At 69.7% G+C, this 57,210-nt stretch carries 50 protein-coding genes (2 of these 50 only partly in view); 29 read left to right on the top strand and 21 right to left on the bottom strand.

Features of this window, described 5'->3' with window-relative positions; translation table 11 throughout:
- From rpoN to ligD, 6 genes are all read left to right on the top strand, one after another.
- On the top strand, positions 1-1,053 hold the 3' portion of the coding sequence (rpoN, locus tag HW466_RS12555; protein WP_151006831.1) for an RNA polymerase factor sigma-54. It extends 381 nt beyond the left edge of the window; only the last 1,053 of its 1,434 coding nucleotides appear in the window; its start codon lies off the left edge, out of view; it ends in the stop codon at positions 1,051-1,053.
- A gap of 69 nt (positions 1,054-1,122) precedes the next feature.
- Complete coding sequence (locus tag HW466_RS12550; RefSeq protein ID WP_038572123.1) at positions 1,123-1,311, top strand: DUF3008 family protein; 189 nt, start codon at positions 1,123-1,125, stop codon at positions 1,309-1,311.
- 54 nt (positions 1,312-1,365) lie between these two features.
- Complete coding sequence (locus HW466_RS12545) at positions 1,366-1,527, top strand: DUF1328 family protein (RefSeq protein WP_006767422.1); 162 nt, start codon at positions 1,366-1,368, stop codon at positions 1,525-1,527.
- The gene (locus tag HW466_RS12540; RefSeq protein WP_059452340.1) at positions 1,524-1,910 is read left to right on the top strand and encodes a DUF3022 domain-containing protein; all 387 of its coding nucleotides are present in this window, start codon (positions 1,524-1,526) and stop codon (positions 1,908-1,910) included. The genes HW466_RS12545 and HW466_RS12540 overlap by 4 nt, the downstream gene beginning before the upstream one ends.
- A 267-nt stretch (positions 1,911-2,177) precedes the next feature.
- A complete protein-coding gene (ku, locus tag HW466_RS12535; RefSeq protein WP_151006987.1) occupies positions 2,178-3,200 on the top strand; it encodes a non-homologous end joining protein Ku in 1,023 nt (340 codons plus the stop codon).
- Positions 3,201-3,224: 24 nt separating this feature from the next.
- Positions 3,225-6,041 carry a DNA ligase D gene (gene ligD / locus HW466_RS12530; RefSeq protein WP_174906082.1) on the top strand — a complete coding sequence of 939 codons (2,817 nt, stop codon included), beginning with the start codon at positions 3,225-3,227 and terminating at the stop codon, positions 6,039-6,041.
- A 14-nt stretch (positions 6,042-6,055) separates the two neighbouring features.
- Here the strand turns inward: ligD and HW466_RS12525 are convergent, their stop codons facing one another.
- Both HW466_RS12525 and HW466_RS12520 read right to left on the bottom strand, forming a co-directional pair.
- On the bottom strand, positions 6,056-7,378 hold the full coding sequence (locus HW466_RS12525) for a cation:proton antiporter (protein ID WP_059848817.1): 1,323 nt from the start codon (positions 7,376-7,378) through the stop codon (positions 6,056-6,058).
- 43 nt (positions 7,379-7,421) lie between these two features.
- The gene (locus HW466_RS12520; RefSeq protein ID WP_059452344.1) at positions 7,422-7,778 is read right to left on the bottom strand and encodes a DUF3175 domain-containing protein; all 357 of its coding nucleotides are present in this window, start codon (positions 7,776-7,778) and stop codon (positions 7,422-7,424) included.
- Positions 7,779-7,909: 131 nt separating this feature from the next.
- Here HW466_RS12520 and HW466_RS12515 point away from each other — a divergent pair, with 131 nt between their 5' ends.
- The 5 genes from HW466_RS12515 to HW466_RS12495 all read left to right on the top strand — a co-directional run bounded on the left by HW466_RS12515 (position 7,910) and on the right by HW466_RS12495 (position 10,518).
- The gene (locus tag HW466_RS12515) at positions 7,910-8,398 is read left to right on the top strand and encodes a hypothetical protein (RefSeq protein WP_060347020.1); all 489 of its coding nucleotides are present in this window, start codon (positions 7,910-7,912) and stop codon (positions 8,396-8,398) included.
- Between the two features lie 89 nt (positions 8,399-8,487).
- On the top strand, positions 8,488-8,853 hold the full coding sequence (locus HW466_RS12510) for a DUF3022 domain-containing protein (RefSeq protein WP_059452505.1): 366 nt from the start codon (positions 8,488-8,490) through the stop codon (positions 8,851-8,853).
- 295 nt (positions 8,854-9,148) lie between these two features.
- Positions 9,149-9,697: a type 1 glutamine amidotransferase domain-containing protein gene (locus HW466_RS12505; RefSeq protein ID WP_059452346.1), complete on the top strand. Its 549-nt coding sequence runs from the start codon at positions 9,149-9,151 to the stop codon at positions 9,695-9,697.
- Positions 9,698-9,700: 3 nt separating this feature from the next.
- Complete coding sequence (locus tag HW466_RS12500; protein WP_059542181.1) at positions 9,701-10,042, top strand: DUF1488 family protein; 342 nt, start codon at positions 9,701-9,703, stop codon at positions 10,040-10,042.
- A 251-nt stretch (positions 10,043-10,293) separates the two neighbouring features.
- Positions 10,294-10,518, top strand: a complete 225-nt coding sequence (locus HW466_RS12495) for a hypothetical protein (protein WP_059505140.1) — start codon at positions 10,294-10,296, stop codon at positions 10,516-10,518.
- Between the two features lie 41 nt (positions 10,519-10,559).
- On the opposite strand, the gene HW466_RS12490 is transcribed toward HW466_RS12495, so the two are convergent.
- Positions 10,560-11,810, bottom strand: a complete 1,251-nt coding sequence (locus tag HW466_RS12490; protein WP_059542177.1) for a phosphatidylserine decarboxylase family protein — start codon at positions 11,808-11,810, stop codon at positions 10,560-10,562.
- Between the two features lie 118 nt (positions 11,811-11,928).
- Here HW466_RS12490 and HW466_RS12485 point away from each other — a divergent pair, with 118 nt between their 5' ends.
- Positions 11,929-12,180, top strand: a complete 252-nt coding sequence (locus tag HW466_RS12485) for a hypothetical protein (RefSeq protein WP_059979507.1) — start codon at positions 11,929-11,931, stop codon at positions 12,178-12,180.
- Between the two features lie 37 nt (positions 12,181-12,217).
- On the opposite strand, the gene HW466_RS12480 is transcribed toward HW466_RS12485, so the two are convergent.
- A complete protein-coding gene (locus HW466_RS12480; protein WP_151006222.1) occupies positions 12,218-13,429 on the bottom strand; it encodes an MBL fold metallo-hydrolase in 1,212 nt (403 codons plus the stop codon).
- 164 nt (positions 13,430-13,593) lie between these two features.
- Here HW466_RS12480 and HW466_RS12475 point away from each other — a divergent pair, with 164 nt between their 5' ends.
- The 5 genes from HW466_RS12475 (at position 13,594) to arsN2 (ending at position 16,787) form a co-directional block, all read left to right on the top strand.
- Positions 13,594-13,929 (top strand): ArsR/SmtB family transcription factor, encoded by a 336-nt coding sequence (locus HW466_RS12475; RefSeq protein ID WP_060347016.1) that lies wholly within the window; start codon positions 13,594-13,596, stop codon positions 13,927-13,929.
- 15 nt (positions 13,930-13,944) lie between these two features.
- Positions 13,945-14,439: an arsenate reductase ArsC gene (locus HW466_RS12470; protein ID WP_059869049.1), complete on the top strand. Its 495-nt coding sequence runs from the start codon at positions 13,945-13,947 to the stop codon at positions 14,437-14,439.
- Positions 14,440-14,505: 66 nt separating this feature from the next.
- Positions 14,506-15,600 carry an ACR3 family arsenite efflux transporter gene (gene arsB / locus HW466_RS12465; RefSeq protein ID WP_059979511.1) on the top strand — a complete coding sequence of 365 codons (1,095 nt, stop codon included), beginning with the start codon at positions 14,506-14,508 and terminating at the stop codon, positions 15,598-15,600.
- A complete protein-coding gene (arsH, locus tag HW466_RS12460; RefSeq protein WP_151006221.1) occupies positions 15,597-16,319 on the top strand; it encodes an arsenical resistance protein ArsH in 723 nt (240 codons plus the stop codon). Before arsB ends, arsH begins: the two co-directional genes overlap by 4 nt.
- Positions 16,320-16,358: 39 nt before the next feature.
- Entirely contained in the window at positions 16,359-16,787 is a 429-nt protein-coding gene (gene arsN2, locus HW466_RS12455) for an arsenic resistance N-acetyltransferase ArsN2 (protein WP_060347015.1), read from the top strand.
- Positions 16,788-16,852: 65 nt separating this feature from the next.
- On the opposite strand, the gene treY is transcribed toward arsN2, so the two are convergent.
- The 12 genes from treY to HW466_RS12395 all read right to left on the bottom strand — a co-directional run bounded on the left by treY (position 16,853) and on the right by HW466_RS12395 (position 39,736).
- Positions 16,853-19,621, bottom strand: coding sequence for a malto-oligosyltrehalose synthase (gene treY, locus HW466_RS12450; RefSeq protein ID WP_174905781.1), 2,769 nt, complete (start codon positions 19,619-19,621; stop codon positions 16,853-16,855).
- Entirely contained in the window at positions 19,618-21,963 is a 2,346-nt protein-coding gene (gene malQ, locus HW466_RS12445) for a 4-alpha-glucanotransferase (RefSeq protein ID WP_174905782.1), read from the bottom strand. The genes treY and malQ overlap by 4 nt, the downstream gene beginning before the upstream one ends.
- A complete protein-coding gene (gene treZ, locus HW466_RS12440; RefSeq protein WP_174905783.1) occupies positions 21,960-23,831 on the bottom strand; it encodes a malto-oligosyltrehalose trehalohydrolase in 1,872 nt (623 codons plus the stop codon). Before treZ ends, malQ begins: the two co-directional genes overlap by 4 nt.
- 9 nt (positions 23,832-23,840) lie before the next feature.
- Complete coding sequence (glgX, locus tag HW466_RS12435) at positions 23,841-25,955, bottom strand: glycogen debranching protein GlgX (RefSeq protein WP_151006162.1); 2,115 nt, start codon at positions 25,953-25,955, stop codon at positions 23,841-23,843.
- A 32-nt stretch (positions 25,956-25,987) separates the two neighbouring features.
- Complete coding sequence (gene glgB, locus HW466_RS12430; RefSeq protein WP_174905784.1) at positions 25,988-28,189, bottom strand: 1,4-alpha-glucan branching protein GlgB; 2,202 nt, start codon at positions 28,187-28,189, stop codon at positions 25,988-25,990.
- Positions 28,186-31,605 (bottom strand): maltose alpha-D-glucosyltransferase, encoded by a 3,420-nt coding sequence (treS, locus tag HW466_RS12425; protein ID WP_060135731.1) that lies wholly within the window; start codon positions 31,603-31,605, stop codon positions 28,186-28,188. Before treS ends, glgB begins: the two co-directional genes overlap by 4 nt.
- Positions 31,605-34,997: a maltotransferase domain-containing protein gene (locus tag HW466_RS12420; protein ID WP_174905785.1), complete on the bottom strand. Its 3,393-nt coding sequence runs from the start codon at positions 34,995-34,997 to the stop codon at positions 31,605-31,607. The genes treS and HW466_RS12420 overlap by 1 nt, the downstream gene beginning before the upstream one ends.
- A gap of 185 nt (positions 34,998-35,182) precedes the next feature.
- On the bottom strand, positions 35,183-35,671 hold the full coding sequence (locus tag HW466_RS12415) for a phage protein NinX family protein (RefSeq protein WP_059452364.1): 489 nt from the start codon (positions 35,669-35,671) through the stop codon (positions 35,183-35,185).
- A 12-nt stretch (positions 35,672-35,683) separates the two neighbouring features.
- On the bottom strand, positions 35,684-36,499 hold the full coding sequence (locus tag HW466_RS12410) for an endonuclease/exonuclease/phosphatase family protein (protein ID WP_059505113.1): 816 nt from the start codon (positions 36,497-36,499) through the stop codon (positions 35,684-35,686).
- Complete coding sequence (locus HW466_RS12405) at positions 36,490-38,709, bottom strand: VTT domain-containing protein (RefSeq protein ID WP_174905786.1); 2,220 nt, start codon at positions 38,707-38,709, stop codon at positions 36,490-36,492. Before HW466_RS12405 ends, HW466_RS12410 begins: the two co-directional genes overlap by 10 nt.
- Positions 38,706-39,044, bottom strand: a complete 339-nt coding sequence (locus tag HW466_RS12400; protein ID WP_059452367.1) for a hypothetical protein — start codon at positions 39,042-39,044, stop codon at positions 38,706-38,708. Before HW466_RS12400 ends, HW466_RS12405 begins: the two co-directional genes overlap by 4 nt.
- On the bottom strand, positions 39,041-39,736 hold the full coding sequence (locus HW466_RS12395; RefSeq protein WP_059452368.1) for an MgtC/SapB family protein: 696 nt from the start codon (positions 39,734-39,736) through the stop codon (positions 39,041-39,043). The genes HW466_RS12400 and HW466_RS12395 overlap by 4 nt, the downstream gene beginning before the upstream one ends.
- Before the next feature lie 179 nt (positions 39,737-39,915).
- Here HW466_RS12395 and HW466_RS12390 point away from each other — a divergent pair, with 179 nt between their 5' ends.
- Positions 39,916-40,158 (top strand): DUF6566 family protein, encoded by a 243-nt coding sequence (locus HW466_RS12390; RefSeq protein ID WP_059452369.1) that lies wholly within the window; start codon positions 39,916-39,918, stop codon positions 40,156-40,158.
- Positions 40,159-40,265: 107 nt separating this feature from the next.
- Positions 40,266-40,973, top strand: coding sequence for a succinate dehydrogenase/fumarate reductase iron-sulfur subunit (locus HW466_RS12385; RefSeq protein ID WP_151007184.1), 708 nt, complete (start codon positions 40,266-40,268; stop codon positions 40,971-40,973).
- A 12-nt stretch (positions 40,974-40,985) separates the two neighbouring features.
- Here HW466_RS12385 and HW466_RS12380 read toward each other — a convergent pair whose 3' ends face one another.
- The gene (locus tag HW466_RS12380; protein WP_059505106.1) at positions 40,986-41,660 is read right to left on the bottom strand and encodes an HAD family hydrolase; all 675 of its coding nucleotides are present in this window, start codon (positions 41,658-41,660) and stop codon (positions 40,986-40,988) included.
- A gap of 216 nt (positions 41,661-41,876) precedes the next feature.
- On the opposite strand from HW466_RS12380, the gene HW466_RS12375 reads away from it, so the two are divergent.
- The 10 genes from HW466_RS12375 to HW466_RS12330 all read left to right on the top strand — a co-directional run bounded on the left by HW466_RS12375 (position 41,877) and on the right by HW466_RS12330 (position 52,118).
- A complete protein-coding gene (locus HW466_RS12375) occupies positions 41,877-43,061 on the top strand; it encodes a sugar transporter (RefSeq protein ID WP_059452372.1) in 1,185 nt (394 codons plus the stop codon).
- Positions 43,062-43,388: 327 nt separating this feature from the next.
- Entirely contained in the window at positions 43,389-44,915 is a 1,527-nt protein-coding gene (locus HW466_RS12370; protein ID WP_151005225.1) for a CYTH and CHAD domain-containing protein, read from the top strand.
- Between the two features lie 372 nt (positions 44,916-45,287).
- On the top strand, positions 45,288-46,424 hold the full coding sequence (locus HW466_RS12365) for a muconate/chloromuconate family cycloisomerase (RefSeq protein WP_059452375.1): 1,137 nt from the start codon (positions 45,288-45,290) through the stop codon (positions 46,422-46,424).
- Between the two features lie 78 nt (positions 46,425-46,502).
- Complete coding sequence (gene catC / locus HW466_RS12360) at positions 46,503-46,793, top strand: muconolactone Delta-isomerase (RefSeq protein WP_059505097.1); 291 nt, start codon at positions 46,503-46,505, stop codon at positions 46,791-46,793.
- Positions 46,794-46,866: 73 nt separating this feature from the next.
- The gene (gene catA, locus HW466_RS12355; RefSeq protein ID WP_151005222.1) at positions 46,867-47,802 is read left to right on the top strand and encodes a catechol 1,2-dioxygenase; all 936 of its coding nucleotides are present in this window, start codon (positions 46,867-46,869) and stop codon (positions 47,800-47,802) included.
- A gap of 117 nt (positions 47,803-47,919) precedes the next feature.
- Entirely contained in the window at positions 47,920-49,278 is a 1,359-nt protein-coding gene (locus HW466_RS12350; protein WP_059542143.1) for a Rieske 2Fe-2S domain-containing protein, read from the top strand.
- Complete coding sequence (benB, locus tag HW466_RS12345) at positions 49,275-49,763, top strand: benzoate 1,2-dioxygenase small subunit (protein WP_059452379.1); 489 nt, start codon at positions 49,275-49,277, stop codon at positions 49,761-49,763. The genes HW466_RS12350 and benB overlap by 4 nt, the downstream gene beginning before the upstream one ends.
- Before the next feature lie 41 nt (positions 49,764-49,804).
- Positions 49,805-50,827 carry a benzoate 1,2-dioxygenase electron transfer component BenC gene (gene benC / locus HW466_RS12340; RefSeq protein ID WP_059505092.1) on the top strand — a complete coding sequence of 341 codons (1,023 nt, stop codon included), beginning with the start codon at positions 49,805-49,807 and terminating at the stop codon, positions 50,825-50,827.
- Positions 50,824-51,600, top strand: coding sequence for a benzoate diol dehydrogenase BenD (gene benD / locus HW466_RS12335; RefSeq protein WP_174905787.1), 777 nt, complete (start codon positions 50,824-50,826; stop codon positions 51,598-51,600). The genes benC and benD overlap by 4 nt, the downstream gene beginning before the upstream one ends.
- Before the next feature lie 119 nt (positions 51,601-51,719).
- Positions 51,720-52,118 (top strand): RidA family protein, encoded by a 399-nt coding sequence (locus tag HW466_RS12330; RefSeq protein WP_059849008.1) that lies wholly within the window; start codon positions 51,720-51,722, stop codon positions 52,116-52,118.
- Between the two features lie 35 nt (positions 52,119-52,153).
- Here HW466_RS12330 and HW466_RS12325 read toward each other — a convergent pair whose 3' ends face one another.
- The 4 genes in view from HW466_RS12325 to coxB are tightly spaced (at most 13 nt apart) and all read right to left on the bottom strand, a layout consistent with a single transcriptional unit that may run on beyond the window.
- Positions 52,154-53,791 carry a c-type cytochrome gene (locus tag HW466_RS12325; protein ID WP_174905788.1) on the bottom strand — a complete coding sequence of 546 codons (1,638 nt, stop codon included), beginning with the start codon at positions 53,789-53,791 and terminating at the stop codon, positions 52,154-52,156.
- Positions 53,782-54,183, bottom strand: a complete 402-nt coding sequence (locus tag HW466_RS12320; protein WP_059452383.1) for a hypothetical protein — start codon at positions 54,181-54,183, stop codon at positions 53,782-53,784. Before HW466_RS12320 ends, HW466_RS12325 begins: the two co-directional genes overlap by 10 nt.
- Complete coding sequence (gene ctaD, locus HW466_RS12315) at positions 54,180-56,819, bottom strand: cytochrome c oxidase subunit I (protein ID WP_174905789.1); 2,640 nt, start codon at positions 56,817-56,819, stop codon at positions 54,180-54,182. Before ctaD ends, HW466_RS12320 begins: the two co-directional genes overlap by 4 nt.
- Positions 56,820-56,832: 13 nt before the next feature.
- On the bottom strand, positions 56,833-57,210 hold the 3' end of the coding sequence (gene coxB / locus HW466_RS12310; protein ID WP_418219705.1) for a cytochrome c oxidase subunit II. 651 nt of this gene lie beyond the right edge of the window; 378 of the gene's 1,029 nt are visible here — the last part of the coding sequence; the start codon falls outside the window, past its right edge; its stop codon occupies positions 56,833-56,835.

The raw sequence follows: 57,210 nt of genomic DNA, 5'->3' as shown, positions 1-57,210 counted from the left end.
CGCCTTTATCCGTTGAACAAGCGCGACCGCGAAGCGGCGCGCATCGTGATCGACGCGCTCGACGAGGACGGCTATATGCGTCAGGAGCTGGGCGAGCTGCTGGTTGCGGCCGATCCGGCGCTGCTGCTGTCGGAACAGGATCTCGCGGTCGCGCTGCGCCTCGTGCAGATGCTGGACCGCCCGGGCATCGCCGCGCGCTCGGTGTCCGAATGCCTGGTCCTCCAACTCGATGCGATTCCGGCCGGCACGCCGGCGCTCGCGGAGGCGAAGGCGATCGCGCGCGACCATCTCGAACGGCTCGCGCGGCGCGAGACGGCGGAAATCCAGCGCCGCCTCGGCTGCAGCCAGCAGACGATGCAGGCCGCGTGCGCGCTGGTGCGCACGCTCGACCCGCGTCCCGGCAATCATTACGGCAGCGCGCGCGGCGACTACGTGATACCCGACGTGATCGTGCGCCAGGTGCGCGACGAATGGATCGTGACGATCAACCCGGCCGTGCTGCCGCGCGCGCGGTTGCACGAGCGCTACGCGACCTTGTTCGCACAGTCGAGCGGCGAGCGCGATTCGCCGCTCGGCCAGCAGTTGCAGGAGGCGCGCTGGCTGATCCGCAACGTGCAGAAGCGCTTCGACACGATCCAGCGCGTCGGCGAATGCATCGTCGCGCGGCAGCGCGATTTCTTCCGCTACGGCGAGATCGCGATGAAGCCGCTCGTGCTGCGCGACATCGCCGAGGAGCTCGACCTGCACGAATCGACCGTGTCGCGTGCGACGGGCAACAAGTACATGGCCACGCCGCACGGCACGTTCGAGTTCAAGCATTTCTTCCCGCGCAAGCTGGAAGCAGCCGGCAAGGGCGTGTGTTCGGCGTCGGCCGCCAAGGTGCTGATCCGCGACATGATCGCGTCAGAGCGCCACACCGATCCGCTGTCGGACGTCGCGCTCGCGCAGAACCTCGCGGGGCGCGGCATCCTTCTTGCGCGTCGGACGGTGACCAAGTATCGCCAGGCGATGAAGATTCCGCCCGCCGAACTGCGCCGGCGCGACGCCGCATGACGATACCGTCCGAACCGCGCGCGGCCCGCTGAACGGGGGGCCGTGCGCACCACCGAGAGGAGGAATGCCATGCCAGCCAAGTCCCAGGCCCAGCAACGCGCCGCAGGGGCCGCCCTGTCCGCGAAGCGCGGCGACACCAAGATGAAGGACCTGAAGCCGCCTTCGAAGTCGATGGCCAAGTCGATGAGCGAAAAGGAACTCGAAAAAATGGCTTCGACGCCGACCCACGGCAAACCCAGGCACAAACACGATTCCTGATCGGCGGCGAAACGCGTCGACGATCGTCGTTTGTCAGGACTCCAGGAGGAATTCATGCTTCGATACGCCATCATCTTCTTCATCATCGCGATCATCGCGGCCGTGTTCGGCTTCGGCGGTATCGCGGCCGGTGCGGCCGAGATCGCGAAGATCCTGTTCTACATCTTCGTCGTGATCTTTCTGGTCACGCTGCTGCTGGGGGTCGTGCGCCGATGACGGTCACGCCCGACCGTTCGCAGCGCATCGCTGAACTCGAAAGTGCGCTCGCGAACGGCTTTCCGTCTCAGTCGACCCTCGTCGTGCACGCGGACGATGCGTCCGGGCGGCTGACGATCCAGGTGTCGTGGGTGCGGGTGCCGGCCGAGGCGAGCGCGCGTCAGTGGCGCTGCGTGGTGGACTTGCGCTTCGAGCCGGACGTCCTCGCGCGTTATGCGTCGCTCGGTGCCGCCGACCGGTTGCGCGTGCGCACGCATGTGTGCGACATGGCGCGACGCGCGGTGGATGAAGAGAAGCCGCGCGTCGAGGACGCCGAGATCGAATGCAGCGTCGCGCTCGACGTGACGCGCGAGGAACTGGATCGCGCGCTGAGCGCGCCCTGACGTCGCGGCGGCAGGCTGCCGCGACAACGCGGCGAGCCGCCGCGGCGTGCGCCGCGCGGCTCGTCCGCGTTCCGTGACGGCTCCGTGCGCGCCGCGACGCGGTCCCGCGTGCCGCCGTCCTTCACCGAACCGATATGACGAGGACGCGCGCATGACGAAGCTCCGCGAGCCGGCCATCGGCCGCAACCCGACGGCACGGCACCATGCGGGCGCCGCACGGCGCAGCCGGCTCGCCCGGCGCGCATGCAAGCGGCAAGGAGGACAGTCATGGCACCGCGGATGATCTGGAAAGGTGCGATCAGTTTCGGGCTCGTTCACGTGCCCGTGCAGCTCTTTCCCGCGACGCGCACCGTCAAGCCGTCGTTTCGGATGCTCGACAAACGGTCGATGGATCCGATCGGCTACCGGCAGATCAACAAGCGTACCGGCAAGGAAGTCACGCGCGAGGACATCGTGCGCGGCTACGAGTACGAGAAGGAGCGCTATGTCGTGCTGACCGACGACGAAATCCGCGCGGCGAACCCCGAATCGACGCAGACCGTCGACATCCTGACCTTCGTCGACGAGGACGCCGTGTCGTTCCTCTATCTCGACACACCATACTATCTCGTGCCGGACCGCAAGGGCGAGAAGGTCTATGCGCTGCTGCGCGACGCGCTGAAGGACAGCGGCAAGATCGGCATCGCGCTCGTGGTGATGCGCGACCGCCAGCATCTCGGCGCGCTGATTCCGGTCGGGCCGCTGCTCGCGCTCGATACGCTGCGCTGGCAGGATGAGTTGCGACCGCTCGACGAGCTGTCGGTGCCGGCCGAGGACGCGAAGCGCGCGGGCGTGACCGCGCGCGAGCTCGGCATGGCGAAGAAGCTGATCGAAGACATGGCCGGCAAATGGACGCCCGACCAATATCACGATACGTTCCGCGACGACATCCTCGAGCTGGTCGAGCGCAAGGTACGCGCGGGCAAGATCGAGGAGATCGAGGAGCGCCCCGCGCAGACGAGCCGTGCGGCGACCAACGTGGTCGACCTCACCGAATTGCTGAAGCGCAGCCTGAAAGGCGGCGGCGGAGCGCGTGCGGCCGATCTGCGCGATGCGGGCGACGAGGACGAGAATGCAGACCGGGCGCCTTCGTCGTCGCGCGACAGCGGGCGCCGCAAGCCGGCTTCGAAGACCGCCGCGAAGGGCGCGGCCGCGAAGACCGCCGCGGCGAAACGATCGCCCGCGAAACGCGCCGCGACCGGCGACCATGCGGCGAAGAAAACGACTGCGCGCCGCAAGCATGCCGCATGACGCGGCGCGAAGCGAGGTGATGTCATGCCCGGCAAGCTCGATCCATATCGCCGCAAGCGCCACTTCGGCGAGACGCCGGAACCCGAAGGCGCGCACGGGCGTCGGCGGGCGAAGGCGAAGGCCGATGCGCAGCCGGCCGCTCGCGCGCGCGCGCGTGCCGGCCATCCGCTGCGCTTCGTGATCCAGGAACATCATGCAAGGCGACTGCACTATGACTTCCGGCTGGAACTCGACGGCACGCTGAAGTCGTGGGCCGTGCCGAAGGGGCCGAGCCTCGATCCGTCGGTGAAGCGTCTTGCCGTGCATGTCGAGGACCATCCGCTCGAATATGCGTCGTTCGAAGGCGAGATTCCGGCCGGGCATTACGGCGCGGGGTCGGTCGTCGTCTGGGACGAAGGCACGTGGACGCCCGACGGCGGACTCGCGCAGGCACGCGACGGCTATCGCGCGGGCAAGCTGACGTTCCGGCTCGACGGCGAAAAGCTGCACGGCGGATGGGCGCTCGTGCGCAGCGGGCGCCAGGAGGGGCGGCAGGAGCAGTGGCTGCTGATCAAGGAGCGCGACGACGATGCGCGCGGCGCGGACGAGTTCGACGTCGTCGGCGAGCGGCCGGGGAGTGTGCATGACGGGGCCGGGCGGGCGGCGCGGGTGGATTCGAGCGGCGGCTCGAAGCGCACGCGTGCGGCGCCGCGCGGCCGCGGCGACGAGGCCGGAAAGCACGACGCGCGCGGCGCACGGCATGACGGCCGCGACCGCGCTCGAGACGACCGCGATCGCGCGCCTGCGGATCCGTCCGCGATCGAAGGCGCGGTGCGCGCGCCGTTGCCCGAGCGCGTCGCGCCGCAGCTCGCGACGCTGGTCGACGGTCCGCCGCACCAGGGCGACTGGCGCTACGAACTGAAATTCGACGGCTACCGGATCCTCGCGCGCATTTCCGGCAAGGGCACGCGCCGGCACGTGAAGCTGATGACGCGCGAAGGTCGCGACTGGACCGCGAAGCTGCGCGCGCAACGCGAGGCGCTCGCGGCGCTCGCCGTCGACGACGCATGGCTCGACGGCGAGGCCGTCGTGCTCGGCGCGAACGGTCTTCCCGATTTCCAGGCGCTGCAGAACGCACTCGGTGCGGGACGCTCGGATGCGGTCACGCTGTTCGTATTCGATCTGCCCTATCTCGACGGCCACGACTTGCGCGACGCACCGCTCACCGCACGCCGCGCGCTGCTCGAACCGCTGCTGGCCGACAGCGACGCCGCACGAGTGCGCTTTTCGCCCGATCTCGGCGACGACGTTGCGTCGCTGATCGCGAGCGCATGCGATACCGGACTCGAAGGGCTGATCGGCAAGCGCGCGGACTCGCGCTATCGGGCGGGACGTTCGCCCGCATGGATCAAGCTCAAATGCAGGCGCCGGCAGGAGTTCGTGATCGGCGGCTACACCGAGCCATCGGGCAGCCGTCACGGCTTCGGTGCGCTGCTGCTCGGCGTGCACGAACCGGCGCCGGGCGGCAAGCGCACGCGCGGGCCGGCACCGCTGCGCTATGTCGGGCGGGTCGGCACGGGCTTCGACGCGCGCATGCTCGACCGGCTTGCGTCGATCCTGCGCAAGCACGAGCGCGATACGGCGCCGTTCGATCCGCCGCCGCGGGAGCGCTCGCGCACGCGTCTGCACTGGATCGAGCCGACGCTCGTCGCCGAATGCGAATTCGCGGAGTGGACCGGCGACGGCATCGTGCGGCAGGCCGCATTCATCGCGTTGCGCGAGGACAAGCCGGCCACGCAGATCGTCCGCGAAGTGCCGAAACATGCGAATACGGAGGTGGCGATGGATCAACGTCAGACCACGCACGACGACAAACACCGCGCGAAGCACGCGTCGCACGACGCGAATGGCCGCGAGCACCCCGCGCGTTCGCGCGCATCCGCCCGCACGACGGGCAGCGACGATACCGGCCCGGACCGCCTTGGCCGCGTGCGTATCACCCATCCCGACCGCGTGCTTGATCCGGCCAGCGGCACACGCAAGATCGATCTCGCGCGTTACTGGCAATGGGTCGCGCCATGGCTGCTGCCGGACCTGAAGGGGCGGCCCGTGTCGCTGGTGCGCGCGCCTGGCGACATCGCGGGCGAGCTGTTCTTCCAGAAGCATGCCGAGCGGCGCGAGATTCCGTTCGTCACGCAGCACGCCGGGCTCGATCCGGGGCACGGTCCGCTGCTGTCGCTCGACAGTGTCGACGCGCTGCTCGGCGCGGCGCAGATGGGCACGATCGAGTTGCATACGTGGAATGCGCATGCGTCGAACATCGAACGGCCGGACCGGATCGTGTTCGACCTCGACCCCGATCCGGCGCTGCCGTGGAGCACGATGATCGAGGCGGCGCAACTCGTGCGCGGGCTGCTCGACGAGCTGGGGCTCGCGTCGTTCTGCAAGACGAGCGGCGGCAAGGGCCTGCATGTGGTCGTGCCGATCACGCGGCACCTCGGCTGGGACGACGTGAAGGACTTCTCGCGCGCCGTCGCGCAGCACGTCGCGGCCGCGTTGCCCGACCGTTTCACCGCGACGATGGGCCCGCGTCATCGTCGCGGCAAGATCTTCATCGACTACCTGCGCAACGGTCGCGGCGCGAGCACGATCGCCGCGTATTCGACGCGTGCGCGGCCGGGGATGGGCGTGTCCGTGCCGCTGCGCTGGGACGAAGTGCCCGGCACGACCGGCGGCGCGCAATGGACGATCGACACGCTGCATGAACGCCTCGACCGGCTCGAGGGCGACCCGTGGGAAGGCTACGACGACACGCGGCAGCGCATCACCGCGCAGATGCGCGCGCGGCTCGATGCATCGTGACGTCGCCCGCGCGGTCAGCGTCGACGCTGCTGCAGGCGGTAATACCAGTCCATCAGCGGCGTCGCGGACACGCCGTGCGCGATCACCGATGCCGACACCACGGCCAGCACCGGCGCCGCGAGCGGGCGCACCGCGCTGGCCGGCCCGTGTTCGAGCGCGAACAGCAGGTAGTAGAACGAGCCGATCCCGCGGATTCCGAACCACGCCATCAACCGCCGCTGCGCGTGGGTCGCGCGCGAGCCGGTCAGCGTCAGCAGCACGGCGAGCGGCCGCACGGCCACGAACAGCACGACGGCGAGCCCGATCGAGCTCCACGTCAGGAGCGGGGCCGACAGCGTCGCGAGCACGCTGCCGATCATCGTCATGATGAGCGCCTCGGCGATCCGTTCAAGCTCGATCGTGAAGTCCAGCACCGATTCGGTCATGAACGCGTGCACCTTCTCCGGGTGCTTCTCGGTCGCGACCACGTCTTCCGAGTCGATTCGACCGATCACTTCGCGCGGTCGCCGGTCGCCGCTCGCGCGATGCTCGACGCGTCGCATCGCGACGCCTGCGGCGAACGTCGCGATGAAGCCGAACGTATTCGCGAGTTGCGCGGCGCCGAACGACAGCACGATCAGTGCGAGCGCGAAGAAGCCTTCGAACCCGAGCGCCTGGGCGTAGCGGGTGCGCAGCCAGCCGATCGCCTTGGTGGCGGCCGCACCGAGCAAGCCGCCGATCGCGGCTGCGCCCGCGATGCCCCACAACACGGCAAGCGCGAACGCGCCGGTGAGCGCCGGCTGCGCGTGCGGCGTGCCGGGCGCGCCGCACAGCGCAAGGCCCGCAAGCGCGAACGGCAGCGCGATGCCGTCGTTCAGCCCGCCCTCGCCGGACAGTGCGAAGCGCACCAGGTCCCGGTCGCCGGGATCGTGCACCTGCACGTCGTGCGCGAGCACCGGGTCGGTCGGCGCGAGGATCGCCGCGAGCAGCAGCGCGGGCCCCCATCCCAGCCCCAGCGTCAGCACCGCGCAGCCGGCGAGCAGCGGCACGGTGACGACCATCGCGAGCAGGCCGAGCCGGCAGGGAACGAGCCACAACTTGTCGGACAGCGGCACGCGCAGGCGCAGGCCGATCGCGAACAGCGACACCAGCAGCGCGACCTCGACGATCTCGCGCAACAGCGGCGCGTCGCGTTCGATGTCGAGATGCAGGAGCCCGGCGCCGGACGGGCCGAGCGCGACGCCGAGCGCGAGATAGATCATCGCGCTGCTGCACGGCAGGTGACGTAGCGCCGACGTCGCGACGCCCATGCTCATCAGCACCGCGCCGATGATCAGATACCACAGCGTTTCATGCATTGCGTGCTGGCGGAGTGAGTCGATACGGAGCGGGTGGACGGCGTCACGGCTTGCGGCCGAACGCCTCGCGCAGTTTTCGCTTCGCGCGTTCGAGCGTCGCGCGGCGCGTCTTCGGCAGGTTGCGGCCCGCGCGGTTCACGTAGAAGTTGAGCATCGACATGGCCGACTGGAACGGCGGTGCCTTGCGGCGGCGGCTGTGCTCGGCCGAGCGCTTGAGCGATGCCGCGATCTCGCCCGGGTCGTCGGACTTGAAGATCTCGGGTTCGATGTCGAGCGCATCGCTCTTTCGCATGACATCGGCGGACCAGCGCTTGCGGTGATGCGGATCGTTGCTGCGCGCGCGGCCGGGGCGGCGCGTCACGCGTTTGCCGTGCGGACGGGAGGCGGTAGCTGAAGGCATGACAGGGCTCCGTACGGGTCGATCGTGCTGCGCAGCAAGCGATGTGCCGCGCATCGCCGACGGCACGTGCCTTGCTGGACCATGGGCGCAGGAAATTCCACGACAGCCGTTCCATTGAGGGAGAACGTTCCATGAAGCCAGTATTCGAATCGAAATCTGCCGCGCGCCGAATTCTTGCGTGCGCGGCCGTCGCACTCGTCGCGGCCGCGCCGGCCGCATGGGCGCAGAATTCGCAGCGCTCCGACGAGGGCACCGGTGCGCCGATCCTGTCGCCGCCGGACACATCGGCACAGGGCACCGGCGGCGGTATGACGAATGGCAATACGGCAGCACCACCGCCCGCGACGCGCATGCAGGAGCCGCGCGCCACGCGTTCGCACGGGCGCCCGCATGTGCGGACCAAACCGGGCGGCCCGAGCGGCGCCGGGACCGGCGGCAGCGGCAGCACGGGCGGCGCCACCGGCGGCGGCAGCGCGGGGGGCAGCGCCGGCATGGGCGGCGTAGGCGCCGGCGAGGGCGGCACCGGCGCGGGTGCCGGTAACGGCCGCTCGTCGGGCGCGACAGGCTCCGGCGGCGGCGGCGCGGGCGGTACGGGCAGCGCGGGCTCGAGCGGCTATTGACGATCACGGTGTCGCGCCGGCGCGACCGGCGCGGCGCGATGGCGGGGGCCGGCCGCGGGGCCGGCACTGCCACCACGCGGGAGCACATCATGGACTCGAATCACCGAACCTCGTTCGACCCGGTCGAACTCGACACCGACGAGGTCGACACCGACGATCTCGATACGACGGTCCATCTCGACGTCGAGACCGGCAGGATCACGTTCCATGCGGCATGGGCGCTGGCGCCCGACGCGCGGCCCGAGACGCCGCGGCACTCGGTCGTGCTCGCGCTCGACTGCGACACGATGCAGCGCTACGCAGATCTCGACGACGGCGCGCGGATGCGCGTGCACGCAATGCTGCACGATGCCGTGCAGGCCACGCTCGACACGCTGCCCGACGTCACCGAGGACCTGACGCTGACGGTCGAGCTGACCGACGCGATGCTCGACGCGGCGCGCCATCTGCAGTGAGCATGCCGGGCCGACAGCGGCCCGCGCGCGGCCGTGGACGTGGCCGTGCATGATTGCGCCGGGTGGCCGCCGCCAGGCATTCCGGTTACATCTCCGTTGAAATCTTTGCAGATGCCCATGACGTCGGGCCGGCCGGCCTGTGCGTCGCGCGGCCGCTCGCGTGCGTGAGTGCCTTCGCGATTGCGGGTCATGCCCCATGGAGACGATGGCTGCGCGACGTCATCCCGCGCGGCACGCCGATTGCGGCGCGACCGGCACGGCACGACGGGTGCCGCAACATCACAGGGAGCGCTCCATGACCGGAAAGCTGGATCATTGCAAGGTGGCGATACTCGCCGTCGACGGCTTCGAGGAAGCCGAGCTCGTCGAACCGCAGCGCGCGCTCAAGGCCGAAGGCGCACAGGTGGACGTGATCTCGCAGAAGGGCGGCGAGATCCAGGGATTCAGGCACGTCGACAAGGGCGAGCGCGTAAAGGTGGACCGCACGTTCGACGATGCGCGCGAAGGCGACTACGACGCCGTCGTGCTGCCCGGAGGCGTCGTCAACGGCGATGCGATGCGGATGGTGACGGCCGCGCGCGAATTCGTGACGGCCGCGGTCGGCGCGGGCAAGCCGATCGGCGTGATCTGTCACGGCGGCTGGCTGCTCGTGTCGTCGGGGCTGGTGGAGGGCCGCACGATGACGAGCTGGCCGAGCCTGCAGGACGACATCCGCAACGCGGGCGGCAAATGGGTCGACCAGGAGGTCGTGCGCGACGGGAACCTGATCACGAGCCGCAAGCCCGACGACCTGCCCGCCTTCAACGGCGCGCTGGTGCAGTGTCTCGCGTCGCGAGGGGCGTGAGCGATGCCGGCCGATTCGATCCGTCACGTGACGTTGACCGATGCGCCGCCGGAATTCGACGGCGCGGCGCTGCAGATGCGCTTCGTCGTCGACGTCGACGGGAAGCCGCTTACGTGCGCGATCACAGTCGAGGCGCTCGAGGATCATTTCGGCGCGCGCTCGGCGCTCGAAGCCGACCTGCGCGACGCGTTCGAGCGCGGCCGTGCGCGCATCGAGGCCGCGTGCGAGGAAGTGCTCGCGGACGGCAAGGGCGGCGTGGAACTGCACAGCGGCTATTTCCGCGTGCGCGACACGGCGGCCGGCAAAACCGCGCGGGCCGGGCTGTTCCGTGCGAGGAAGTCGTGATCGGCCGGGCGGCGCGAGCGGGCCGGCGTCGCGCTCGCGTGCGTGCTTACACGCCGTTGAAAACTTTGCAGCGGCGCGTCGCGCGCTTGCGGTGACACATCGCGCCGCACGCCGCTCGCACGCGGCGCGGCCGCGTCCCGCCATCTGGCACGCTACCTGCATGCTTGTGTCGTCGCCGGCGCGCCTTTCGCGCCGCGCGTCGCCGCGATGCCGCCGCTGCATCGTGCGTAGCCGCCAACGGGGATACGAGCATGCTGACCGCCCATGAATTCGCCGCGCTGTTCCTGGTGCATCGCGCACCGGAACAGATCCAGACCGACCGCGACGACATCGTCGCGCTGCTCGAACGACAGTTGATCGTGATGCGCCGGGACGCGTCGGGCGCGAGCCGCCCGGCGCTGACCGACGACGGGTTGACCGTCGTCCGCTGCGTGCAGCGGCACGACGGCCACGACGCCGGCGGCCCCGACGCGTGACACGCGATGCATGATGCGCTCGCGCGCAGCCGCTGCGCGGCTCAGCGCGCGATCGCGACCGGCGTGTTGACCTGCACGACCGGTGCGTCGCCGTCGAACGGCGGCGCGCACAGGAAGCGATCGATCACGCCTGCTTCGAACAGCAGGCAGTAGGTCGAGCCGCCGTACTGGAAATAGCCGATCTCGTCGCCCTTGTCGACGCGCTGCCCCGGCACGACTTCGACGACGCACGACGAAACGTCGCCCATTCCGACGAACACCGCCGCGACGGTCCCGATCCCCGGGTCGTCGCAGTCGATCGCGACGATCGCGCGCGCGGCGACGGCCGTCATGTAGCCCTGCGAGTCGTTGAGGCCGGCCGGGTCCGGGCCTTCCGCTTCGGCGACCGAGTAGTACGTGCCGTCGACGCGATACGCATGCGTGACGGTGCCGCGCACCGGCGCGTGCCAGCGGTGATAGTTGTACGCGCTCAGATAGGCCTGGTACAAGTCGCCGCCGACGAACCGCTCGGCGAGCGGCAGCCGCGCGGGCGTGAAGATGTCGCGCAGCGAATACGGCTGGCCCTTGATCCAGAACGTGTCGCGGATCTTCACGTTCGATTCCGTGTGATACGGCGCGGCTTCGCACGCGCTGACGATCACGTGCGCATCGTCCGGTGCTGCGACCGGCCGGGCGCCCGCACGAAAGCGCCGCGTGAAGAAGTCGTTCCACGAGTCGAAGCCCCAGTGAGGCTGGTCCTCGCGATACTGGAACTGCGACAGGCCGAGGCGCTTGCGCGCTTCGTCGCAGAACCAGCCGTCCGGCGGCGACGTGTCGAGATGCGTGCGCGAATGCGGGCCGCCGAGAAAGTCGCACCACACGTTCAGCACCTGCTTCAGATGCGCGTTGACCGTCGGGTCGCGAAACACCGCGTGGCCCGACGGCATGCACATCGGCCAGTCGAGGAACGCGTTGAGCGGGCACACGATCAGGCTCGATTCGCTGAAGGGTGGCGTGTACGTCATCAGATGATCGATCACCGTCATCAGTTCGCCGATCGATGCGTAGCCCAGCGTGCGGCCTGCTTCGCGTGCCTCGCCGATCGCGCGGGTGAGGTTCATGCGCAGCACCGGATCGTCGTCGAACAGTTGCGCGAGCGCCTGCACGGCCGGCGTGCGCAGCCGTTCGCCGGCATGCGCGCGTGCCGCAGCGGCGATTGCCTCGCGATACGCGGCCATATGCGATTCCTCGCGGGCCATCCATTCGCCGAGACGACGGCGCGTGGCGGGCGCCGTGCTGGGAGCGGTCGTCATGGTCACCTCCGGCAATCGTTGCGATACGAACGGACGTAGCAACGCGCCTGCCCGCTGCGCGGCATCGAAATTGCTGCGCTCGGGCGACGGAATCCTTCGATGATTCGGGAGAGGACACATGAACGCAGCTTCGAATGTGCGACAGACGAACGATGCGGCGTCGACCGACGAGCGCCGCGGCGGCGAGCAGCGGACCGTGGCGCCGACCCGCACGCGGGCACGGGTGCGGGCGAGAACGGCGCGTGACGCAGGACGGCGGCCCGAACGCGGCAGCGGAAACGGGCCGGTGGCGCCGAGCGGCCGCCACGAGACCGGCGAGCCGCACTGGGAGGACGACGGCGGCGAGATGCCGCCGGAAGAGTGGTCGTGACGCGGGGGCGGGCACCGAACCGCCGGTGCCGGTTCGGTCACTGCGGATCGATCAGCTTCAACGTACCTGCCATGTGCAGGAACTGCCCGTCCTTCAGCGAGATGTTCGTGTTCACGGTGCCGCGCGCGAAATCCTCGACGTGCACGACGTTCGAACCCGTGGCCGGCTCATGCCAGTACACCATGTACACCTGCGGACGAATCTCGCGCGCGGTGTACTGCACCGTATCCGTCACGCCCTTGAACTGGCCGGCGGTGCCGACGAACGACATCGTCTTGTCGTCCTTGAAGCGCAGTTCGAATACGGTATCGCCGAATTGCACGCGCGCCGTCTTGCCTGCGGCCGGAAACGGGGCGGGCGCGGGCCACTGCATCTCGCCCTTCGCGACCTTCGCGCTCAACTCGAGCGACGACTTCTCGCCAAGCCCCGGATAGCGTGCGTCCATGGCGGCGATCAGGGCGGCCGAATCCGTCGCGCGCGCCGTCTCCTGGTCGAACGCCGTCAGATACGCGCGCGTGAATGCGACGCCGGTCGTGAACGGCAGGCTGCCATCCCGATTGGGCAGGTAGTGGCCGGGCACGACGCGCGCCGGCTTCAGCGCGTCGATCCGGTCGAGTGTCGCGAGCCAGTTCGCGTGCGACAGCGGCGTCTGCGTGTCGGCCATCCACACGTGGATGTTCGCGGCGACCGGGATGCCGCCCACCACGGTCCGCTCGGAAGGAATCCAGACGAACGTGCGATCGGGCGTCGGGCCGTCGAGCCCGACGATGCGCAGCGGTTGCCCGTCGACGCGCAACGTGTCGCCGGCGAGCGGCTGCGGCACGATCACCGAAGCCGGCGCATTGTCCTTGAGGATGGGGCCCCAGTATGCAAGCTTGCCGTCCTTGCTGGCCTCGATCGCGGCGACGGTCTGCGGCGTCGCGACGATCTTCGCGTCCGGGAATGCCGCGTGAATGGTGTCCAGTCCGAAGTAATAATCGGGATCGGCGTGGCTCACGTAGACCGCCTTGAGCGTCTTGCCGGTCGCCTTGATCCGGTTCACCAGTGCCTTGGCATCGTCGCGCTGGAATTGGGCGTCGATCAGGATGGCTTCGGTCTTGCCCGACACGATCTCGGACGAAACCGGGAAGATTGCCTTGGCACCGGGATTGTAGACATCGACGGTAAGCGGCCCGGCGATGCTCGCGGACGCGACGCCGAACATCGCGGCGGCGGCAAACATGGAAGAAATCAGACGACGAAGCGACATGACGAGACCCCTGGTGGAAGTTGAGTGCGCACAGATTAAATGAAACTAAGGTAGTTACAAATAGTTGATGTGTTGATCGTCTATTTCCTGTTGCGAACGAATCGACGGGCGCACGCCGCGAGCGTCCCGTTTCATCGTTTCCATATTTCGAGTAATATCGAAAAATGGAAACGAACCAGACCATCGCCGCGCTGTCGGCCCTCGCGCACGAATCTCGCCTCGCCGTATTCCGCGCGCTCGTGCAGGCCGGCCCGTCGGGCCTGCCCGCCGGGCAAATCGCGACGCTGCTCGACGTGCCGCCGTCGTCGCTGTCGTTTCATCTGAAGGAACTGGCCCACGCGCAGCTCGTCACGAGCCGCCAGGAAGGCCGCTTCGTGATCTATTGCGCGAACTTCGCGACGATGGACGGGCTGATCGGCTACCTCACCGAAAACTGCTGCGGCGGCAATCCGTGCGCGCCGGTCTCCGCCTGTTCGACCGCCTGCGCCGACCAAACGTAAGCAAAGCACCCGCCGATGACCACCAACGTCCTGATCCTCTGCACCCACAACTCCGCGCGCAGCGTGCTCGCGGAGGGCATGCTCAATCACTGGGCCGCGAAACTCGGCCGCGACGTGCGCGCGTACAGCGCCGGCAGCGCGCCGAGCGGCCGGCTCAATCCGTTCGCGCTCGATGCGCTCACGCGCGCGGGCGTCGACGTCACCGGATACCGCAGCAAGAGCTGGGACGAGTTCGTCGGCGACGGCGCGCCGCGCATGCGCATCGTCATCACGGTATGCGACAGCGCGGCCGCCGAGGCGTGCCCGTACTGGCCCGGCAGCCCGGTGAACGTGCATTGGGGCTACGCCGATCCGTCGAACGCCGAAGGCGGCGACGCCGGCAAGCGCCTCGCGTTCGAGCTGACGCGCGAGGCGATCGGCTACCGGATGCTGCAACTGCTGGCGTTGCCGCTCGAGCGCTTGAACGACGCCGAACTGCAGGCCGCGTTGATCGCCATCTCGCGAAACTGAGCGTCCGCGCCGGCGCACGGCGCGAACCGTGCGCCGCTTGCGCTTTTTCGGTATCGAACCTGTCCGATGAATACGTCCAACACCGTCCCGCCTTGCGACGCCGCTGCGAAGCCGGCGATCAATTTCTTCGAACGCTACCTGACGGTCTGGGTCGCGCTGTGCATCGTCGCCGGCATCGCGCTCGGCCAGGTGCTGCCCGACGTGTTCCAGCGGATCGGCCGCATCGAGTACGCGCAGGTGAACCTGCCGGTCGGCGTGCTGATCTGGGTGATGATCATCCCGATGCTGGTGAAGGTCGACTTCGGCGCGTTGCACGAAGTGCGGCAGCATGTGAAGGGGATCGGCGTCACGCTCGTCGTGAACTGGCTCGTCAAGCCGTTCTCGATGGCCTTTCTCGGCTGGTTGTTCATCCGCCAGCTGTTCGCGCCGATGCTGCCGGCCGACCAGCTCGACAGCTACGTCGCCGGCCTGATCCTGCTGGCCGCCGCGCCGTGCACGGCGATGGTGTTCGTATGGAGCCGGCTCACGGGCGGCGATCCGCTGTTCACGCTGTCGCAAGTCGCGCTGAACGACAGCATCATGGTGATCGCATTCGCGCCGCTGGTCGGGCTGCTGCTCGGGATGTCCGCGATCACCGTGCCGTGGGCGACGCTGCTCACGTCGGTGCTGCTCTACATCGTCATTCCGGTGATCCTCGCGCAGTTCTGGCGCAAGCGGCTGCTGCGCGGCGGGCAGGCGGCGTTCGATGCCGCGATGGCGAGGATCGGCCCGTGGTCGATCGCCGCGCTGCTCGCGACGCTGGTGCTGCTGTTCGCGTTCCAGGGCGCGGCGATCCTGAAGCAGCCGCTGGTGATCGCGCTGCTCGCGGTGCCGATCCTGATCCAGGTGTTCTTCAACGCGGCGCTCGCATACTGGCTCAACCGCGCGGTGGGCGAGAAGCACGACGTCGCGTGCCCGTCCGCGCTGATCGGCGCATCCAATTTCTTCGAGCTTGCCGTCGCGGCCGCGATCAGCCTGTTCGGTTTTCACTCCGGCGCGGCGCTCGCGACCGTCGTCGGCGTGCTGATCGAGGTGCCGGTCATGCTGCTGGTGGTGCGCATCGTGAACCGGTCGAAGGGCTGGTACGAGCGCGCTCGAGCCAACCCCGGAATCCATTCATGACCGACCGATTGTCCGACCTGCCGCAACTCGCGCCCGAACTCTTCCGCGTGCCGGACGCGAGCCGCTTGCGGCCGGCATCGCCTTCCACTCACGCGCCGCGTTTTCTGCTGCTGTACGGTTCGCTGCGCGAGCGCTCGTTCAGCCGCCTGCTGGTGGAGGAGGCCGCGCGCCTGCTCACGGCGATGGGGGCCGAGGTGCGCGTGTTCAATCCGAGCGGGCTGCCGTTGCCCGACGATGCGCCGGAAGGCCATCCGAAGGTCGTCGAGCTGCGCGAATTGGTGCTGTGGTCGGAAGGCATGGTGTGGTGCTCGCCGGAACGACACGGCGCGATGACCGGCATCATGAAGTCGCAGATCGACTGGATTCCGCTGTCGGCCGGCGCCGTGCGGCCGACGCAGGGCAAGACGCTCGCGGTGATGCAGGTCAGCGGCGGCTCGCAGTCGTTCAACGCGGTGAACCAGCTGCGCGTGCTCGGGCGCTGGATGCGCATGCTGACGATCCCGAACCAGTCGTCGGTGGCCAAGGCGTTCATGGAATTCGACGAAGCAGGGCGGATGAAGCCGTCGGCCTATTTCGATCGCGTCGTCGACGTGATGGAGGAGCTGGTGAAGTTCACGCTGCTGACGCGCGACGTTGGTCCGTATCTGGTCGACCGGTACAGCGAGCGCAAGGAGAGCGCGGAGGAATTGTCGAAGCGGGTGAATCAGCGGGCGATCTGAACCGTACGCGTATCGCTCGTCCAATCGGGAGTCGATGTCATGCAACTTCGCCCTGCCGCGTCATCCGACCTGGCCGCGATCGACGCATTGCTTCGCGCGTCGAACCTGCCTGTCGAGGGTGTCGCCGAGTCTCTGGAGCACTTCGTCGTGCAGGCCGATCCGCACGGCTTGAGCGGATGCGGCGGTCTCGAATACCACGGGGACTTCGCGTTGCTCCGGTCGATTGCCGTCGCACCGGCCGCGCGAGGTCACGGCGTCGGCCGCGCGATCGTTGCGCGGCTGATCGCGACTTGCCGCGCGCGGCAAGTCCATTCGATCGGCTTGCTGACGACGACCGCGGAGGATTATTTCGCCGGTTTCGGATTCGTGCGCGTCGCCCGCGACGATGTACCGCGCCCACTGCTGGCGTCCAGCCAGTTTCAACGCGTATGTCCGGACACGGCCACCGCAATGTTGCTTGCATGTTGAGCGGACAGGCCGGAACGCGATGAGAAGGGTACCTCGGCGCGCTGGCCGCGTTCGCGTCTAACCGGTCACGGGCCCTTCGTATCGGCGGACACCAGCACCGCGACCGGCAACGCGGCCAGACAACGATCGAGCCGAATCACGCCGTCCGGCGCCGCGAGTTCGCTTCCGTCGCCGAGGCAGTCGATCCACCGCTCGCCGGCGCCGCGCGGCACGATCACGGCCGTATCGCCCCATTCCCGCGGTTCCACGCGCGGCAGCTCGGGCGCTTCGCCGAGCAGCCGGCATGCGAGCCGCGTCACCACGACCACGACCGTCGCCGTTTCGTCGCGGCGCGCGAACGCCACGGCATGCCGCCCGAGTTTTCCGCGCACGCGCAGCGGCAGGTACGCGCCATCCGCGAACGTCGCCGGCCAGCATGCGCGCGCCGCGAGCATCCGCTCGACGAGCGCGCGCTTCACGCGCGCATCGGGCCAGTCGCGCAGGTACGCGGCAACCGGCTCGTCGACCCGCTCGGCCGCCAGTTCCGCGAACGGCACGTCGCGCCGGTTGTCCGGATCGACGAGCGAGTGATCCCATGACTCGGTACCTTGATACAGGTCCGGCACGCCCGGCGACGCCATCCGCAACGCCGCCTGCGCGAGACCGTTGACGACGCCGGCCGGCGCGATCCGCGCGACGAACGCATGCAGTCGATGCACGAAATCGCCCGTGCCGTGCGGCGTCAGGATCGCGCGGACGAACGCCTCGCACGCGCGCTCGTAGTCCGCGTTCGGCGCGAGCCAGTCCGTATGGCGTTTCGCCTCGCGCAGCGCCTTGGTCTGCCAGCGCACCACACGCTCGGCGAGCGCCGCGAGTCCGGCCGCATCGTCCGGCGCGAGCCCCGGCGGCCAGCAGCCGACCAGCGTCTGGTACAGCATCGCCTCCGCGCAAGGCCCCGGCGTCCACGCGAGATCGCGCTGCGCGCCGCCGCGCCGGGGCTGGTTCAACGCCGACCAGTCGAGCGACACCGCGCGCCAGAGGTCCGGCACTTCGCTCAGCACCGCGAGCCGCGCGCGCGCATCCTCGCCGCGCTTGTGATCGTGCGTCGCGGTTGCGATGAGCGTGTGCGGAACGGTGCGCGCGCGCCGCCGGTTGCGTGCATGGAACGCGCCGCGCGACAGGCTGAAATCGCCTGCATCGGCGCCGACCTCGTTGCGCGACAGCAGCCGTCCGTAGCGATAGTTGGCCGTGTCCTCGACGCCTTTTGCGGCAAGCGGCGCGGTGAGCTGCGCGAACGCGACGCGCGCCGCGTGCAGCGCCGCGACATCGGCGCGCGGCACGCGCGTGCCGGGCAGCCCGAGCCAGCCGGCGACGCGATCGAGCGCGTAGCGGTCGGACGGATCGATCGCCGCGCACGCCGCGTCGTACGCACGCGTCAGCACGCGACGATCGGCGCCGGCCGGCTCGTCGCCCGGTGTCGGGTACAGCCGGTACACGGGCAGATGCACGGCGAGCTCGCCCAGCACCCGATGGATCGCAATCCGGCTGATGTCGCGCGTCGCGGGCGCGGCGCGCGCGATGCGGTGCAGCGCCCGTGCGACGCGTTCGTGCTCGCCGGCAAGCTGCCGCATCAGCACGCGCCGCTTGCCGGCCACCGCTTCCTCGGCGAACGAGCGCGCCGACCCGGACACGGCTGCCCAGTGCGCGGCAAGCGGCGCGGCGCCGGCCGGGTCGTGCAGCAGCGCGGCGACGTCGTTCATGAAGTCGTAGCCCGTCGTGCCGTCGACGCGCCAGTCCTCGCGCAGCGTCTCGCCCGGCGCCAGGATCTTCTCGACGACGACGTACGGCCGCTCGTCGCGCTGCGCGGCGAGCCGCGCATGCAGGCGCCGGCAATACGCGCGCGGGTCGGCGAGGCCGTCGACGTGATCGACGCGCAGCCCGTCGATCAAGCCCGCCGCATGAAGTTCCAATGGCAGCGCGTGCACCGCGTCGAATACCGCTTCGTCCTCGACGCGCACGGCCGCGAGCGTCGCGATGTCGAAGAAACGCCGCCAGTTCAGTTCGTCGGCGGCCGTGCGCCACCATGCAAGCCGGTAGTGCTGGCGCTCCAGCAGCCGGTGAAGGCAGGCGCGCGAACGCGCGCGGCGCGGATCGGCGCCACGCAAAATCGCGTCGAACGCATGAGGGCCCTGCGCTGCGGCGTAGTCGCGCAACGCGTTGCGCGCGTCCGCGACACGTGCGCTGCCGCGCCCCGACGCGGCGTCGAAGCGTTCGGCGAGCGCGTTCAGGTCGGCGCGATTCGCGATGCGCAGGATGTCCGCATGAGTCGCGACGGCGACCGGCAATCTCCTGCCCGGGCATGCGATGAAGAAGCGCCCGGTCGACGGATCGGCGCCGAGCGTGATGTCGCCGGCCGCGAGCGCGTCGCCGTACGGCGCGCCGAGGCACGGCAGCAGCACCTTGCCGGCGAGCGCCGGGTCGGGCGGTTGCCAGTCGATGTCGAAGTAGCGTGCGTACGGGCTCGCCGGCCCCCATTCGAGCACGTCGTTCCACCAGTCGTTCGACGCGCCGCCGACGCCCATGTGGTTCGGCACGATATCGACGATCACGCCGAGGCCGCGCGCACGCAGCGCATCGACGAGACGGCGAAAACCGGCTTCGCCGCCGAGTTCGGTGCTGATCGCGCGATGGTCGACGGTGTCGTAGCCGTGCGTCGAGCCGGGCTCGGCCGTCGTGACCGGCGACAGGTACAGATGGCTCACGCCGAGCCGCGCGAAATAGTCCGCATGCGCGGCCGCGTCGTCGAACGTGAAGCCGGCGTGCAGTTGCAGTCGCAGCGTCGCGCGCGGCGTCATTCGTGATCCTCCGGGGCGTGGCGTGCGCGCTCGATTTCCGCGATGCGCGTGCGCACGTCTGCATCGAACAGCGCGTCGACCGCGCGCGGCAGCCGGCGCCGCCAGTTCGGATGGCCGCATGGCGGGCCCGGCAGGTTCGGCTGTTCCGCGAGTGCGAGCAGATCCTCGAGCGGCACGATCGTGAGCGGCGACGGGCTGCGCGCAACGTACGCGAGAACGGCGCCGACGGGCGGCGCATCGGCGGGCGGGACCGGATCGCCCGCCGGTGCGCAGCCCGCGCGCTGCAACGCGCGCCAGAGCATCGCGCGTTCAGTGGCGCGTTCGGTCCGGGCGGCCGTGACGTCGGGAGCGGGCGTTTTCTGCGCGGAGCGCGGGTCGTGGCCGTGATCCGCGGCCGGTGCATCGTCACGCATGACCGGATCGTTCCGTTCGTCGTGATTCGAGCCGTGTGCGGCGGCGGCGCGGCCGATGTCGTCGCCGGCATCGCGGGCTCGCGCGGCAGGCCGCGGCGGGTGGCTTCGATCGACTGCGCGCGTGGGCTCGCGCGCATCGGCATCGGCATCCACATCCACATCCACATCCACATCCACATCCACATCCACATCCACATCCACATCCGCGCCGGCTCCGGCCGCTGCCCGCCGCCAATCGAGATCGACACCGCGCCACCAGCCTGCAACCGTCGGCAGATCATGCGTCGACGTCATCGCGATCGCGTCGCGATCCCACGCCGACGGTGGCCGAAACGCGCGATCGGCTTCACGTTCGAACCACAGCACGCGCATGCCCGCGATACCCTGCGCGCCGAGCCGCTCGCGAAAACCCGCCGGCACCGTGCCGAGATCCTCGCCGATCGCGACCGCGCGATGCCGTGCGGCCTCCAGCGCGACCAGCCGCACGAGATCGTCGAGCGGATAGCGCAGGTACGCGCCGTCGCGCGGCGACCGGCCTTCCGGCACGATCCACATGCGCGCGAACCCGAGCACGTGATCGATGCGGATTCCGCCCGCATGCGCGAAGGCCGCGCGCAACAGCTCGATGAACGGCGCGAAGCCGTTCGCGCGCAGCGCGGCGGGCGTCCACGTCGTGACGCCCCATGCCTGGCCGTCGGCGTTGAACAGGTCGGGCGGCGCGCCGACCGACACGCCGCGCAGCAACGTCGTGCCGTTCGCCCACGCATCGCTGCCCGCGCGATCGGAGCCCACCGCGAGATCGGCGATCAGTCCGACCGCCATCCCCGCATCGCGCGCCGCGCGCTGTGCGTGGCCGAGCGCGTCCGACGCACACCATTGCAGGAACGTATGGAACGCGATCGACTCGGCATGCGCATGAGCGAACGCGTCGACCTCGGGCGACGCCGGCATCCGCCATTGCGCGGGCCATTGCCGCCAGTCCGCGCCGATCCCGTGTTCGATGCAGAACGCCTGCAACGCGTCGAAGCGCGCATGCGCGTCGAGTGCCGCACCGCCCGCCGCGCGGAATCGCTCGAACGCGTCACGCGACGGCTCCCCGTTCGCGCGCCACGCATCGAAGCACGCGCGCAACCGGCGCAGTTTCAGCGGCAGTGCGTGCGGCCAGTCGATCAGCGACGCGTCGCCCGCGTCACGCATGCCTGACGCCGCACCGTGCGTTCGCCGCACGATATCGGCCCCCGGCACCGCGTCGCAGTCGAGATACGCGATGTTGTGCCAGCGCCGCGACGACGGCGAATACGGGCTGTCGTGTTCGGGCAGCGCCGGATACCCGGCATGCGTCGGACTGATCGCGACCGCCTGCGCGCCGTGCCGCGCCGCGCGCGTGGCGAGGTCGGCGAGCGCCGTATAGTCGCCCGCGCCGTCATCGCCCGGGCGGCGCAGGCTGTAAATCTGGGCCGCGATGCCCCAGTGGCGCCGTGCGTCGTCGCTGCCGTCGAACGGCCGCGCACGCGGCGGCGCGATCGCAAGCCCGATCCGCTGCTCGCCGATATCGAGCGCGTGATGGCCCGGCACCGAGAGCGGCGGCAACGTGCCGTGCTCGCCCGAGCCGGTCACGCGCCCGTCGACGTGGCCGCCCGTCTCGAGCGTGATCCGGAAGCGCGTGCCAGGCGGTGCGACACCGCGCGGCAGCGTGAGCGGCACGCCCGCGTCGCCGGTCACGACACGCGGCGGCGCGTCGTGCGCGTCGACCAGCGCGGCCGCGCTGTCGACCCGCTCGATCGGCGTGCCGCACGGCCAGCCGAGCGCGTCGACGAGTGCGAACAGCGCGTCGTCGTCCACGCGCCGGGCGACGCCGCCGGCATCGATCCAGTCGGGCTCCAGCCCGGCCGCACGCGCGAGTGCGGCGATGGAGACGTCGGTCGTCATGGCCGCGCATGCCCGTTCGCGCGATGGCTCAGCGCATCGTGGTTGACCGCGCCGTCGCGCCACGCGATGCAGGTCCGCGCGGGCAGCCGACCGTCGGCCAGCCGGTCGCGGGCGCGCGGCGGCGTCTCGAACACGATCTTGCCGACCGGCAGCGCGGGCAGCATCGCATCGTGCGAGCCGGGATTGAACGCGATCGTCAGCGTGCTGCCGTCGCCGAGCCGCCAGCGTGCGACGAGCGCGTCCGGGGCGTCGTCGCCGTTGCCGGCCAGCAGCTCGACGCCGAGTGCGCGGGCACCCGGCAGATGCGGCGTCACGAGCGCCGCGCGCACGGTCAGCGCGCTGCGATAGAAGCGCCGCCACGAGTCGGCGTCGGGCCACGCGTCCTCGCCCGCATGGCCGGGCGACGAGCGCACGAAGGTGCCGACGTCGTTCGGATCGGGAATCGCGTCGCGATGGGCCGGGTCGGCGAACGCGGGAAACGCGGCGAATTCGCGGCGCCGGCCTTCGCGCACGGCGTCGGCGAGTTCGCCGCGATAGTCCGTGAAGAACTGGAACGGCTGCGTGCTGCCGTCTTCCTCGCCCATGAACAGCAGCGGTATCTGCGGCGCGAGCAGCATCAGCGCGGTGGCCGCGCGCAGCGCATCGTCGTTCGCGAGCGCGCGCAGCCGTTCGCCGAACGCGCGGTTGCCGATCTGGTCGTGGTTCTGCAGGAACGTGACGAACGCCGTCGGCGGCAGGTGCGCGCTCGGCTCGCCGCGCGGCGCACCGTCGTGCAGCGGCGACGGCTCGCCCTGGTACGCGAATCCTTCGCCCAGGGTGCGCGCCAGGTGGCGCAGCGGCGCATCGGCGTACGCGCGATAGTAGCCGTCGCGCTCGCCGGTCAGCAGCACGTGCGCGCTGTTGTGAAAATCGTCGTTCCACTGCGCGTCGAAGCCGCCGGGCTCGAGCAGGCTCGCCGCGTTGCGTTCGTTCTCGAGCACCAGGTGCACGTGGCGCGCTTCGCCCGCATACGCATGCACGCGTCGCGCAAGTTCGCGCAGCCATGCATCGTCGTCGATCGCATGCGCGGCGTCGATGCGCAGGCCGTCGAAACGGAATTCGTCGAGCCAGTACAGCGCGTTGTCGAGGAAGAACGCACTCGTCTGCGCGCGCGAGAAGTCGATCGCGGGTCCCCATGCGGTCTGCCGGTCGGCGCGGAAGAATTCCGGCGCATAGCGCGGCAGCAGGTTGCCTTCGGGGCCGAAATGGTTGTACACGACGTCGACGAACATCTGGAGACCGAGCCCGTGCGCGGCGTCGACGAGCGCCTTCAGTTCCTCGGGGCGTCCGTACGACGCGTCGGGCGCGAACGGCAGCACGCCGTCGTAGCCCCAGTTGCGCGTACCGGGGAATGCGTTGACGGGCATCAGTTCGACCGCGGTCACACCGAGCGCGGCGATCTCCGGCAGGCGCCGCTGGACGTTCGCATAGCCGCCGCACGCGCCGACGTGCAGTTCGTACAGCACCGTCTCGTGCCACGGCCGGCCGCGCCACGCGTCGTTGCGCCAGCGGTACGCGGCCGGATCGACGACCTGGCTCGGGCCGTGCACGCCGTCGGGCTGAAAGCGCGACGCGGGATCGGGCACGGCAAGACCGTCGTCGAGCAGGAAGCGGTACAGCGTGCCGGGGCCGTATGGCGCGACGACCTCGAACCATCCGTCGCCGGCGGCCGGCATCGCGATGCGCTGCTCGCCGTGCAGTTCGACCGCGGCCGTGCGGCTCGCGGGCGCCCACAGGCGAAAGCGCGTGTGCGACGCGTCGATACAGGTCGCGCCGAATGTCGGCACGAACGCCGGTGTGCCGGAAGAATGAGCGGTGCGTGACGTCATGGTGGCTCCTCACGAGGGCTGGTCGGGCGGCACGGCCGCGACCGCGATCACGGCGGCGTGCGCGGCGACGTCGAGGCCGGCCTCCGGCCATGAACGCGGGCCGGCGTCGGGTGTCGCGGTGTCGAGCAGCACGCGGTAGTCGAGCATCGGCGCGGGCGGCCTGAACGTGATGGCCTCGGTCGACGCGTTCAGCATCACGAGCAACGCCTCGGTGCGCCCGGTGCGGCCCGTGCCGACACGGCGCATCGTCAGCGCGCGGCGCTCGCCGTCCTCCCACGCCGGCACGCTGAGCGCGTCGCCGTGTTCGTCGAACCAGTCGATCTCGTGCATGCCGGGCGCGCCGTCGCGGTCGCCCGACGGATATTGCGGCGCGGACATCACCGGATACATGCGCCGCATCGCGGCGAGCCGCGACACGAAGCGCATCATCTGCACGCCTTCGTCGCTGTGCGCAAGCTCCCAGTCGAGCCACGACAGTTCGTTGTCCTGGCAATACGCGTTGTTGTTGCCGTGCTGCGTGCGGCCGAATTCGTCGCCGGCGACGATCATCGGCGTGCCGAGCGCGGTAAACAACGTCGCGAGCATCGAGCGCGCGACCCGCGCGCGCAGGTCGCGGATCGACGCGTCGTCGGTGGCGCCTTCGACGCCCCAGTTCGCGCTGCAGTTGTCGTCGCGGCCGTCGCGGTTGTCCTCGCCGTTCGCGTCGTTGTGCTTGTGCGCATACGACACGACATCGGCGAGCGTGAAGCCGTCGTGCGCGGTGATGAAGTTCACCGACGCCCACGTGCGGCGCCGTTGATGGTTGAACAGGTCAGCGGAGCCCGCGAGGCGCGCGGCGAGCTCCGGGCGCTGCCCCGCATCGCCGCGCCAGAAGCGCCGCACCGTGTCGCGAAAGCGGTCGTTCCATTCGGCGAAGCCGGGCGGGTGGCGGCCGAGCTGATAGCCGCCGGGCCCGAGATCCCACGGCTCGGTGATCAGCTTGCGCTGCGCGAGCACCGGGTCCTGCCGCAGCGCGTCGAAAAACCCGGCGCCCGGTTCGAAGCCATGATCCTCGCGGCCCAGCGTCACGCCGAGATCGAAACGGAAGCCGTCGATATTGAACGCGGTGGCCCAGTAGCGCAGCGAGTCCATCACCATCTGCACGACGCGCGGATGCGACATGTTCAGCGTGTTGCCGCAGCCGGTCTCGTCGACGTGATAACGCGGGTCGTCGGGCCGCAGCCGGTAGTAGCTCGCGTTGTCGAGGCCGCGCCACGACAGCGTCGGGCCGAGCTCGTTGCCTTCGCACGTGTGGTTGTAGACGACGTCGAGCACGACCTCGATGCCGGCCGCGTGCAGCTGCCGGATCGCGATGCGCATTTCGTCGAGCCGTCGCGTCGACAGATACGACGGCTCGGGCGCGAAGAATGCGGCCGTGTCGTAGCCCCAGTAGTTGCGCAGCCCGCGATTCACGAGCGCGCGCTGTTGCAGGAACGCGTGCACGGGCAGCAGCTCGATGGTCGTCACGCCGATCGACAGCAGGTGATCGATGAACGCTGGATGCGCGAGCGACGCGAAAGTGCCGCGCTCCGGCGCGCGCAGCCCGGGGCGGCGCATCGACGCGCCGCGCACATGGGTCTCGTAGATCACGGTGCTGCGCCACGGGACGTCCGGGCGCCGGTCGGTGCGCCAGTCGAATGCCTCGTCGACGACCACGGCCTTCGGCATCGCGGGCGCCGAGTCGCGGCGGTCCATCGACAGGTCCGCGCGGTTCGAGTGCACGCGATAGCCGAACAGCGCGTCCGACCAGCGGAAATGACCGACCAGCTTGCGCGCGTACGGATCGAGCAGCAGCTTGGTCGGATTGAAGCGGTGGCCGTGCTGCGGCTGGTACGGTCCGTCCGCGCGAAAGCCGTACACGGTGCCCGGATGCGCGTTCGGCAGGTAGCCGTGCCACACCTCGTCGGTGCATTCGGGCAGGTCGAGCCGCGCAAGTTCCTTGCGTCCGGTCGGGTCGAACACGCACAGCTGGATGCGGTGCGCATGCGCGGAAAACACCGCGAAGTTGGTGCCGAGACCGTCCCAGGTCGCGCCGAGTGGATAGGGGCGGCCGGGATCGAGTCGGGGTGGCAGGGCGGTCGGCATGGGGAGGGTCTCCGTGTCGAGGGCGCCGGGTGTCAAGCCGGACTCAGCCATAACGTCGCCAGCGGCGGCAGGCGCAATACGGCCGACCACGACTCGCCATGCGCGGGCACGGCTTCCGCCCACACGGCGCCGTCGTTGCCGGCGTTGGTGCCGCCGTACACGGCGGCATCGGTGTTCATCAGTTCGCGCCACTGGCCGGGTGCGGGCAGCCCGATGCGATAGCCGGCGCGCGGCACGGGCGTGAAGTTGCTGATCGCGACGACGAGGCGTCCGGTATCGTCGCGGCGCGCGAACGCGAACACGCTGTTGTCGCGATCGTCGCCGATCAGCCACGCGAAGCCGGCGGCATGGCAGTCGAGCGCATGGAGCGCCGGTTCGGCCGCGTATGCACGGTTGAGATCGCGCACGAGCCGTTGCACGCCGCGATGCGCGGGCGCGTCGAGCAGGTCCCAATGCGGCGTCGCGTCGTGCGCGAACTCGGACCATTGCGCGAATTCGCCGCCCATGAACAGCAGTTTCTTGCCGGGGTGCGCCCACATGAAACCGAAGTACGCGCGCAGCGTCGCGAGCCGCTGCCATGCGTCGCCGGGCATCTTCGCGGCGAGCGAGCCCTTGCCGTGCACGACCTCGTCGTGCGACAGCGGCAGCACGAATCGTTCGGAGAACGCATAGACGAGCCCGAACGTCATCCGGTCGTGGTGATAGCGGCGATGGATCGGATCCTCGTGCAGATACGCGAGCGTGTCGTGCATCCAGCCCATGTTCCACTTGAAGTCGAAGCCGAGCCCGCCGCCGCCGGTCGACGCGGTGACGCCCGGCCACGCGGTCGATTCCTCGGCGAAGGTGACGACGCCGGCCGGCGCGAGCGCGCCATGCAGCGTGTCGTTCAGCGTGCGCAGGAACGCGACCGCTTCGAGATTCTCGCGCCCGCCATGCACGTTCGGCACCCATTCGCCTTCCTTGCGCGAATAGTCGCGGTACAGCATCGATGCGACCGCGTCGACGCGGATCCCGTCGACGTGATAGCGCCGCGCCCACGCGAGCGCCGACGCGATGAGGAACGCGCCGACCTCGTTGCGGCCGAGGTTGAACACGCAGGTGTTCCAGTCGGGATGCATGCCTTCGCGCGGATCGGCGTGCTCGTACAGCGCGGTGCCGTCGAACTGCGCGAGACCGTGCGGATCGTTGGGGAAGTGCGCGGGTACCCAGTCGACGATCACGCCGATGCCGGCCGCATGCGCGCGATCGACGAAGCGCGCGAAGCCGTCGACCGGGCCGAAGCGCGCGGACGGCGCAAATTGCGCGAGCGGCTGGTAACCCCACGAGCCGCCGAACGGATACTCGGAAATCGGCATGAATTCCACGTGCGTGAAGCCCATGCCGCGCACGTACGGGATCAGCCGCTCCGCGAGCTCGTCCCAGGTTGCGCTGCGGTCCATTTCCTCGGGCACGCGCTGCCACGACTCCGGATGGACCTCGTAGATCGACCACGGGACGCGAAAGCGCCGGTCAGGATCCGGCCGCGCGTGGAGCCAGCCGTCGTCGTGCCACGCGAAGCCGTCGAGCGCGGCCGTGTCGGCGACGACGGACGCGGTGCGCGGCGGCGCTTCGGTCGCGCGCGCGCACGGGTCGGCCTTGTGCGGCAGCACGCGGCCGTCTGCCGCGCACAGCTCGTATTTGTAGTGCTCGCCGGCACCGATGCCCGGCACGAACAGTTCCCACACGCCCCAGGGTCGCCGCAGCCGCATCGGATGACGGCGGCCGTCCCAGCTATTGAAATCGCCGACCACGGACACGCGCTGCGCGTTCGGCGCCCACACGGCGAACCGCACGCCGTCGACGCCGTCGATCCGGATGGGCGTCGCGCCGAGGCAGTCGAGCACGGCGCCCGGGTCGCCGGCCGCGAAGCGGGCCAGCGCGGCGTCGTCGAGCAGCGTGCCGAACGCATACGCGTCGTCGGTCACCTGCCGCGCGCCGGGCCAGTCGATCGCCAGCTGGTAGTGCCCGTCGCGCGCGATCGTCCCGGCGAAGCAGCCGGCGTCGTCGACGCACGCGAGCGTGCCGAGTTCGTCGCCGTCGGGCGTGACCGCGCGCACGCGCCGCGCGCCGGGCAGCAGTGCGCGCACGACGGTCCGCCCGGCATCCGCATGCGGGCCGAGGCATGCGAACGGGTCCGGATGGCGGCCGGCGAGCAGCGCATCGATATCGCGGCGGTCGAACAGCGTGTCGGTCATCGGGTACCTCCGTGGTCGGATGCGCGTTTCGCATCCAGCAATCGTTCGACGAGCGCGGCGAGCCCGCTGACCGGCACGCCGAGCCAGTCGGGCCGGTTCGACGCTTCGTAGCAGAGCTCGTACGACGCCTTGTCGATCAGGAACAGCGCGAGCAGGCGATCGGCGTAGCGCGGGTCGACGAAGCGTTCGGGCGCCTGGTCGGCAGCCGCGCGATAGCATTCGACGAAGCGGTCGGCGGCGGCCTGCCCGAAGCGGTCGAACAGCGCACGCTTGCGGCCGGCCGCCTGCGGCGGCGCCTTTTCGATCGCGAATTGCGCGGTCGCGCTCACGTACGAGAGCGAGCGCAGGAACCCGGCCACATCGCGCAGCGGGTGCGACTTCGCGCGGCGCCGCTCGAGCGGGCGCGCGGGCTCGCCCTCGAAGTCGATCAGCAGCGCGTCGCCCTGCACGTCGAGCACCTGGCCGAGATGAAAATCGCCGTGAATCCGCGTGCATTGCGCGTCGAGCGTGCGCGGCACCAGCTCGCCGAGCGCCTGCACGGCTGCGTCGCGCGACGCGAGCAACGTGTCGGCGGCCGCACGCGCCGCCGGATCGAGCGCTTCGAGCGCATCGAGGCGGGTGGCCAGCACGTCGAGTGCGTGCCTGAACGACGCGATCGCATCGAAGGTCCAGCCGTCGACGTGTTCGGGCGTCGCGCGCTCCGGCGTGAACGCCGGGTCGTCGGACGGCTGCGCGAGCGCCACGTGCAACTGGCCGAGCCGCGTGCCGACGATGCCCGCGAACGCCGCGTAGCCGAGCAGCGCGTCCGGCTCCTCGTCGGGCTCGGCCGCTTCGCCGTCGGCGACGGCCGGCAGCGCGAGCTCGTCGACCGCGCGTTTCAGGAAGTCGAACGAGCGCGTCCACGCGTCGCCCTGGTTGTCGACGTAGCGCTGCAGGATCGCGACCGTATGCGGCGAGCCGTCCGGATCGACGTGCACGACCTCGCCCGCGAGCGTCGCGGTGTTCGCGTAACCGATCCGCGTCAGGTGGCGGCTCATCTCGGCTTCCGGATGGACGCCGTGCGCGACCTTGCGCACCAGCTTCAGCACGATCTGGTCGCCGATCACGAGCGAGCTGTTGCTCTGTTCGGCGGCGAGCCAGCGCACTTCGGCGTCGTCGCCGGGATCGAGCGCGGCAAGTGCTTGCTCGGGCAGGAACTCGAGGTGGCCGCCATCGGAGGTCGGCACCGTTGCGCCGTCGCGCAGCTTGCGCAGCATCCCGCGCGCGAATGCGGGCAGCGCGAATGCATCGGTCAGGTAGCCGACCGTGTGGCCGCGCCGAACGCGCGCGAGCGCGAGCTGGGCGAACAGCGGATGCGACGTCTCGCCGCCCCACGCGGCGGCGAGCGGCACGACGTAGCGCTCGACGCGGCCGTCGCTCGCGGACACCCACGCCTCCGCGTACTGGAACGGCTCGTCCGGTATCGGCGTGACGACATTCAGCCACGCATCGCCGATCTTGCGGTCCTTCGACGCGAACCAGCGCCGCCGCGCGAGCCACGACGCGAGCGCATCGTGCGCGAGCGCGTGCAGCTGCCCGACGTCCGGCCGCGCGTCGCCGCGCCGCATCACGATCGTCACGTACTCGGGCAGCGGCTCCGCGTGCGGCTGCCGCCACGACGGCTCGCGGCCATGCTCGGACAGCACGAACCACAGGAATCCGTACGGCGGGAAGGTGAGCAGGTACGTGAGCTGCCCGATCGGCGGAAACGGCGAGTCCGACGTCATCTCGATCGGCACGCGGCCCGCGAATTCGGACAGGTCGAGTTCGACCGCCTGCGACGAGCGCGACAGGTTCGCGACGCACAGCACCGTCTCGTGGCCTTCGAGTTCGCGCAGGTAGGCGAGCACCTTGCGGTTCTCGGGGCGCAGGAAGCGGATCGTGCCGCGCCCGAACGACTGCGTCGCGCGACGCGTCGCCAGGATGCGGCGCGTCCAGTTCAGCAGCGAATGCGGGTCGCGCGTCTGCGCCTCGACGTTGACCGCGTCGTAGCCGTACAGCGAGCCCATCACGGGCGGCAGCACCAGCAGTTCCGGGTCCGCGCGCGAGAAGCCGCCGTTGCGGTCCGACGACCATTGCATCGGCGTGCGCACGCCGTCGCGGTCGCCGAGGTGGATGTTGTCGCCCATGCCGAGTTCGTCGCCGTAGTAGATCACCGGCGTGCCGGGCATCGACAGCAGCAGCGAGTTGATCAGCTCGATGCGGCGCCGGTCGCGCTCCATCAGCGGCGCGAGGCGGCGCCGGATGCCGAGGTTGAGCCGCGCGCGCCGGTCGGACGCATAGGTTTGCCACAACAGGTCGCGCTCGGAGTCGGTCACCATCTCGAGCGTCAGCTCGTCGTGGTTGCGCAGGAACACGGCCCACTGGTTGCTCGGCGCGAGCGCCGGGGTCTGCCGCATGATGTCGACGATCGGGAAGCGGTCCTCGCTCGCGATCGACATGTAGATGCGCGGCATCAGTGGAAAGTGGAACGCCATGTGGCATTCGTCCTCGTGGCCGAAGTATTCCTGCACGTCCTCCGGCCACTGGTTCGCTTCCGCGAGCAGCATCCGGTTCGGATACTCGGCGTCGATCGTCGCGCGGATGCGCTTCAGGATCGCGTGCGTCTCCGGCAGGTTCTCGTTGTTGGTGCCTTCGCGCTCGACCAGATACGGCACCGCGTCGAGCCGCAGCCCGTCGATGCCGAGATCGAGCCAGAAGCGCATCACCTGCAGCACCTCGCGCACGACGGCCGGATTGTCGAAGTTCAGGTCCGGCTGGTGCGAGTAGAAGCGGTGCCAGTAATACTGGCCGGCGATCGGATCGTGCGTCCAGTTCGACGTTTCGGTGTCGAGAAAGATGATCCGCGTGCCCGCGTATTTCGTGTCGGTGTCGGACCACACGTAATAGTCGCGATACATCGAGCCCGGTTTCGCGCGCCGCGCGCGCTGGAACCACGGGTGCTGGTCCGACGTGTGGTTGATCACCAGCTCGGTGATCACGCGGATCCCGCGCGCGTGCGCTTCGCGGATGAAGCGCCGCACGTCGGCCAGCGTGCCGTAGTCGGGATGCACGTCGCGGTAGTCGGCGATGTCGTAGCCGTCGTCGCGGCGCGGCGACGGATAGAACGGCAGTAGCCAGATCGTGTCGACGCCGAGCTCGGCGATGTAGTCGAGCTTCATGATCAGGCCGGGGAAGTCGCCGATCCCGTCGTTGTTCGAGTCGTAGAACGACTTCACGTGCACCTGGTAGATGATCGCGTCCTTGTACCACAGCGGATCGTCCGCGCAGAGTGCGGGCGCGCGGCGCCGCGAACGGCGCCGGCGCGGCGTGCCGGCCGGTGCGAGCGACGGGAATTGCGCGCGGCGCACGTCGTCGAGGGAGTCTTCGCGATTCATCAGGCGTGTGCTCCTGAAGGATGCCGGGCATCGCCCGGCGCGGGCGCCGCCACTCGCGCGGCGCCGGGAGACGGCGCGAGCCGCCAGATCGCATACGGCCGCACGTGCGGGTCGAGCGATACGTACTGGCGATGCCCGCGCCAGGTTTCGGCATGCGCGGCATCCTGTTCGAGCGCGTCGAGCGGCTCGCCGTCGACCAGCCCGAGGCCGCGCCACAGCGATGCGTCGAGCGTGAAGTTGGTGGCCTGCGGATGCCACGGGTCGAGGCTGATCGCGACGGCGACGACGCTGTCGTACGCGGGCGTCGCCTTCACGAATACGATGACCTGGTCGTTGTCGGCGTCGGCGAATGCAAGACCGAGGTGGGTCTGCAGCGCCGGATGCTCGCGCCGCGCGCGGTTCAGCCGCGCGATTTCGGTGCCGATGTGCGCGGCCTTGCTCCAGTCACGCGCGCGCAGCTCGTATTTCTCCGCGTCGGCGTATTCCTCGCTGTCCGGCAGCGGCGCGGATTCGCCGATCTCGAAGCCCGAGTACAGGCCCCACGAGCCGGCGAGCGTCGCGGCGAGCGCCGCGCGGATCACGAACTGCGAGCGCGGCGCGTTCTGCAGGTGGCGCGGATTGATGTCGGGCGTGTTCACGAAGAAGTTCGGCCGGAAGAACTCGCGTGGCGGGCCCGCCGTCAGCTCGGTCAGGTAGTCGATGAATTCGCGCTTCGTCTCGCGCCACGTGAAGTACGTGTACGACTGCGAGAAGCCGACCTTCGCGAGCCGGTACATCATGCCCGGCCGCGTGAACGCCTCCGACAGGAACACGACGTCCGGATGCCTGCCGCGCACGTCGGCGATCATCCATGCCCAGAACGGCAGCGGCTTCGTGTGCGGGTTGTCGACGCGGAAGATCCGCACGCCCGCGTCGACCCAGAACAGCACCGCATCGCGCAACGCGAGCCACAGGTCGGGCAGCGCGTCCGGCGCGTAGAAATCGGGATTCACGATGTCCTGGTAGCGCTTCGGCGGATTTTCCGCGAAGCGCAGCGAGCCGTCGGGGCGCCACGCGAACCAGCCCGGATGCTCGGCGAGCCACGGATGGTCGGGCGAGCACTGGATCGCGAAGTCCAGCGCGATCTCGAGCCCGTGCGCGCGTGCCGCATCGACCAGCGTGCGGAACGACGCGAGCGTGCCGAGTTGCGGATGCACGGCCGTGTGGCCGCCGTCGGCCGAGCCGATCGCGTACGGGCTGCCGACGTCGTCCGGCCCGGCCTTCAGCGAGTTGTTGCGGCCCTTGCGCGCGGTCGTGCCGATCGGGTGGATCGGCGGGAAATACAGCACGTCGAAGCCCATGTCGCGGATGCGCGGCAATTGCGCGATCACGTCGTCGAACGTGCCGTGCCGGTGCGCGTCGTTGCTTGCCGAGCGCGGGAACATCTCGTACCAGCTCGAGAAGCGCGCGGCGCGGCGTTCGACTTCGACGGGGTAGACCGTTTCGTCGTGCGTGACGAACGGCCGGTAACGCAGCGCCGCGTATGCGTCCGCGAGTTCGGGCGCGCCGATGAGCGCGAGGCGATCGTCGGGCGACGCATCGTTGAAGTCGGCCGCCAGCCGTTCCATCCGGGCACGAGCGCGCGGATCGGCCGGCTCGCCGCGCTTCAGCGCGGTCGCGAGCAGCAGTTGCGCCTCACGCACCTCCAGCGCCACGTCCTGCCCGGCCGCACGCTTTTTCGCCACGTCGGTGACGAGCGATGCCCAGTCGTCGCGCCATGCGATCACGCGGAATGCATGGCGTCCGAGCCGGTCGAGCGCGACGCGCGCGTGCCAGCGGTCGTTCGGCTCCGCGACGAACGGCACCTCGCGCCAGTCGCGCTCGTCGTCCGCCCGCCACTGCAGCGCGGCCGACAGATGCGCATGCCCGTCCGAGAAGATCGACGCGTGCACGACCAGCGTTTCGCCGATCACGCGCTTGATCGCGAAGCGGCCGCCGTCCACCGCGGGCTCGACGCGCTCGATCGCGATCCGGTCGGCCGCGAGCGCGGCGGACAGCGCGGTCCGCTCGCGCGCGGTATCGGCACGCGCGGTCGCGGGCGGCGCGCGCCGTGCGTCGAGCAGCGCATGACCGCCGGGTTCGAGCGTGAAGGCCGGCAACGCGACGGGCGCGTTGCGCGGCGTGCCGTCCGGTGGCGCGACGTGCGTGAAGGCGCCTGGCACCCCGGGCAGGATCGTGGCGGGGTCGACGGTCGCTTCGTCATCGAGATCGGGATTCAGCGCAATCAGGAGTGCCGCATCGTCGTGTTCGAGCGACGGGCCCGTGCCGCGCAGCAGCGCGGTCGCGGCCGCGCCGGGGGCGCTCAGTTGCACGATTTCGCCGCGCTCTGCCGCGAGCGGCGTCGCGCGGCGCCACGCATTCGCGTCGGCGATCGCGCCGGACAGGTCGAAGCGCGCACCGTCGAACGCGGCGCGATAGCGCGTCGCGTCCGCATCGCGCGCCATCAGCGGCAGCGTGACGCCGCGCTCGAAACCCATCGGCACGAGCCAGCCGGTGCCGACCGCCGCGGCCGTCCACAACGCGCGGCGGTACGCGCGGGCGACCGTTTCGTCCGGCGCGTCGTTCCAGTCGTCGGCGAGGCGCGGGCCGTCGTACGCGTCGGGAAACGCGATCGGCGAGCCGATGCGGCGCAGCAGCCGGTGTTCGTCCGCGAACCACGGCGAACGCAGATCCCACCAGCGCACCGACGAGAACACGGCGTCGAAGCCGGCCGCCTCGAATTGCGCGAGTGCGTCGCGCGCATGGCCCGGTACGCCGGCCAGCACCGCGACGTCCGGGCGCGCGCGACGCAGCGCCGCGCGCCAACCCGGCCACCACGCGGCCGGCAGATGATGTGGTGCGTCGATCAGGAAGCCGGTCGCGCCGGCGTCCGCGAACGCGGCGAGATGCGCGACCCACCATGCGCCGAGTGCATCGTGGGCGGCGTCCTCGCCGACCTGGGCATGCGCGACGTCGAGTTCGTGGGCGGCGCGGCGCGGATCGATCAGCGCGTCGTCGTGCGAGCGCTCGACGTACCAGCCGGGGTGTTCGGCACGCAGCGGGTTCTCGCGCGCGATGCGGTCCGGTATCACTTCGAGCATCACGCGCAGCCCGTGGCCGTGCGCGAGCTGCGCGAGCCGCGAGAACGTCTCGAGCGCACCGGCGCGCGTCGCGAAGGTCGCGGCCGGCCGGTGGAAGTCGGCGACGTGGCGTGGGAACCCCGCGACGCTGGCGGCCCAGAAGCCGCCGATCAGCACGTGATCGAAGCCCATGCCCGCGACGTGCGCGAACATGTCCGGCCACGCGTCGAGCGGACCGACGACGCGGGCATCGCAGAAATAGAGGTGTGGGGCGAAGGGTGGCGTGACGTTCATGGAATGGCGTGGGCGGGCGGCGGCGAACGGTAACGGCGGTGCGCCGCAACCCGCGTGCCTGCGGCGCGGCGCCCCGTGCGGCCATGGATGTGCGGATGCAGGGTGCCGATTCCTCTGTCGTTTTTACATGAACGCTGTACGGCCGCTGGAGCATGCGCGCGGCGTAGCCGGCGGCACGACCTCCGTCACATGCGCGGAATCGAGCGGATGTCCGAGCTTTCGCCGACGGCCGGATCGTCGTCCGATTCGGGAAGCGGCACGCCGGGGTCGTAACGCACGGGCGCGCCGCGCTCGATCCGGTGCGCGAACGACGGCGGGGCGTCGACATCGTCGCCGAAGCGCGCCCGCACGAATGCGCGCAGCAGCGCGGTGCGCACGTCGGGCGCGCGCGCCGCGCAGGTCGACGGGCCGTCGATGAAGCATGCGTCGCATTCGACGCCGTCGCCGCGCCGCGCGATCCGCAAGTCGCCGACGCGATCGAGCACGGCGCCCGCGTCGGCCCACGACGTGGAGGGCGCGAAATGCGCGTCGAGGCGCCGCAACGCATCGCACGCGGCGGTCACGATCAGCTGCGGGTCGACGGCCGTGAAGCACAGCGTGTCTTCGTCGTCCGCGCACAATGCGCGCGCGCACCAGTAGTCGAGGGCGGTTCCGGCGAGTTCGTCGGTTCGCATGGGCAGGCTCCGTCAGGATTCGTCAACGCGGTGCGACGCGTGCGCAAGCGGCGTGCCAGGCGGCGAAGCGACACGCATTCGCGCCACGAGCGGGTAGTGATCCGACGCGCGCCGGGCCAACATGCTGCGATGCACGTTCACGTCGATCAGCAATTCGCCCGGATGGATCCAGATCCGGTCGAGCGAGAACACCGGGTACAGCGTCGGGAACGTGCGCGGCGCCGGCGCGCGGCGAAACCGCGTGACCAGCGCCTGCAGCGCGCGGCCGCGCACGAACCATTCGTTGATGTCGCCCATCAGGATCACCGGCATCGTGCCGGTGTCGAACGCGGCCAGCAGCCGCTGGACCTGCGCGCTGCGTTCGTTTGCCGACAGCCCGAGATGGGTCGCGACCACGCGCAGCGTGCCCGCGCCGCAGTCGATGTCCGCGTCGAGCGCGCCGCGCGGTTCGCGCTGATGGAACGACAGGTCGAGCGTGCGTGCCGCGCGGATCGGGCAGCGCGACAGCACGGCATTGCCGTAGCGGCGCTCCGGCGTGTCGATGGTCGGCCCGGCCACCGCGTGCATGCCGGTCGCGTCGCGCAGGTGCGCGAGCACGTCGGGCGCGCGCGTTCCGCCGAGCGGCACCTCCTGCAGCGCGACCACGTCGGCATCGAGTTCGTGGATGACCGCCGCGATCCGGTCGGCCGCGCGCGCGGGCCATGCGCCGTAGCCGCCGCGGATGTTGTACGTCGCGATCCGCAGGTCGCGCCCGCCCGGCGCGGCGGCGGGCGGGCCGTCCGACGCGACGATGTCCGGCGGCGGGGCCGGCTGCCGGCTCAGCGCCATCGTCGCAGCACCCTGACGAGCAGCACCGACACCCCGACCAATACGACGCCGATCGCCGCGAGCCACGCGAACGCGCGGGGCCCGGGATGGCTGAATGCGGCGGTCAGCTGGTGCGCGAACGTGACGGTCAGCACGACGCCGGGCAGCATGCCGATCGCTGTGCCGACCAGGAAGTCGCGCAGGCCGATGTGCGATGCGCCGGCAACGAGGTTCACGATGGTGAACGGCGCGACCGGCAGCAGGCGCAGCACGGCCATCGCGATCACGCCGCGCCGGCCGATGTGCTCGCTGAGCCGGTTCGCGCGCGCGCCGGCGAGCCGGCGCACCGCGTCGCGGCCGAGCCAGCGGCCGATTCCGTAGGTCGCGGCGGCGGCCACCATCGTGCCGGCGGACGCATACGCGAAACCCGGCCACGCGCCGAACACGAGGCCCGTGACGGTGATCAGCAGCGTGATCGGCACCGACAGCGTTGCCGCGACCACGTAACCGGCCAGCAGCAGCGCGGGTGCGCCCGGCAGTTGCGCGGCGTGGGTGGCCGCTTGCGCGAGCGACGCGACGTTCAGCGCCTTGCCGAGCGGCGAGAAGCGCCACGCGAGCGCGAGTGCCGCGATCAGCAGCACGGCCGCGCCGAGCACGAAGAAGCGCGCGGTCAGCGAGCGGTGCTGTTCGTGCGGCACGAATTCGCGGACGAACCGGTCCGGCTCGATCGGCTGCTCGGGGTCGAGCCGTGCGCTGACCGGCACCAGCGCGTCGAGCTGCGGCGTCACGACCGGGTCGAGCGTGCGCAACGTGCGGCCCGGTTTCGCGCGCAACCGGTCGAGCGCGGCGTTGGGCCGGCCGGCTTGCGCGAGCGCAGCGGCGACGGCCTCCGGCGTCGTGCCGAGATGTTCGGCCAGCAGGCGGTCGCGCATGCCCGCGATCGCGGCACGGATCCGTGGCTCGCCGGCCGCGACGAGCGCGATGCAGCATTCGGTGTCGAGCACCATCGACCGGTTGTTCAGGTTCGCGCTGCCGATCACAATGCATTCGTCGTCGACGATCTGGATCTTGCTGTGCACGTTCACGCACGCATCGCCGAGGCCGTCGACGTGCGGATACAGCAGCCGGTAGCGGTCGAAGCGGTCGGCAGACTTGAGCGTGGCGTGCAGCCGCGCGCGCAGCACGCCCATGGTCGCTTCCTGCAGCCAGCCGCTCTGCACGCGCGGCGCGACGACCGTCACGTCCGGCCCGTCGACGTCGGCCAGCCGCGCGGACAGCGTCTCGCGCACCACCGTCGCGGTGAGGTACTGGTTTTCGATGTACAGGTGGCGCCGCGCGGCGCGGATCGCGTCCTCGACGAGCGCGCGCACCTGACGCACCGGCTCGCGGTCGCGGTGACGCGGCGCCGTGTACGCGATGCCGAGCCGGATGTCGCGCAGGTCGACGCGCGCGTCGGGCGGCCACGGGTCGACGTCCTCGTCACGCTCGAGATGCCGCCGCGCGCGGATCGCGATCCGGCGTCCGCACGCGTTGAACCAGCGCGAGCGTGCCTGCTCCCCGATCGCGGCGGCCGCGTCGCCGTCGAACATCGCCTGCACGTCGTGAAACGGCGCGTACGGCATCCCCTGTGCGTCGCGGCGGCGCGGATCGTCGGCCGCGTGCGCGGGCGTGTCCCAGCGTGCGCGCGTCAGGTCGAGCCCGCCGACGAACGCGAGGCGGTCGTCGATCACCACGAGCTTCTGGTGATGCGACGCGCCGCGCGGATGCGTGTCGTCGAGGCGAAAGCGGATGCCGCGGTGCGCGCGCCACGCGGCACGATAGACGGGCGGCCAGTCGCGCTCCAGCGCGTAGATCATCGCGAAGTCCCACGCGAGCACGTAGATGCGCAGGTTGTGCCGCGCGGTCGCGAGCGCGTGGAGGAAGGCGGCGAGCGTGTCGGGCAGGCCGTCGTCGGCGCCGGCAGGCGACAGCCGCATCTGGCTGTCGACGTCCCAGCCGACGATGAACACGGTGTGGCGCGCGCGCCGCAGTGCGGCGCGCAGCGTCGCGAAATACGCGTCGCCGTCCACCAGCATCGCGAAGCGGTCCGCATCGCGGATCGTGTCGCAGTTGCGCCCGCATTCGAGCAGCCCGTGTCTTGCCGGCTCGTTCGTGTGCGAGGGATCGGCCACTGCGCCGTCGGGGCCCGCCGTCGCGAATGCGGCGCGCGGCATGCGGTCCGGCACGATCATCGGGCATCGCCCCCCGGCTCGCCGTCGATGCGTTGCAGCAGCGCGTCGCAACGCGCGCGCAGCGCCCGCAGTTCCGGCGAATCGGCGTCGATCCGGATGCGTTCGCCGCTGTCGGGATCGCCGTACGCGGCCGCGATCTCGTAGATGCCTTGCGCGATCGTGGTGGACGCGGCCGCGATCCGGATCCGGTCGAGCCAGCCGCATTCGACGTGATGGCACGCGAGCCATGCGCGCAGCGCGCCGACCACCTGGCCGGTAGTGAGCCATGTGCCGCCGCGCATGCGCGCGGTCAGCTGGCTCGTCACGAGGTAGGAGAGCAATTCGGTCTGGGTCACACGAAACTCCTTGACGAGGTGTCGGGCCTGCAGGTTCGCACGCCGGCGATGCCCTGCAGCGCCTCGCAGATCGCCGCAAATTCCGCGCCGCTCGTGCGGGAGAACGACACCGAGATGTCGTCGGTGTCCGGATCGTCGTCGGACTGCTGGACGATGAACCGTTTCACGCGCACGCGGCCGGTGCCGAGCGTGTCGTGCAGCGTGCCGAGCGTGAGGCCGCCGCGCTCGACGACGAGCCGCAGCGTGCGCTGTTGGCGCTGCGCGATGAAGCGGCGCTCGATCGGCTTCACGCCCGCGAGGATCGCGAGGACGATCGCCGTCGCGCCGATCGACGCGACGTACATGCCGCCGCCCGCCGCGAGACCGACGCCGGCCACCGCCCACAGGCTCGCGGCCGTCGTCAGCCCGCGCACGACCTCGCCGCGCAGCAGGATCGAGCCGGCGCCGAGAAAGCCGATGCCGGACACCACCTGTGCGGCGACCCGCGACGGATCGAGCACGACGCCGTTCTGTCCGCGTACGTCTTCGAAGCCGAAGGTGGAGACGAGCATCACGAGCGCCGAGCCGACGCACACCAGCATGTGCGTGCGCAGGCCGGCGGCCCAGTTGAGCCGTTCGCGTTCGAGCCCGATCACGCTGCCGAGCAGGGCGGCGAGCAGCAGGCGTCCGAGGAGTTCGACATGGCCGATCATCGTGGCCTCCTTTTTTTGTCCGGTGTTCCGGAGCGTTCGATGCGCAAGGAGGATGCAAGGTGCGTGCCGGATTCCCGGATAGCGGGCACGCCTCGTGCGCGCAGGCCCCACGGCGCGCGCGGCGATCATGCGGCGCGCATTTTTTGCATCGCCATCGCAGATAAGCACAGGGGGCCAGGATGCAACATCAACAGGACGCACAGGTCCGCGACCCGTATCGCGGCCACGAGATCCGCGTATGGGCGCGGCGCAACGAACGCGGCGCATGGGCCGATGAAGTGCAGGTGTACGTGGATGGCGCGCGCATCGAGTTGTATGTGCCGGAGCCGGTCGGCCCCGAATGGCTGACCGAGGACGAGGCGCTGCGCGCGGGCGTCGAGCGCGGACGCTATCTGGTCGACAAGCGCGTCGACGACGATTGACGCGGCGGCGCGCGGGTCGACCGCGCGCGAGCCGGCCGGCCGGCATGGCGCTTGCGCGCGGCTCGCGCATTGCCTGAACGCACGCCGGCGCCGCGCCGGGAGGACCCATGAACGATCCGCGCACGCTCCAGATCTACCGCTACGATCCCGACCGCGACACCGCGCCGTACATGCAGCGTTACGACATCGACGTGACGCCCGACGACCGGATGCTGCTCGACGTGCTCGGCCGCGTGAAGCGCGAGGACGAGACGCTGTCGTATCGGCGCTCGTGCCGCGAGGGCATCTGCGGCTCGGACGCGATGAACATCAACGGCAAGAACGGCCTGGCGTGCCTGACGAACATGAAGACGCTACCGCGCGAAATCGTGCTGCGGCCGCTGCCGGGATTGCCCGTGGTGCGCGACCTGATCGTCGACATGACGGATTTCTTCAACCAGTACCATTCGATCCGCCCGTACCTGATCAACGATACGATGCCGCCGGAGCGCGAGCGGCTGCAGTCGCCCGACGAGCGCGATCAGCTCGACGGGCTGTACGAATGCATCCTGTGCGCGTGTTGCTCGACGTCGTGCCCGAGCTACTGGTGGAACCCGGACAAGTTCGTCGGGCCCGCCGGCCTGCTGCAGGCGTACCGGTTCATCGCCGATTCGCGCGATCTCGCGACGGCCCGGCGGCTCGACGATCTCGAGGACCCGTATCGGCTGTTCCGCTGCCGCACGATCATGAACTGCACGGACGTGTGCCCGAAAGGGCTCAATCCGACCAAGGCGATCTCGGAGATTCGCGCGATGCTCGTCAGGCGGACCGTGTAGCGCCGTCGCGCATCACGGCCGCGCCGCGATCTCGTCGAGGTGCCACAAAAGGTCCGCCGGATCGTCGTACACGCGCAGCGCGCCCGCGCGTTCCAGCTCGTCGCTGCCGTAGCCGCCCGACAGCAAGCCGACGCCTAGCGCGCGGCAGCGGCTCGCGGCGAGCATGTCCCAGATGCTGTCGCCGACCACCACCGTGTGCTCGATCGGCACGTTCAGCTTTGCAGCGGCCGTGACGAACAGATCGGGATCCGGCTTCGCATACTTGACCTGGTCGCGCGTGACGACCACGTTCTTCGCCGGATCGACGCCGAGCGCTTCCAGATTGATCGCCGCGGTTTCCATCCGCCCGCTGGTCGCGATCGCCCAGCGGATGCCCGCGTTCGACAGCGCGGCCAGCAGCTCGCGCGCGCCGGGCAGCGGCCGGACCTGCGCGCGCAGCCGCTGGTAAGCGGCGGCGTGCAGCCGCGCGAGCCGCTCGACGCGCTCGGCGTCGATGTCGCCGGCCGTCTCGCGCAGCAGCTGGTTCAGGAACAGGCCGCCGCTCATCCCGATCTTGCGGTGGATGCGCCACACCGACAGCTCGATGCCCTCGGCGTCGAGCGCTTCCTTCCATGCGAGCACGTGCTGGTAGACGCTGTCGACGAGCGTGCCGTCGAGATCGAACAGAAACGACGTTTCAATGCGCATGTGAATCTCCTGGCCCGATGAGGTTCGGGCGAATCGTCCGCGAAAAGTCCTTCGACGCATTATCGGCGCACGGCCGTGTCATCGCCATGTCCCGGCGCCGCGGCCGGCACCGGCGTGTCATTTGCCGCTGGTACAATCGCGCCGATGTGCCGGGCGCCGATGCGCCGGGCAGGCTGCCCGCGCCGCACGCGCCTCCAACCCTCGTCGAATTCCCGTATGGCAACTCCGGACGCCGTCAGTTCCGAACAGTCGTGGTGGGGCGTCGTGGCCCTGGCACTCACTGCCTTCATCTTCAACACCACCGAATTCGTGCCCGTCGCGCTGTTGAGCGCGATCGGCGACAGCCTGCGCATGCAGCCGACCGACGTCGGCCTGATGCTGACGATCTATGCGTGGGCCGTTGCCGTCGTGTCGCTGCCGCTCACGTTCGTCACGCGCCACGTCGAGCGCCGCAAGCTGCTGAGCGGTGCGCTGCTGGTGTTCATCGGCAGCCACGTCGTCACCGGCGTCGCGTGGAATTTCACGGTGCTGATGATCGGCCGGCTCGGCATCGCGTGCGCGCATGCGGTGTTCTGGTCGATTTCCGTTCCGCTGGCCGTGCGCCTTGCGCCGAGCGACCGGAAAAGCCGCGCGTTGAGCCTGCTGGCGATGGGCTCGGCGATCGCGATGGTCGCCGGCATTCCGCTCGGGCGCGTGATCGGCGAGGCGCTCGGCTGGCGCGTGACGTTCCTCGTGATCGGCGGCGCGGCGGCCGTCGCGCTGCTGATGCTGCGCGCCACGCTGCCGGCGTTGCCCAGCCAGGGCGCCGGATCGCTGTCCAGCATCGGCATGTTTCTCAGGAAGCCGGCGCTGGTGTCGTTGTACGCGATCACCGTGCTGGTCGTGTCCGCGCATTTCACGTCGTACACGTACATCGAGCCGTTCGTGCAGAGCGTCAATCATGCGAGCAGCAGCCGGATTACCTACGTGCTGATCCTGTTCGGCGTCGCCGGCTTGCCGGCCGCGATCTGTTTCAACCGCGTATTTCCGGAGCGGCCGGCCGATTTCCTGCTCGCATCGATCATCGCGCTGTCGGCGTGTCTGCTGATCCTGTTCCCGAGCGCGCTGAATATCGTCACGCTGTCGGTGCACACGCTGGTGTGGGGCGGCGCGATCGTCTGCTTCGGGCTCGCGATGCAGGCCTGGGTGCTGAAGCTCGCGCCCGAGGCGACCGATCTCGCGGTGTCGATCTTTTCCGGGCTGTACAACGTCGGCATCGGTGCCGGCGCGCTGCTCGGCAACCATATCGCCGGGGATTTCGGCCTGCCGTGGATCGGCACGTTCGGCGGGGTGGTCGGGATCGTCTCCGCCGGCATCGCGTGGGCCGCGTTGCGGCTGCATGAGCGACGGGCGGTGGCGTAATCCGCCGTCGCTGTCGGCCGCGCGGCTGCGGCAAGGTCGCCGACTCCTTGATGCGACACGTTGGCGCCTTCAAACCGTGACCGATCGCCTCGACGCCTTCAACCCGTGACCGATGCCGTCCGGCGCGCAGGCACGCGACATGCGCCGCCTTGCGCGTTCGTGCCGGTTCGTCCATGACGTGGCCGCGTGGCCATGTTGCCGTTCGCCCGGAACGGCGCCGACGTGCGCGACCGGATCCTTCGCGATGGCCGTTCCCGTCGCGCGCATGGCCGGCAGCCCGGCCGATCCGGCGTAGCCAGCACGATGGATACGCACTTCGGAGGCGGTATGGAACGCGAGTTGAAACTGCGGATCTCCGCAAAGGACCTCGACAGGCTGCGTCACGCGCCGTTGCTCGCGCAAGCCGGGCGCGCCGGCACGTCGCAACAGCTGACGAGCACCTACTTCGATACGCCCGCGCTGGCCTTTCACCGGTGCGGCGCGTCGCTGCGGGTGCGCGCGAGCGGCGACGGCAGGATTCAGACGTTGAAGCTGGAAGGAGCGGCGCAGGCCGGGCTGTTCGACAGGGACGAGTTCGAAATGCCGGTCGATGGCGACGTTCCCGATCTCGAGCCGCTGCAGGCGCACATCCCCGAGGACAGCGACTGCGGCAGGCTCGTGCGCGATGCGGCCACGGCCAGCCAGCTCAAGCCGGTATTCGTCACGCGGATCAGGCGCTCGGTGGTTCCGCTGCGCCTGCCGTCCGGCGATGAACTCGAGGTCGCGCTCGACAAGGGCACCGTCGACGCGGAGCCGGGCTCGGTCCCGATCGCCGCCGTCGAACTGGAGCTGAAGCACGGTGAGCCGGAAAGCCTGTACGGCGTCGCGCGGGCATTGCTCGACGTCGTGCCGTTGCGGATCGATCGCGACAGCAAGGCCGATCTCGGCTACGGGCTGCTCGTCGGCGAGCACCGACCGGCGGTCAAGGCGCGACCGGTGCGACTGAAGAAGCGCGATTCGATCGAAGACGCATTTCGCCGCATCGCGAGCAACTGTCTGGACCAGATCAATGCGAACGAACGAGGCGTCGCGTCGGGGCACGATCCGTCATGCGTCCATCAGATGCGCGTCGGGCTGCGGCGCTTGCGTTCCGCCCTCGACCTGTTCGAGAAGGTGATTCCCGCGATTCCGGGCCTTGACGACGAACTGCGCTGGATCGCGTCCGAATTGGGCACCGCGCGGGACTGGGAGGTGCTTGCGGGATCCACCCTAGAACAGGTCGGCGCGAACGGCCATCCCGACGACGTTCGTGCGGCCCGCGACGCGTGCGAGCAGATCGCGGTCAGGAACCGGCAGCGCGCGGCCGAGGCGGTCGAGTCGGTCCGCTACACGCGGCTCGCGTTGCAACTCGCGTCGTGGGCGAGCCGACGAGGCTGGCGAGACGGGATGTCCGACGCGCAGCGCGAGGCGATCGATCGGCCGGCGACGGAGTTTGCCGTCGATGTGCTGCGTCGGCGGCACCGCAAGCTGATCAAACGCGGCAAGGGTCTGGCCGATCTCGACGATCACCGTCGTCACCGTGCCCGCATCGCCGCGAAGAAAGTCCGATACGCGACCGAATTCTTCGCGTCACTCTGTTCCAAACGGGCCGTCAAGTCATACGTCGGCGCGCTGACCGCGCTTCAGGACGATCTGGGCTGGCGCAACGATGCCGTCGTCGCGGACCGGCTTCTGAAGGCGCTGCCTCGCACGTCGCCCGCCGCCGCGCCGGGCGCGGCCTTTGCGCGAGGCTTTCTGACCGCCCGCGTGGCTGCCGATCATCGGACGTTGCAGACGCTGTGGAAGCGCTTCAGGCGTCTTTCGCCGCCGCACTGACCGGGCCGCGGGGACGTGGCCGGATCGTGGCGCGTTCGTGCGGAAGATGGGCGGCCGGCCACACCGCCTGCCCATCAGGAAAACCCTGATCCACCCGCCCCGGATGTCGATTTCCGCTGACGTCGCCAACCGCCGGCCGGCCCGTCGCTCCCCGTTCGCGATGCGGCGCGCCGAAACCCTCCCGCGCCTCCCATCAAGCCTTCCAGCGCTGACAACCAGACAAAATTGGTATGGCGCACTGCAATATTTCGCTATCTTCAGCCGATTTCAATACCTGTCAGGTATGAAAAAGCGAGACCAAAAGTATTGGACGGTCCATTTCCGCGCCGCGTATAAATCCGTTCCATGAACTCCCCACACGCAGCGTGCCCCATGTCCCCAGTCACCATCGAACGCATTGAAACCCGCCTCGTCGACCTGCCGACGATCCGTCCGCACAAGCTGTCGGTCGCCACGATGCACGGCCAGACGCTGATGCTGGTGAAGGTGACCTGCAGTGACGGCGTGACGGGCACGGGCGAAGGCACCACGATCGCCGGGATGGCCTATGGCCCGGAAAGCCCGGAAGCGATGAAGCTCGCGATCGACGCTTACCTCGCACCGGCCGTCATCGGCAAGGATGCGACACGCATCCAGGCGCTGATGGCGTTCCTCGGCAAGCTCGCGAAGGTCAATCACTTCGCGAAGAGCGCGCTTGAAACCGCGCTGCTCGATGCGCACGGCAAGCGCATCGGCGTGCCGGTCAGCGAGCTGCTCGGCGGGCGCAGGCGCGATCGCCTGCCGGTCGCATGGACGCTCGCCTCGGGCAACACGGCGACCGACATCGCCGAAGCGGAGCGCATGCTGGAGCTGCGCCGCCACAACGTGTTCAAGCTGAAGATCGGCGCGAAGGCGCTCGACGCGGACATCCGGCACGTGGCCGAGATCAAGCGGGCGGTCGGCGAGCGCGCGTCGGTGCGCGTCGACGTGAACATGGCGTGGAGCGAAACGCAGGCCGCGCGCGCGATTCCGGCGCTCGCCGATGCCGGCTGCGAACTCGTCGAGCAGCCGGTCGCGTCGGCCGCGGCGCTCGCGCGCCTGATGCGCCGCTTTCCGGTTGCGCTGATGGCCGACGAAATCCTGCAAGGCCCGGACAGCGCGTTCGAGATCGCGAAGCATCACGGCGCGGACGTGTTCGCGATCAAGATCGAGCAGAGCGGCGGCCTGTTCGCCGCGCAGCGCGTCGCGGCGATCGCGGATGCGGCCGGCATCGAGCTGTACGGTGGCACGATGCTCGAAGGCGCGTTCAGCACGGTTGCGTCCGCGCATCTGTTCGCGAGCTTCGCGAACCTGCAGTGGGGCACCGAACTGTTCGGACCGCTACTGATTACCGAAGAGATTCTCGCGACCCCGCTCGACTACAGCGATTTCGAACTGACCGTGCCGAGCGGACCGGGCCTCGGCATCGAACTCGACGAAGCGAAGGTCGCACGCTTCACTCGCGACGGGCTGACGAAAGTGTCGCGCTGACCCGCTGACCCGCTGACCCGCTGACCCGCGACAGCGCGCAATAACCCGCAATAACACGATCACGCACAGGACATCACGATGCTTTTCCACGTACGCATGGACGTCAACCTGCCGGCCGACATGCCGGCCGGCGTGGCCGACGAGATCAAGACCCGCGAAAAGGCGTATTCGCAGGCGCTGCAGCACAGCGGCAAGTGGCGCCACATCTGGCGCATCGCCGGCGAATACGCGAACTACAGCGTGTTCGACGTGTCCGGCAACGCCGAGCTGCACGAGATCCTGACCGGCCTGCCGCTGTTCCCGTACATGAAGATTTCGGTGACGCCGTTGTGTCGCCACCCGTCGTCGATACACGACGGCGACGTTTGAGCCACGGAGCCGCCGCTGCTGTAACGGCGGGCACCGGGTCACCTTTCCCCAAAATACACGTGGAGACACCATCATGAGCGTCAAAGTATTCGAAACCAAGGAAGTGCAGGATCTGCTGAAGGCCGCGTCGAACGCGGGCGGCGATGGCGGCAACGCGCGCACGCAGCAGGTCGTGCTGCGGCTGCTCGGCGACCTGTTCAAGGCGATCGACGACCTCGACATCACGCCCGACGAAGTGTGGGCCGGCGTGAACTACCTGAACAAGCTCGGCCAGGACGGCGAGGCGGCGCTGCTCGCGGCCGGCCTCGGCCTCGAGAAGTATCTCGACATCCGGATGGACGCCGAGGACGAGGTGCTCGGCCTCGACGGCGGCACGCCGCGCACGATCGAAGGCCCGCTGTATGTCGGCGGCGCGCCGGTGCGCGACGGCGTCGCGAAGATCGACGTCGATGCGGATGAAGGCGCGGGCCCGCTCGTGATCCATGGCACGGTTACCGGCCTCGACGGCAAGCCGGTTGCCGGCGCGCTGGTCGAATGCTGGCACGCGAACTCGCACGGCTTCTACTCGCACTTCGACCCGACCGGCACGCAGAGCGACTTCAACCTGCGCGGCGCGGTGAGGACGGGCGCGGACGGCAAGTACGAATTCCGCACGCTGATGCCGGTCGGCTACGGCTGCCCGCCGCAGGGCGCGACGCAGCAACTGCTCGACCGCCTCGGCCGCCACGGCAACCGCCCGGCGCACGTGCACTTCTTCGTGACCAGCGACGGCCACCGCAAGCTCACGACGCAGTTCAACATCGACGGCGACCCGCTGATCTGGGACGACTTCGCGTATGCGACGCGCGAGGAGCTGATTCCGCCCGTCACCCGCAAGACCGGCGGCGCCGCGCTCGGGCTGAAGGCGGACGCATACCAGGACATCGAGTTCAACTTCGTCCTGACGCCGCGCGTCGAGGGCAAGGACAACCAGATCGTCGAACGCCTGCGCGCTTCCGCCACGGCATAACCGCCCGACGGCACGGCGGCGCGGTCAGCGCCGCCGCCGGCCGGCTACCCGCGAGATTCAATCGATACCGATGCGAGCGTGCTTGCAGGAGCCGGCACGCGCACTGGAGGAACCAACATGTCCGCCACGATCGACCACACCACCGAACTGGACCACCTGCTCGCCACCGCCGTGCAGGACGACAAGGAGGCCGGCGTCTTCCGCTGCCGCCGCGACATCTTCACCAACGAGGCGCTCTTCGAGCTCGAGATGAAGCACATCTTCGAGCGCAACTGGGTGTACCTCGCACATGAAAGCCAGATCCCGAACAACAACGATTACTACACGACGTGGATCGGCCGCCAGCCGATCGTCATCACGCGCGACAAGGCCGGCGAGCTGCACGCGGTGATCAATGCCTGCGCGCACAAGGGCGCGATGCTGTGCCGCCGCAAGCACGGCAACAAGGGCAGCTTCACGTGCCCGTTCCACGGCTGGACCTTCTCGAACACCGGCAAGCTGCTGAAGGTGAAGGACGAGAAGACGACCGAGTATCCGGTGCAGTTCAACACGCACGGCTCGCACGACCTGAAGAAGGTCGCGCGCTTCGAGAACTATCGCGGCTTCCTGTTCGGCAGCCTCAGCGACGACGTGCTGCCGCTCGACGAGTATCTCGGCGAGGCGCGCGTGATCATCGACCAGATCGTCGACCAGGCGCCGAACGGCCTCGAAGTGCTGCGCGGCAACTCTTCGTACATCTACGAAGGCAACTGGAAGATGCAGATGGAGAACGGCTGCGACGGCTATCACGTGAGCACCGTGCACTGGAACTACGCGGCGACGATGGGCCGCCGCAAGGAAGACGGCACCAAGGCCGTCGATGCGAACAGCTGGAGCAAGTCGGTCGCCGGCGTGTACGGCTTCGACCACGGGCACATTCTGCTGTGGACCAAGACGATGAACCCCGAGGTGCGGCCGGTGTACCAGCACCGCGACGAGATCAAGGCGCGCGTCGGCGACGTGCAGGCCGACTTCATCGTGAACCAGACGCGCAATCTCTGCGTGTATCCGAACGTGTTCCTGATGGACCAGTTCAGCACGCAGATCCGCGTCGTGCGTCCGCTCGGCGTCGACAGGACCGAAGTCAGCATCTTCTGTTTCGCGCCGAAGGGCGAGAGCGCGGCCGACCGCGCGACGCGCATTCGCCAGTACGAGGATTTCTTCAACGTGACCGGCATGGGCACGGCCGACGACCTTGAGGAGTTCCGCGCGTGCCAGGCCGGCTATGCGGGCATCACGGCGATGTGGAACGACCTGTCGCGCGGCGCGCCGCTTTGGATCGACGGGCCGGACGAGAACGCGAAAAAAATGGGACTGAACCCGCGCATGTCGGGCGAGCGCAGCGAGGACGAAGGGCTGTTCGTGTGCCAGCACGAATACTGGGTGCACGTGATGCGCGATGCACTGAAGAAGGAACGTGGGGAGGTAGAGGCATGAACATCGATTACCGGACCATCTGCGCGGCGCTGTATCGCGAAGCGCGCCTGCTCGACGACCGCGAGTGGGACGCGTGGCTGACCTGCTACACGGAAGACGTCACGTACTGGATGCCCGCGTGGGACGACGACGACCGGCCGACCGACGATCCGCAGAGCCAGATCTCGCTGATGTACTACGCGGATCGCGGCGGCCTCGAGGATCGCGTGTTCCGGATCAAGACCGAGCGCAGCGGCGCGTCGACGCCCGAGCCGCGCACCAGCCACAACGTGACGAACGTCGAGGTGCTGGCCGAGCGCGACGGCGAGGTGGACGTGCGCTACAACTTCCACACGCTGAACCACCGCTACCGCGTGACCGATCACTTCTTCGGGACGATGTTCGTCACGCTGCGCCAGGTGGGCGACGCGCTGCTGATCTCGAACAAGAAGATCGTGCTGAAGAACGACTACATCCGGCAGGTGCTCGACGTGTACCACGTCTGACGCCCCGATCGATTCGATACGTAACACAGGGAGACGATGTCATGTCCACCTACAAGATTGCACTGAACTTCGAGGACGGGGTCACCCGCTTCATCGACTGCAAGGCCGGCGAGAAGGTGCTCGACGCCGCGTTCCGCGCGAAGATCAACCTGCCGATGGACTGTTCCGACGGCGTGTGCGGCACCTGCAAGTGCCGCGCGGAAAGCGGCAGCTACGACCTCGGCGACGATTACATCGACGATGCGCTCACCGAGGACGAGAAGGACGGCGGCCTCGTGCTGACCTGCCAGATGGTGCCGCAAAGCGATTGCGTGATCGCGGTGCCGACGTCGTCCGTCGCATGCAAGACCGGCCACAGCGCGTTCGCCGCGACCGTGACGAAGGTCGAGCCGCACAACGATGCGGCGATCGTGCTCGAACTGGACGTCGATGCGGCCGCGCCGGCCTTCCTGCCCGGCCAGTACGTGAACATCGGCGTGCCGGGCAGCGGCCAGCACCGGTCGTATTCGTTCTCGTCCGCGCCGGGCGACACGAAGGTCGGATTCCTGATCAAGAAGATTCCCGGCGGCGTGATGAGCACGTGGCTCGAATCCGCGAAGCCCGGCGACACGCTCGAACTGAACGGGCCGCTCGGCAGCTTCTACCTGCGCGACGTCGCACGGCCGCTGCTGTTCCTCGCGGGCGGCACGGGCCTCGCGCCGTTCCTGTCGATGCTGGAAGTGCTCGCGCGCAGCGGCTCGCAGCAGAAGGTGCACCTGATCTACGGCGTGACGCGCGATCTCGACCTGGTGCTGGTCGACGCGATCGAAGCGTATGCGGCGAAGCTGCCGAACTTCAGCTTCGCGACCGTCGTCGCCGATGCGGCGTCGAGCCATCCGCGCAAGGGCTGGGTCACGCAGCATATTCCGGCCGATGCGCTCAACGACGGCGACGTGGACGTCTACCTGTGCGGGCCGCCGCCGATGGTCGACGCGGTGCGCCAGTATTTCGACGACGCAGGCGTGAAGCCCAACAGCTTCCACTACGAGAAGTTCACCCCGAACGTCACGGCAAAGGCGGCATGATCATGCAACGATTCTCCGGAAAGGTCGTAGTCGTCACCGGCGCGGCACAGGGCATCGGCCGCGGCGTCGCGCTGCGCGCGGCGGCGGAGGGCGGCCGTGTGCTGTTCGTCGATCGCGCGGACTTCGTCGCGGAGGTCGCGGCCGAGGCGCCGGGCGGCAACACGGCCGGCTTCGTCGCGGATCTCGAAACCTACGACGGCGCACGCGCGGCGATGGCGTGCGCGGTCGCGACGTTCGGCCGGATCGACGTGCTGATCAACGGCGTCGGCGGCGCGATCCGGATGCGGCCGTTCGCCGAGTTCGAACCCGAGCAGATCGACGCGGAAATCCGCCGCTCGCTGATGCCGACGCTCTACAGCTGCCACGCGGTGCTGCCGCATCTGCTGGCGGGCGGGGGCGGCACGATCGTCAACGTGTCGTCGAACGCGACGCGCGGCATTCGTCGCGTGCCGTATTCGGCCGCCAAAGGCGGCGTCAATGCGCTGACGGCCGCGCTCGCGATGGAATACGCGGAGCACGGCGTCCGCGTGGTCGCGACCGCGCCGGGCGGCACCACGGCGCCGCCGCGCCGCGTGCCGCGCAATGCGGCCGGCGACACAGCGCAGGAACAGGCGTGGATGGCCGAAGCGGTACGGCAGGTGACCGATTCGACGTTCTTCAAGCGTTACGGCACGCTCGACGAACAGATCGCGCCCATCCTGTTCCTTGCGTCGGACGAGGCGAGCTACATCACCGGCACGGTGCTGCCGGTCGCGGGCGGCGATACGGGCTGAGCGGCACGTCAGCCGATTCGCTTGCTGCTTCTGACATGCGCGCGCACCGGTCGGATCACGTGCGCGCGACGACCATCCAACAACCGGCCGGCACGCAGCGCGCGGCCACGGAGACACTCATGCGCAATCGCGAAGCGATCATCCCGGCAGGCATGGAAGCCGTGTACGAAAAAATCGGCTATGCGCCGGCGATCAAGGTGGGCGACACCGTGTACGTGTCCGGCCAGATCGGCCGCGACGCGGCGATGCAACTGGTGGAAGACCGCGACGCGCAGATCGTGCAGGCGTTCGAGAACCTCAAGCGCGTGCTCGAGGCGGCCGGCGCATCGCTCGCCGACGTCGTCGACCTGACGAGCTTTCATACCGACATGCGCGACCTGCCGTTGTTCATGCAGGTGCGCGACCGCTATTTCCATGCGCATCCGCGTCCGGCGTGGACGGCGGTCGGCGCGCACATGCTCGGTGGCTCGCCCGGTTACATCGTCGAAATCAAGGCGGTAGCGGTTCTGGCGCGCTGATACGCGACGCCGGCATGCGGCGACGACGTGGCGGCTCACCGATGGATCGCCGCCCGCAACCGCCTCACGTCCTGCTCCGATACCGGCGCGGCGCGATTGCCCCACGCGCCGCGCACATAACTGACCACCGCGGCGATTTCGTCGCTCGTCAGCGTGCCGCGCATTGGTGGCATCCGTTGCACGGGCCCGTGCGTGCCGGGCGCCGGCCGCGCGCCTTCGACGACGATCCGGATCGCGCTGGTCGGATCGGCCGCGAGCACGGCCGAATTGCCCGCGAGCGGCGGCCCGCGATCGGGCACGCCCGCGCCTGCGGCACCGTGGCAGCGCGCACAGAATCCCGCATAGACGCCGGCCCCCGGCGGTTGCTGGCCGCCCTCGGGGCGCGGCCCCGCCGCAGTGAGCCGCGGAACGCCGATCCCGAGCGGATTCGCCGCCGCGGTTGGTTGCGCGGGCAACGACTTGAGGTACACGGCGATCGCATGGCGATCCGAATCCGTCAACAGTGCAGTGCTTTCGGCGACGACCGGCGCCATCGCGCCGAACACCGCGCCGCGCGCGGCGTGGCCGCTGCGCAGGAACGCGACGAGGTCGTCGGTCGTCCAGCGGCCGAGGCCGTCCGCCTGCGCGCCGGTCAGGTTCGGTGCGAACCAGTGATCGTTGACACCGCCGGTGAGGAACGCGGGGCTGCGTTCGTCGTAGCCGCGCTCGTTGTAGGCCGGGCCGCGCGGCGTATGACAGGCGCCGCAATGGCCGAGCCCCTGCACGAGATACGCGCCGCGATTCCATTCCGACGATTGCGACGGTTGCGGCACGAAGCGCTCGCGATTGCCGAACGCGACGCTCCATAGTCCGAGCGCCCAGCGCTGGTTGAACGGAAACGGGAGCTGCGTGAGCTTTGCCGCGTTCGCGGACGGAGCTACGCCACGCATGAAGTACGCATACAACGCGCGCACGTCGTCGTCGGACAGGCGCGCGAACGACGGGTAGGGCATCGCCGGATACAGTCGGCTGCCGTCGGCGCTGATTCCGCGCCGCACCGCATCGTCGAACTGCCGCAGCGTGTCGTTGCCGATCCCGTGTGTCTTGTCCGGCGTGATGTTCGGCGCATAGATCGGCCCGAACGGCGAATTCACCGGCTGGCCGCCGGCATACGGCGTGTGGTCGGCTGCGTCGTGGCACGCGGCGCAGTCGCCGGCGAGCGCGAGATAGCGGCCGCGCGCGATCGTCGCGGCATCGGCGCTCGCGGCCGCGGCGGCAACGACGGGGCGGCGGCTTGCGGAAGCCGCCGATGCGGACGAAGCAGATGCCGCAGGTGCCGGGGACGAAGCCGATGAAGCCGGGGCGGCGTCCGACGACGCAGCCGCAGCCGGCGCGGCGGCCGCGTCATGTCGCTGCGCGAGCCGAGGATCGCGGTTCACGCGGGCCGACATCGACGCGCCGGCATCGGTCGACGCAGCGCGTATCCGCACGAAACGCCAGCCCGACGCCGGCTCGGGCGCCTCGGTCGCCGACGCGGCATCGGCCGCATCGCCGGCAGACGCCGCGCGGTCGTCCTGCTGCATGTCGCATGCGCACAGCGCGGCGCACACGGCGAACGCGACGCTCGCGCGGCGGCAGCGCCGGGCGACGTGCGCGGCGAACGAAACACGCGAAGCGAACGAGATCAACGCCATGGGCTGCACGGTCCGACGAAAGCAGTGACGATCCCGGTGAACACGAGACCGATCACGAATCCGAGCGCGGCGAGCATCCCGCAGCGCGCGAGGAAGCGCGTGCTGTCGTCGCGCGTCGCGGCCTGCACGTTGGGGTCATGCCCGCGTTGCCACGTGCGTACGACCCACGCGGCGAACGCCGTCGCCAGCGCGAACGCACAGGCGGCGATCAGCGCGAGCCACACGCCCACGTGCGCCCAGCGCGGCGCGGCCTGCGCGACGCCGAGCGGATAGCACGCGGTCGACGCGAGCGTCTCGGAGGCCATCATCTGCGCGAACCACAGCGCGGGCGCGCCGACCAGGCCGGCCGCGATCGCGAGCCATGTCGTCCACGAGCGTCGTGCGAAGATCATCCGGGACTCCTGAGCCAGTACGGCGATACGTACAGCGCGGTGAAGATGAACAGCCATACGACGTCGACGAAGTGCCAGTAGAGTCCGCCGACCGTGAGCGCGACGCGCCGTTCGGGGCCGAAGAAGCCGGCGGCGGTCCATCCGGCGAGCAACGCGAGAATGACGAGACCGGCCGCCACGTGCGCGAGGTGGAAGCCGGTGAGCGTGAAGTACAGGCTGCCGTACAGGTGCGCGGTCGGTCCGTATGGATGGTCGTGCCACTCGTGCAGCTGAACGAGCGCGAACGCGACGCCGAGCAGCAGCGCGACGGCGAGCGCGGCCACCGCGCGCCGCTGCCGCCCGGCCTTTACCGCACGCTCGGCGAGCCAGACGAACACGCTGCTCGACAGCAGCACGGCGGTGTTGCCGGCCGCGAGCCCGATCTTCGGCATTCCTTCGGGCGGCCATGGCGCGGTCGTTTGCGACTGCAGATAGAAATAGCAGAACAGCAGGTAGCCGAACAACCCGGCCTCGGTCACGATCAGCGTGACGACACCCCACCAGCCGCCCGCGCGCTTGCCGCAACTGCCGACCGGCAGCGGTTCGACGCATGCGGCCGGCGCGCCGGACGGCGTACTCACCGAGCGCGGCTCGTCCGGATGCGGGCCGGCGGCGGCCGGCGGAGCCTGCGTGGCATCGCGGGCCGGCAGATGCGCACGTTGCCCGAGCGTGCGGCGCGGCCACAGCCACACGGCGGTCCCGATCGCGCAACCGGTGACGGCCGCGCACACGAGCGTCGGCGAGCGCGCCAGCATCGCGGCGAACACGGCGGTCGCGAGCAGCGCGAGCACGAACGGCACGCAGCTGTCCTCGGGCATCTTCAGGATCGCGCTGGGCGTCGCCGCGAGCGGCGTGACCGCGAGCGCCTCGCGGCCGTCCGCGAGCCGGTAGCCCACGCGCATGCTGGTGCGCATCGGGTCCTCCCGCGTTTCCCACAGCGGGTGCCGCGACGCGACCAGCGGCAGCACCGCGAAATTGTAGACGGGCGTCGGCGACGCGACCGACCATTCGAGCCCGGCGCCGCCCCACGGATTGTCGTCGGCGCGCGCGCCGCGCCGCGCGCTGACGAGCGCGTTGACGACGAACATCACGATACCGATGCCGAACACGAACGAGCCGATCGTCGTCAGCAGGTTCGACGTGTCCCAGCCCATTCCCGACGGATACGTGTAGATGCGGCGCGGCATCCCGAGCAACCCGGACACGTGCATCGGGAAGAAGCCGAGGTTGAAGCCGACCAGCACGACCCAGAACGTCAGCCGGCCGAAGCGCTCGTTCATCATGCGCCCGGTGAATTTCGGGAACCAGTACGTGACACCGCCCAGCACCGGGAACACGTTGATGCCGAGCAGCACGTAATGCAGGTGCGCGACGACGAAATACGTATCGGTCAGCTGCCAGTCGAGCGGCACCGCGGCCGTCATCACGCCCGATACGCCGCCGACCACGAACATCAGCACGAAGCCCGCGAAATACAGGAACGGCGTGCGGAATACCGGGCGACCGGTCCAGATCGTCGCGAGCCACGCGAACACCGCGACCGCGCTCGGGATCGAGATCAGCATGCTCGCCGCGCCGAAGAACGCGAGCGCGAGCGGCGCGATGCCGGTCGCGAACATGTGATGGACCCACACCTCGAAGCCGATCAGCATCGTCGCCACCGTCGATACCGCGACGGCTTCGTATGCGACGAGCGGCCGCCGGCAGAAGGTCGGCAGCGCGTCCGACACGATGCCCATCGCGGGCAGCACGACGACGTAGACCCACGGATGCGCGAACATCCAGAACAGGTGCTGCCACAACAGCGGCCGCCCGCCGTTCGCGACGTCGAAGAAATGCGTGCCGGCATTGCGGTCGAGCCACAGCAGCAGGAACGCGAGGCTCACGGACGGCACGGCGACGAGGTTCGCGACCGATGCGGTAAGCGTGCCCCAGACGATGATCGGCAGCCGGTCGATCGACATCCCGTGAGCACGCATGCGCAGCAGCGTGACGACGAAGTTCGCGGCGCCGCCGGTCGTCGAGATGCCGAGCAGGATCATGCCGAGCGCATAGATGTCGATGTTCGCACCGGCGCTGTAATCGAGGGACGTGAGCGGCACGTAGTTGAACCAGCCGCCGTCCGGCACCGCGCCGAGCGGAAAGCTCGCATACAGGAACAGGCCGGCGAACAGGAATACCCAGTACGAGAACGCGTTCAGCCTAGGGAAGGCCATGTCGCGCGAGCCGAGCATCAGCGGCCACAGGTAGTTCGCGAAGCCGGACAGCACCGGCAGCGCGTACAGGAAGATCATCGTGACGCCGTGCATCGTGAACAGCGAGTCGTACTGCGCGGGCGTGAGTACGGTCGCATTCGGCCGCGCGAGCTGGATGCGCATCACGAGCGCCTCGACGCCGCCGAGCAGCAGGAAGGCGAACGCGGTGACGATATAGCGCAGCCCGACGCGCTTGTGGTCCACCGTGCCGAGCCAGCCGCGCCAGCCGGGTTCCGATTCCCACAGCGCGGCCAGTTCGCGCTCGTGCGCGGAGCCGGGCGGTGCTTCGCCGAGGTCGGGCACGCGGTCGAGCGGAGCGGGCATGTCGCGGGCTACGGCCATCGTCATCCTCCGTTCAGTGCAGCGTTGCGAGATAGGCGGCGAGATCGTCGGCGTCGCGCGGCGCGAGCGCGAACGACGGCATCAGCGTCTGCGGCTTGATCTGCTGCGCATGCGCGATCCAGCGCCGCAGGTTGTCGGGCGTGTTGTCGAGCGTGCCGGCCGCGAGCAGCCGGCGCGACCCCAGATGCGACAGGTCGGGGCCCGCGTCGCCGGTCGCGTCGGTGCCGCGCACCGTGTGGCAGCCCGCGCAGCGCATCGAGAACACATGCCGCCCGCGTTGCTCGGCGCCGGCCGCGGGCGCCGGCGGCGGCTGCCGTTGCGCGGCGAGCCACGCGCGAAACGCATCCGGCGGCTCGGCCACGACCTCGAACGCCATGTGCGCGTGCTGCGC

The organism is Burkholderia territorii (assembly GCF_902833055.1).
In the GTDB taxonomy this organism is placed as follows: domain Bacteria; phylum Pseudomonadota; class Gammaproteobacteria; order Burkholderiales; family Burkholderiaceae; genus Burkholderia; species Burkholderia territorii.
The sequence above is the reverse complement of the archived record's forward strand: the minus strand, read 5'-3'. Positions and strand labels throughout refer to the sequence as shown.

Excerpts from the sequence above, each read along its gene's own strand:
- HW466_RS12550 (WP_038572123.1), top strand. The coding sequence starts at position 1,123 with ATGCCAGCCAAGTCCCAGGCCCAGCAACGCGCCGCAGGGGCCGCCCTG.
- HW466_RS12545 (WP_006767422.1), top strand. The coding sequence starts at position 1,366 with ATGCTTCGATACGCCATCATCTTCTTCATCATCGCGATCATCGCGGCC.
- HW466_RS12540 (WP_059452340.1), top strand. The coding sequence starts at position 1,524 with ATGACGGTCACGCCCGACCGTTCGCAGCGCATCGCTGAACTCGAAAGT.
- ku (WP_151006987.1), top strand. The coding sequence starts at position 2,178 with ATGGCACCGCGGATGATCTGGAAAGGTGCGATCAGTTTCGGGCTCGTT.
- ligD (WP_174906082.1), top strand. The coding sequence starts at position 3,225 with ATGCCCGGCAAGCTCGATCCATATCGCCGCAAGCGCCACTTCGGCGAG.
- HW466_RS12525 (WP_059848817.1), bottom strand. The coding sequence starts at position 7,378 with ATGCATGAAACGCTGTGGTATCTGATCATCGGCGCGGTGCTGATGAGC.
- HW466_RS12520 (WP_059452344.1), bottom strand. The coding sequence starts at position 7,778 with ATGCCTTCAGCTACCGCCTCCCGTCCGCACGGCAAACGCGTGACGCGC.
- HW466_RS12515 (WP_060347020.1), top strand. The coding sequence starts at position 7,910 with ATGAAGCCAGTATTCGAATCGAAATCTGCCGCGCGCCGAATTCTTGCG.
- HW466_RS12510 (WP_059452505.1), top strand. The coding sequence starts at position 8,488 with ATGGACTCGAATCACCGAACCTCGTTCGACCCGGTCGAACTCGACACC.
- HW466_RS12505 (WP_059452346.1), top strand. The coding sequence starts at position 9,149 with ATGACCGGAAAGCTGGATCATTGCAAGGTGGCGATACTCGCCGTCGAC.
- HW466_RS12500 (WP_059542181.1), top strand. The coding sequence starts at position 9,701 with ATGCCGGCCGATTCGATCCGTCACGTGACGTTGACCGATGCGCCGCCG.
- HW466_RS12495 (WP_059505140.1), top strand. The coding sequence starts at position 10,294 with ATGCTGACCGCCCATGAATTCGCCGCGCTGTTCCTGGTGCATCGCGCA.
- HW466_RS12490 (WP_059542177.1), bottom strand. The coding sequence starts at position 11,810 with ATGACGACCGCTCCCAGCACGGCGCCCGCCACGCGCCGTCGTCTCGGC.
- HW466_RS12485 (WP_059979507.1), top strand. The coding sequence starts at position 11,929 with ATGAACGCAGCTTCGAATGTGCGACAGACGAACGATGCGGCGTCGACC.
- HW466_RS12480 (WP_151006222.1), bottom strand. The coding sequence starts at position 13,429 with ATGTCGCTTCGTCGTCTGATTTCTTCCATGTTTGCCGCCGCCGCGATG.
- HW466_RS12475 (WP_060347016.1), top strand. The coding sequence starts at position 13,594 with ATGGAAACGAACCAGACCATCGCCGCGCTGTCGGCCCTCGCGCACGAA.
- HW466_RS12470 (WP_059869049.1), top strand. The coding sequence starts at position 13,945 with ATGACCACCAACGTCCTGATCCTCTGCACCCACAACTCCGCGCGCAGC.
- arsB (WP_059979511.1), top strand. The coding sequence starts at position 14,506 with ATGAATACGTCCAACACCGTCCCGCCTTGCGACGCCGCTGCGAAGCCG.
- arsH (WP_151006221.1), top strand. The coding sequence starts at position 15,597 with ATGACCGACCGATTGTCCGACCTGCCGCAACTCGCGCCCGAACTCTTC.
- arsN2 (WP_060347015.1), top strand. The coding sequence starts at position 16,359 with ATGCAACTTCGCCCTGCCGCGTCATCCGACCTGGCCGCGATCGACGCA.
- treY (WP_174905781.1), bottom strand. The coding sequence starts at position 19,621 with ATGACGCCGCGCGCGACGCTGCGACTGCAACTGCACGCCGGCTTCACG.
- malQ (WP_174905782.1), bottom strand. The coding sequence starts at position 21,963 with ATGACGACCGACGTCTCCATCGCCGCACTCGCGCGTGCGGCCGGGCTG.
- treZ (WP_174905783.1), bottom strand. The coding sequence starts at position 23,831 with ATGACGTCACGCACCGCTCATTCTTCCGGCACACCGGCGTTCGTGCCG.
- glgX (WP_151006162.1), bottom strand. The coding sequence starts at position 25,955 with ATGCCGACCGCCCTGCCACCCCGACTCGATCCCGGCCGCCCCTATCCA.
- glgB (WP_174905784.1), bottom strand. The coding sequence starts at position 28,189 with ATGACCGACACGCTGTTCGACCGCCGCGATATCGATGCGCTGCTCGCC.
- treS (WP_060135731.1), bottom strand. The coding sequence starts at position 31,605 with ATGAATCGCGAAGACTCCCTCGACGACGTGCGCCGCGCGCAATTCCCG.
- HW466_RS12420 (WP_174905785.1), bottom strand. The coding sequence starts at position 34,997 with ATGAACGTCACGCCACCCTTCGCCCCACACCTCTATTTCTGCGATGCC.
- HW466_RS12415 (WP_059452364.1), bottom strand. The coding sequence starts at position 35,671 with ATGCGAACCGACGAACTCGCCGGAACCGCCCTCGACTACTGGTGCGCG.
- HW466_RS12410 (WP_059505113.1), bottom strand. The coding sequence starts at position 36,499 with ATGGCGCTGAGCCGGCAGCCGGCCCCGCCGCCGGACATCGTCGCGTCG.
- HW466_RS12405 (WP_174905786.1), bottom strand. The coding sequence starts at position 38,709 with ATGATCGTGCCGGACCGCATGCCGCGCGCCGCATTCGCGACGGCGGGC.
- HW466_RS12395 (WP_059452368.1), bottom strand. The coding sequence starts at position 39,736 with ATGATCGGCCATGTCGAACTCCTCGGACGCCTGCTGCTCGCCGCCCTG.
- HW466_RS12390 (WP_059452369.1), top strand. The coding sequence starts at position 39,916 with ATGCAACATCAACAGGACGCACAGGTCCGCGACCCGTATCGCGGCCAC.
- HW466_RS12385 (WP_151007184.1), top strand. The coding sequence starts at position 40,266 with ATGAACGATCCGCGCACGCTCCAGATCTACCGCTACGATCCCGACCGC.
- HW466_RS12380 (WP_059505106.1), bottom strand. The coding sequence starts at position 41,660 with ATGCGCATTGAAACGTCGTTTCTGTTCGATCTCGACGGCACGCTCGTC.
- HW466_RS12375 (WP_059452372.1), top strand. The coding sequence starts at position 41,877 with ATGGCAACTCCGGACGCCGTCAGTTCCGAACAGTCGTGGTGGGGCGTC.
- HW466_RS12370 (WP_151005225.1), top strand. The coding sequence starts at position 43,389 with ATGGAACGCGAGTTGAAACTGCGGATCTCCGCAAAGGACCTCGACAGG.
- HW466_RS12365 (WP_059452375.1), top strand. The coding sequence starts at position 45,288 with ATGTCCCCAGTCACCATCGAACGCATTGAAACCCGCCTCGTCGACCTG.
- catC (WP_059505097.1), top strand. The coding sequence starts at position 46,503 with ATGCTTTTCCACGTACGCATGGACGTCAACCTGCCGGCCGACATGCCG.
- catA (WP_151005222.1), top strand. The coding sequence starts at position 46,867 with ATGAGCGTCAAAGTATTCGAAACCAAGGAAGTGCAGGATCTGCTGAAG.
- HW466_RS12350 (WP_059542143.1), top strand. The coding sequence starts at position 47,920 with ATGTCCGCCACGATCGACCACACCACCGAACTGGACCACCTGCTCGCC.
- benB (WP_059452379.1), top strand. The coding sequence starts at position 49,275 with ATGAACATCGATTACCGGACCATCTGCGCGGCGCTGTATCGCGAAGCG.
- benC (WP_059505092.1), top strand. The coding sequence starts at position 49,805 with ATGTCCACCTACAAGATTGCACTGAACTTCGAGGACGGGGTCACCCGC.
- benD (WP_174905787.1), top strand. The coding sequence starts at position 50,824 with ATGATCATGCAACGATTCTCCGGAAAGGTCGTAGTCGTCACCGGCGCG.
- HW466_RS12330 (WP_059849008.1), top strand. The coding sequence starts at position 51,720 with ATGCGCAATCGCGAAGCGATCATCCCGGCAGGCATGGAAGCCGTGTAC.
- HW466_RS12325 (WP_174905788.1), bottom strand. The coding sequence starts at position 53,791 with ATGGCGTTGATCTCGTTCGCTTCGCGTGTTTCGTTCGCCGCGCACGTC.
- HW466_RS12320 (WP_059452383.1), bottom strand. The coding sequence starts at position 54,183 with ATGATCTTCGCACGACGCTCGTGGACGACATGGCTCGCGATCGCGGCC.
- ctaD (WP_174905789.1), bottom strand. The coding sequence starts at position 56,819 with ATGGCCGTAGCCCGCGACATGCCCGCTCCGCTCGACCGCGTGCCCGAC.